This window comes from Natrinema salifodinae (assembly GCF_900110455.1).
GTDB classification, from domain to species: Archaea; Halobacteriota; Halobacteria; order Halobacteriales; family Natrialbaceae; genus Natrinema; species Natrinema salifodinae.
In genome coordinates, this window is sequence record NZ_FOIS01000002.1 from 114459 (window position 1) to 169934 (window position 55476).

At 66.5% G+C, this 55476-nt stretch carries 54 protein-coding genes and 1 pseudogene (2 of these 55 running past the window's edge); 28 read left to right on the forward strand and 27 right to left on the reverse strand.

The window, feature by feature from the left end:
- Positions 1-1201, reverse strand: the 5' portion of a protein-coding gene (locus tag BMY29_RS06010; protein ID WP_049990628.1) for a sensor histidine kinase. 371 nt of this gene lie to the left of the window's left edge; 1201 of the gene's 1572 nt are visible here — the first part of the coding sequence; it begins with the start codon at positions 1199-1201; the stop codon falls past the left edge of the window.
- A 196-nt stretch (positions 1202-1397) separates the two neighbouring features.
- Between BMY29_RS06010 and BMY29_RS06015 the strand changes: the two genes are divergently transcribed.
- A complete protein-coding gene (locus BMY29_RS06015) occupies positions 1398-2162 on the forward strand; it encodes an enoyl-CoA hydratase/isomerase family protein (RefSeq protein ID WP_049990629.1) in 765 nt (254 codons plus the stop codon).
- 102 nt (positions 2163-2264) lie between these two features.
- Complete coding sequence (locus tag BMY29_RS06020) at positions 2265-2969, forward strand: hypothetical protein (RefSeq protein WP_049990630.1); 705 nt, start codon at positions 2265-2267, stop codon at positions 2967-2969.
- 155 nt (positions 2970-3124) lie between these two features.
- Here BMY29_RS06020 and BMY29_RS06025 read toward each other — a convergent pair whose 3' ends face one another.
- The 4 genes from BMY29_RS06025 to pyrB all read right to left on the reverse strand — a co-directional run bounded on the left by BMY29_RS06025 (position 3125) and on the right by pyrB (position 7260).
- Positions 3125-4390, reverse strand: coding sequence for a hypothetical protein (locus tag BMY29_RS06025; RefSeq protein WP_049990631.1), 1266 nt, complete (start codon positions 4388-4390; stop codon positions 3125-3127).
- Between the two features lie 294 nt (positions 4391-4684).
- Positions 4685-5542 (reverse strand): hypothetical protein, encoded by an 858-nt coding sequence (locus tag BMY29_RS06030; RefSeq protein ID WP_049990632.1) that lies wholly within the window; start codon positions 5540-5542, stop codon positions 4685-4687.
- A 271-nt stretch (positions 5543-5813) separates the two neighbouring features.
- On the reverse strand, positions 5814-6299 hold the full coding sequence (pyrI, locus tag BMY29_RS06035) for an aspartate carbamoyltransferase regulatory subunit (RefSeq protein ID WP_049990633.1): 486 nt from the start codon (positions 6297-6299) through the stop codon (positions 5814-5816).
- Positions 6292-7260, reverse strand: a complete 969-nt coding sequence (gene pyrB, locus BMY29_RS06040) for an aspartate carbamoyltransferase (RefSeq protein WP_049990634.1) — start codon at positions 7258-7260, stop codon at positions 6292-6294. Before pyrB ends, pyrI begins: the two co-directional genes overlap by 8 nt.
- Before the next feature lie 164 nt (positions 7261-7424).
- Here pyrB and BMY29_RS06045 point away from each other — a divergent pair, with 164 nt between their 5' ends.
- A complete protein-coding gene (locus BMY29_RS06045) occupies positions 7425-8051 on the forward strand; it encodes an RAD55 family ATPase (protein ID WP_049990635.1) in 627 nt (208 codons plus the stop codon).
- 39 nt (positions 8052-8090) lie between these two features.
- Here BMY29_RS06045 and BMY29_RS06050 read toward each other — a convergent pair whose 3' ends face one another.
- Entirely contained in the window at positions 8091-9086 is a 996-nt protein-coding gene (locus BMY29_RS06050; protein WP_049990636.1) for a DUF7972 family membrane protein, read from the reverse strand.
- A gap of 98 nt (positions 9087-9184) precedes the next feature.
- Positions 9185-10138, reverse strand: a complete 954-nt coding sequence (locus BMY29_RS06055; RefSeq protein WP_049990637.1) for an FKBP-type peptidyl-prolyl cis-trans isomerase — start codon at positions 10136-10138, stop codon at positions 9185-9187.
- Between the two features lie 156 nt (positions 10139-10294).
- On the opposite strand from BMY29_RS06055, the gene cyaB reads away from it, so the two are divergent.
- The 6 genes from cyaB (at position 10295) to BMY29_RS06085 (ending at position 16530) form a co-directional block, all read left to right on the forward strand.
- A complete protein-coding gene (cyaB, locus tag BMY29_RS06060) occupies positions 10295-10837 on the forward strand; it encodes a class IV adenylate cyclase (RefSeq protein ID WP_049990638.1) in 543 nt (180 codons plus the stop codon).
- Between the two features lie 84 nt (positions 10838-10921).
- Entirely contained in the window at positions 10922-12127 is a 1206-nt protein-coding gene (locus tag BMY29_RS06065; protein WP_049990639.1) for a methionine adenosyltransferase, read from the forward strand.
- Positions 12128-12248: 121 nt separating this feature from the next.
- Complete coding sequence (locus BMY29_RS06070) at positions 12249-13502, forward strand: MFS transporter (protein WP_049990640.1); 1254 nt, start codon at positions 12249-12251, stop codon at positions 13500-13502.
- A gap of 81 nt (positions 13503-13583) precedes the next feature.
- A complete protein-coding gene (locus BMY29_RS06075; protein ID WP_049990641.1) occupies positions 13584-14762 on the forward strand; it encodes a tRNA sulfurtransferase in 1179 nt (392 codons plus the stop codon).
- Positions 14763-14962: 200 nt separating this feature from the next.
- Positions 14963-15607 carry a DUF5804 family protein gene (locus BMY29_RS06080; RefSeq protein WP_049990642.1) on the forward strand — a complete coding sequence of 215 codons (645 nt, stop codon included), beginning with the start codon at positions 14963-14965 and terminating at the stop codon, positions 15605-15607.
- Positions 15604-16530 carry an alpha/beta fold hydrolase gene (locus BMY29_RS06085; protein ID WP_049990643.1) on the forward strand — a complete coding sequence of 309 codons (927 nt, stop codon included), beginning with the start codon at positions 15604-15606 and terminating at the stop codon, positions 16528-16530. Before BMY29_RS06080 ends, BMY29_RS06085 begins: the two co-directional genes overlap by 4 nt.
- Positions 16531-16608: 78 nt before the next feature.
- Here the strand turns inward: BMY29_RS06085 and BMY29_RS06090 are convergent, their stop codons facing one another.
- Entirely contained in the window at positions 16609-17325 is a 717-nt protein-coding gene (locus tag BMY29_RS06090) for a hypothetical protein (protein ID WP_241471298.1), read from the reverse strand.
- A 130-nt stretch (positions 17326-17455) separates the two neighbouring features.
- Positions 17456-18451, reverse strand: a complete 996-nt coding sequence (locus BMY29_RS06095) for a PLP-dependent cysteine synthase family protein (RefSeq protein WP_049990644.1) — start codon at positions 18449-18451, stop codon at positions 17456-17458.
- A gap of 142 nt (positions 18452-18593) precedes the next feature.
- On the opposite strand from BMY29_RS06095, the gene BMY29_RS06100 reads away from it, so the two are divergent.
- Positions 18594-18980, forward strand: a complete 387-nt coding sequence (locus BMY29_RS06100) for a TlpA family protein disulfide reductase (RefSeq protein WP_049990645.1) — start codon at positions 18594-18596, stop codon at positions 18978-18980.
- 60 nt (positions 18981-19040) lie between these two features.
- Here the strand turns inward: BMY29_RS06100 and BMY29_RS06105 are convergent, their stop codons facing one another.
- From BMY29_RS06105 to BMY29_RS06115, 3 genes and pseudogenes are all read right to left on the reverse strand, one after another.
- Complete coding sequence (locus BMY29_RS06105) at positions 19041-21221, reverse strand: thioredoxin domain-containing protein (RefSeq protein WP_049990646.1); 2181 nt, start codon at positions 21219-21221, stop codon at positions 19041-19043.
- 185 nt (positions 21222-21406) lie between these two features.
- The gene (locus BMY29_RS06110; RefSeq protein ID WP_049990647.1) at positions 21407-22084 is read right to left on the reverse strand and encodes a CHRD domain-containing protein; all 678 of its coding nucleotides are present in this window, start codon (positions 22082-22084) and stop codon (positions 21407-21409) included.
- Between the two features lie 255 nt (positions 22085-22339).
- Positions 22340-22714, reverse strand: a pseudogene (locus tag BMY29_RS06115) (aconitate hydratase); the annotation flags it as partial.
- Between the two features lie 19 nt (positions 22715-22733).
- Between BMY29_RS06115 and BMY29_RS06120 the strand changes: the two are divergent.
- Positions 22734-23102 carry a DUF763 domain-containing protein gene (locus tag BMY29_RS06120; protein ID WP_049990649.1) on the forward strand — a complete coding sequence of 123 codons (369 nt, stop codon included), beginning with the start codon at positions 22734-22736 and terminating at the stop codon, positions 23100-23102.
- Between the two features lie 35 nt (positions 23103-23137).
- Here BMY29_RS06120 and BMY29_RS06125 read toward each other — a convergent pair whose 3' ends face one another.
- Entirely contained in the window at positions 23138-23677 is a 540-nt protein-coding gene (locus BMY29_RS06125) for a dihydrofolate reductase (protein WP_049990650.1), read from the reverse strand.
- Complete coding sequence (gene thyA / locus BMY29_RS06130; protein ID WP_049990651.1) at positions 23674-24690, reverse strand: thymidylate synthase; 1017 nt, start codon at positions 24688-24690, stop codon at positions 23674-23676. Before thyA ends, BMY29_RS06125 begins: the two co-directional genes overlap by 4 nt.
- A 146-nt stretch (positions 24691-24836) precedes the next feature.
- On the opposite strand from thyA, the gene purD reads away from it, so the two are divergent.
- Entirely contained in the window at positions 24837-26192 is a 1356-nt protein-coding gene (gene purD / locus BMY29_RS06135; protein ID WP_049990652.1) for a phosphoribosylamine--glycine ligase, read from the forward strand.
- 95 nt (positions 26193-26287) lie between these two features.
- On the opposite strand, the gene BMY29_RS06140 is transcribed toward purD, so the two are convergent.
- The 5 genes from BMY29_RS06140 to BMY29_RS06155 form a co-directional block, all read right to left on the reverse strand.
- A complete protein-coding gene (locus BMY29_RS06140; RefSeq protein ID WP_049990653.1) occupies positions 26288-27646 on the reverse strand; it encodes an aminotransferase class III-fold pyridoxal phosphate-dependent enzyme in 1359 nt (452 codons plus the stop codon).
- 39 nt (positions 27647-27685) lie between these two features.
- A complete protein-coding gene (locus BMY29_RS06145; protein WP_049990654.1) occupies positions 27686-29008 on the reverse strand; it encodes an MgtC/SapB family protein in 1323 nt (440 codons plus the stop codon).
- A 244-nt stretch (positions 29009-29252) separates the two neighbouring features.
- The gene (locus BMY29_RS06150; RefSeq protein ID WP_049990655.1) at positions 29253-29528 is read right to left on the reverse strand and encodes a PadR family transcriptional regulator; all 276 of its coding nucleotides are present in this window, start codon (positions 29526-29528) and stop codon (positions 29253-29255) included.
- A 495-nt stretch (positions 29529-30023) separates the two neighbouring features.
- On the reverse strand, positions 30024-30170 hold the full coding sequence (locus BMY29_RS20965; RefSeq protein ID WP_173424913.1) for a hypothetical protein: 147 nt from the start codon (positions 30168-30170) through the stop codon (positions 30024-30026).
- 299 nt (positions 30171-30469) lie between these two features.
- Positions 30470-31168: a hypothetical protein gene (locus BMY29_RS06155; RefSeq protein ID WP_049990656.1), complete on the reverse strand. Its 699-nt coding sequence runs from the start codon at positions 31166-31168 to the stop codon at positions 30470-30472.
- Between the two features lie 355 nt (positions 31169-31523).
- Here BMY29_RS06155 and BMY29_RS06160 point away from each other — a divergent pair, with 355 nt between their 5' ends.
- The 3 genes from BMY29_RS06160 to BMY29_RS06170 all read left to right on the forward strand — a co-directional run bounded on the left by BMY29_RS06160 (position 31524) and on the right by BMY29_RS06170 (position 34935).
- Positions 31524-32234: a DUF7117 family protein gene (locus BMY29_RS06160; protein WP_049990657.1), complete on the forward strand. Its 711-nt coding sequence runs from the start codon at positions 31524-31526 to the stop codon at positions 32232-32234.
- Positions 32235-32611: 377 nt separating this feature from the next.
- Complete coding sequence (locus tag BMY29_RS06165) at positions 32612-34588, forward strand: OPT family oligopeptide transporter (protein ID WP_049990658.1); 1977 nt, start codon at positions 32612-32614, stop codon at positions 34586-34588.
- Complete coding sequence (locus BMY29_RS06170) at positions 34585-34935, forward strand: PqqD family protein (RefSeq protein WP_049990659.1); 351 nt, start codon at positions 34585-34587, stop codon at positions 34933-34935. The genes BMY29_RS06165 and BMY29_RS06170 overlap by 4 nt, the downstream gene beginning before the upstream one ends.
- A gap of 50 nt (positions 34936-34985) precedes the next feature.
- Here BMY29_RS06170 and BMY29_RS06175 read toward each other — a convergent pair whose 3' ends face one another.
- The 3 genes from BMY29_RS06175 to BMY29_RS06185 all read right to left on the reverse strand — a co-directional run bounded on the left by BMY29_RS06175 (position 34986) and on the right by BMY29_RS06185 (position 37881).
- A complete protein-coding gene (locus BMY29_RS06175) occupies positions 34986-35879 on the reverse strand; it encodes a bifunctional methylenetetrahydrofolate dehydrogenase/methenyltetrahydrofolate cyclohydrolase (protein WP_049990660.1) in 894 nt (297 codons plus the stop codon).
- Positions 35880-35980: 101 nt separating this feature from the next.
- Positions 35981-36793, reverse strand: coding sequence for an alpha/beta fold hydrolase (locus BMY29_RS06180; protein ID WP_049990661.1), 813 nt, complete (start codon positions 36791-36793; stop codon positions 35981-35983).
- Between the two features lie 140 nt (positions 36794-36933).
- Positions 36934-37881, reverse strand: a complete 948-nt coding sequence (locus BMY29_RS06185; protein ID WP_049990662.1) for a DUF8048 family protein — start codon at positions 37879-37881, stop codon at positions 36934-36936.
- Between the two features lie 172 nt (positions 37882-38053).
- On the opposite strand from BMY29_RS06185, the gene BMY29_RS06190 reads away from it, so the two are divergent.
- The gene (locus BMY29_RS06190; RefSeq protein WP_049990663.1) at positions 38054-38755 is read left to right on the forward strand and encodes a class I SAM-dependent methyltransferase; all 702 of its coding nucleotides are present in this window, start codon (positions 38054-38056) and stop codon (positions 38753-38755) included.
- Between the two features lie 172 nt (positions 38756-38927).
- Here BMY29_RS06190 and glyA read toward each other — a convergent pair whose 3' ends face one another.
- Positions 38928-40175 carry a serine hydroxymethyltransferase gene (gene glyA / locus BMY29_RS06195; protein WP_049990664.1) on the reverse strand — a complete coding sequence of 416 codons (1248 nt, stop codon included), beginning with the start codon at positions 40173-40175 and terminating at the stop codon, positions 38928-38930.
- Positions 40176-40347: 172 nt separating this feature from the next.
- Here glyA and BMY29_RS06200 point away from each other — a divergent pair, with 172 nt between their 5' ends.
- The 7 genes from BMY29_RS06200 (at position 40348) to BMY29_RS06230 (ending at position 47777) form a co-directional block, all read left to right on the forward strand.
- On the forward strand, positions 40348-42579 hold the full coding sequence (locus BMY29_RS06200) for a hypothetical protein (RefSeq protein WP_049990665.1): 2232 nt from the start codon (positions 40348-40350) through the stop codon (positions 42577-42579).
- A 413-nt stretch (positions 42580-42992) separates the two neighbouring features.
- Positions 42993-43811, forward strand: a complete 819-nt coding sequence (tbsP, locus tag BMY29_RS06205) for a transcriptional regulator TbsP (RefSeq protein ID WP_049990666.1) — start codon at positions 42993-42995, stop codon at positions 43809-43811.
- Between the two features lie 368 nt (positions 43812-44179).
- Entirely contained in the window at positions 44180-44884 is a 705-nt protein-coding gene (locus BMY29_RS06210) for an RNase P subunit p30 family protein (protein ID WP_049990667.1), read from the forward strand.
- Positions 44868-45560, forward strand: a complete 693-nt coding sequence (locus BMY29_RS06215; protein WP_049990668.1) for a class I SAM-dependent methyltransferase — start codon at positions 44868-44870, stop codon at positions 45558-45560. The genes BMY29_RS06210 and BMY29_RS06215 overlap by 17 nt, the downstream gene beginning before the upstream one ends.
- Positions 45557-46042, forward strand: coding sequence for an Rpp14/Pop5 family protein (locus tag BMY29_RS06220; protein WP_049990669.1), 486 nt, complete (start codon positions 45557-45559; stop codon positions 46040-46042). Before BMY29_RS06215 ends, BMY29_RS06220 begins: the two co-directional genes overlap by 4 nt.
- A gap of 4 nt (positions 46043-46046) precedes the next feature.
- Entirely contained in the window at positions 46047-46805 is a 759-nt protein-coding gene (psmA, locus tag BMY29_RS06225) for an archaeal proteasome endopeptidase complex subunit alpha (protein WP_049990670.1), read from the forward strand.
- A gap of 246 nt (positions 46806-47051) precedes the next feature.
- Positions 47052-47777, forward strand: coding sequence for a ribosome assembly factor SBDS (locus BMY29_RS06230; RefSeq protein ID WP_049990671.1), 726 nt, complete (start codon positions 47052-47054; stop codon positions 47775-47777).
- A gap of 18 nt (positions 47778-47795) precedes the next feature.
- On the opposite strand, the gene BMY29_RS06235 is transcribed toward BMY29_RS06230, so the two are convergent.
- Complete coding sequence (locus tag BMY29_RS06235) at positions 47796-48113, reverse strand: FUN14 domain-containing protein (RefSeq protein ID WP_049990672.1); 318 nt, start codon at positions 48111-48113, stop codon at positions 47796-47798.
- Between the two features lie 370 nt (positions 48114-48483).
- Between BMY29_RS06235 and hflX the strand changes: the two genes are divergently transcribed.
- From hflX to BMY29_RS06250, 3 genes are all read left to right on the forward strand, one after another.
- On the forward strand, positions 48484-49785 hold the full coding sequence (hflX, locus tag BMY29_RS06240) for a GTPase HflX (protein WP_049990673.1): 1302 nt from the start codon (positions 48484-48486) through the stop codon (positions 49783-49785).
- Positions 49786-49933: 148 nt separating this feature from the next.
- Positions 49934-51094: a thiolase family protein gene (locus BMY29_RS06245; RefSeq protein ID WP_049990674.1), complete on the forward strand. Its 1161-nt coding sequence runs from the start codon at positions 49934-49936 to the stop codon at positions 51092-51094.
- Positions 51091-51456: a PhlB family protein gene (locus tag BMY29_RS06250; protein WP_049990675.1), complete on the forward strand. Its 366-nt coding sequence runs from the start codon at positions 51091-51093 to the stop codon at positions 51454-51456. The genes BMY29_RS06245 and BMY29_RS06250 overlap by 4 nt, the downstream gene beginning before the upstream one ends.
- Before the next feature lie 63 nt (positions 51457-51519).
- On the opposite strand, the gene BMY29_RS06255 is transcribed toward BMY29_RS06250, so the two are convergent.
- Complete coding sequence (locus tag BMY29_RS06255) at positions 51520-52332, reverse strand: DUF7547 family protein (protein ID WP_074854657.1); 813 nt, start codon at positions 52330-52332, stop codon at positions 51520-51522.
- Between the two features lie 151 nt (positions 52333-52483).
- Between BMY29_RS06255 and BMY29_RS06260 the strand changes: the two genes are divergently transcribed.
- Both BMY29_RS06260 and BMY29_RS06265 read left to right on the forward strand, forming a co-directional pair.
- A complete protein-coding gene (locus BMY29_RS06260; protein WP_049992307.1) occupies positions 52484-53173 on the forward strand; it encodes a DUF7504 family protein in 690 nt (229 codons plus the stop codon).
- A 136-nt stretch (positions 53174-53309) separates the two neighbouring features.
- Positions 53310-54062 carry a ribonuclease H-like domain-containing protein gene (locus BMY29_RS06265; RefSeq protein ID WP_049992308.1) on the forward strand — a complete coding sequence of 251 codons (753 nt, stop codon included), beginning with the start codon at positions 53310-53312 and terminating at the stop codon, positions 54060-54062.
- A gap of 214 nt (positions 54063-54276) precedes the next feature.
- On the opposite strand, the gene BMY29_RS06270 is transcribed toward BMY29_RS06265, so the two are convergent.
- Both BMY29_RS06270 and BMY29_RS06275 read right to left on the reverse strand, forming a co-directional pair.
- The gene (locus BMY29_RS06270; RefSeq protein WP_049992309.1) at positions 54277-54558 is read right to left on the reverse strand and encodes a DdfA family disk-determining factor; all 282 of its coding nucleotides are present in this window, start codon (positions 54556-54558) and stop codon (positions 54277-54279) included.
- 316 nt (positions 54559-54874) lie between these two features.
- Positions 54875-55476 carry the end of a cation:proton antiporter gene (locus BMY29_RS06275; protein ID WP_049992310.1) on the reverse strand. It continues 673 nt past the right edge of the window, so 602 of the gene's 1275 nt are visible here — the last part of the coding sequence; its start codon lies beyond the right edge, outside the window; its stop codon occupies positions 54875-54877.

The window sequence follows — 55476 nt, forward strand, 5'->3', positions numbered from 1 at the left end:
CTACCGTGATTTCGGCGTCGGTCTTCTCGATCGGTAGCTTGAGATCCGTTTGAACCTCCGTCAACACGCTATCGAGGTCAACCGGTTCAAAGGGGTCGCCCTGCGTTTCGACCCGGGAGTACTCGAGTAGTCCCTGGATCATGTTTCGCATTCGCTCGGCACCGTCGACCGCGAACTCGAGGAACTCGTGGCCATCCTCGTCGAGCTCGTCGGCGTAGCGATCCTCGATAAGCGTTAGGTAACTCGACACCATCCGAAGGGGCTCTTGGAGATCGTGCGAGGCCGCGTAGGCAAAATGTTCCAGCCGTTCGTTCGACTCCTCTAGCTGCTCCTCGTACGCTTTGCGGGTGAGTTCGTTGCTCAGCCAGTTACTGAGTAGATCGATAAACGTCACTTCCCAGTCGGAGAACTCCTCGATTCGCGCCTCCATCCCGTAGAAACAGAAGGTTCCGTACACGTCCCCGTTCACGATAACCGGGGAGCCGAGATAACAGGAGATTCCCCATTCGGGATCGGCTAATTCTGGGGCCTCCGCCTCGACGTCCTGTAGCACGAGCGTCTCTTCGGTCTCGACGACGTGCGAACAGTTCGGCAGGGTCTCCAGCGGCGTCGTGTCGCCGGGTCCGAGATCGACCCCTTCCGGCACGGCCACGTGTTCGAAGTGGTACTCGCCCGCGCTCGTATCGACGCGCGAGAGCGTCGCGTAGTCCGTCCCGATCGCCGTCCGGACCACTTCGAGGAGGGAGTCGATCCGCTGAGAAAGCGGCCGATCCGAGTCCGCTAACACCTCGTAGGCACGCCGGAGGGCCTGTTCGCGCTCCTCGAGTTCCTGCTGTCGCTCGTCCGGATCGGTGACGTCGCGCGCGTACACTGAAATGCCGGTTTCGGACGGATAGACGCGCACCTTGTGCCAGCTGTCCTGCGGCGGGTAGTACGTCTCGAACGTGACGGATTCCTGGGTCTCCATCGCACGTTCGCACTCCCACTTGAACATCGAGTCGGTTATCCCGGGAAACTCCTCCCAGATAACCGTCCCCTCGAGATCGGTTTGCTCGCCCCGAAGCATAGCTTCAGCTCGGTCATTGAGATACGTGAACCGCCACTCCTCGTCAAGCGCGAAGATAGCATCGGTTACGCGCTCCAGGACACCTCTCGGAGAGTCTTGCTTCGGATTTTTACTCGACGTCTCAGACCCGGTCATCGGAGATCGTTACCATCTCGAAGGGGATGGTAGTTACGCAGACTGGCTTGCTCACTGTCCGCTGAACGCGAGTCTTACGGCTCGCTCTAATACCGAAGCCGTGCCGCTATCCACCGGTACCGCGACGTCGGTTCGCAACTCGCGCCGACCCATCAACCACCCAATCGTTAAGCGCCGCGGCCGCGACGCTCACCGCATGGAGATCGACAGCGACGACGGTGTCCTGCGACTGACGTTCGATCGACCGGACGCACACAACGCGCTCACGACGGAGACGGCGGCCCGCCTGGCCGACGCGATCGAAGGCGCGACCCCCGAGGAAGACGACGCGATCATCATCACCGGCGTGGGCGAGGCCTTCAGCGCCGGCGGCGACCTCGATTCGTTGGCGGAGACGCCGGACTCCTCGCAGGCGGCCTACGAGGAGGTCACCGCGACCTTCGGCCGCGTCGTCGAGGCGATGCTCGAGTGTCCCGTTCCCGTCGTCGCGAAGGTCAACGGCGACGCCATCGGCGCGGGGCTGTCGATCGTCGCGCTCGCCGATATCGCCTACGCCGCCGCCGACGCGACCTTCTCGTGTGCCTTCGTCCGGGTCGGACTGCTCCCCGACACCGGCGGGACAGTCATGCTCCCCCACATCGTCGGGCTGCGAGCCGCGAAGCAACTCGCCTTCACCGGCGAGTTCTTCGACGCCGAGCGCGCGGCCGACCTGGACCTGGTCAATCAGGCCGTCCCCGCCGACGAACTCGACGAGCGAGTCGACGAGACCGTCGAGCAACTCGCGAGCGGTCCCACGGCCACGATCGGGATGATGAAACAGGCGATGCACGAGAACCTCGGCCGGTCGTGGGAGGAGGGGCTGGACTACGAAAACCTGTTGCAGGCGCAGGCCCGGACGACCGACGCCCACGAGGAGGGCGTCACCGCGTTCCTCGAGGGCCGCGACCCGGAGTTCGAATAGCCTCCGCAGTCCGCGCGTTCGGTCCGCTTCCCGCACCGTATTCGGTCGCAAGCGCCCGCAAGCACCACGGCCTTGCGCGGATAGACCGTCAATAAAAACGCAATGTCCCCAGAGTTTACCGACGACGACATCGGCAAACGAGTCGTCAACGCCGAGGGCGAGGAGGTCGGTCTGGTCGCCGACGTCGAGCACGGCACGGCCCATGTCGAGCCCGATCCCGGTATCACCGACACGATCAAGGCGAAGCTGGGTTGGGGCGGCGCCGACGACGATACCTACCCGCTCCAGAACCAGGCGGTCGCCGGCGTAACCGACGACGAGGTCCGTCTTCAGAGCGATCTGTCCGGTGCCGGGTCGAGCGGTGGAACGACGGTCACAGACACGAATACGACCGGAACCACGGAGACGGGCACGACAGGTACCGGCGCGACTGATACCGACGTCGGCACTGATACCGGCACCGACACCGGGATGACGGACACGGAACCCGGTGCGACGGACACCGACGTCGGCACTGATACCGGCACCGACACCGGGATCGCCGACACCGACATCGGCAGCGACACCGGTACGGACAGGAACCGCGGTATCGATCGCGACGAAAACGACATCAGCGGTAACGACGACGAAGGCCTCATCCGCGACGACGAGGACGACGAACTCATCGGCGACGACAATGACGACGACGGGCTGATTCGTGACGATGACGATGACGAACTCATCGGCGACGACGATGACGACGAGGGCCTGATCCGCGACGATGACGACGACGAGCTCATCGGCGACGACAACGACACCGGCCGTTAATCCCGTCACCGTTCTCCGCACCGCTTCGAATCGGCGGCCGCGGCCCGTCCGAATCCCGTTTTCCTTTCGGCGACACCACCGTGGAGCGCCACCGCCTGGTCCGCACCCCGGGGCTCGGGATCGGGCGGTGGCTTCCGCCAGTGCTGCGTCCGCGCTTACTCCTGGTTCGATCTGCGGTCGCGATCGCGGTCACGCTCGACCTCCCGCTGCGTCTCCCCGGACGACTGCCGTGAGCGGTCGATATCCACCTCTTCCATCCCGCGCGTCTCGTCGCGGGTGCGATTCATCTCACCGCGTTCGTGCTCGCGGTCAGGGCCGCGTCTCTCGGCCGCCCCCGACCCCGATTCGGAGCCGCGAGATTCGCCGCGCATGGGCGGTTGTCTGTCGCGCCCCTGCCCGGTCTGGGGCCCGCCCCTGTCAGATTGCTGCCGTCCCGTCGGCCCTTCGAACTCGCGACCGCGCTGTCCCTGATCACCGCGTTGGCCCTGATCGCTTCGTTGAGGGGGCTGCGGGCCGGGTTCTCGCCCCGCATGCCCCGGCTCCTGCTCGTGCTCTCGCGACCCGGCCTGGCCCGTCGAGTGCGTCGGCCGGGCCGTCATCGGCTGTCGATCGTAAGTGGCGTCGCCGGCCGGTTCGCCGCCGTACTCCCCCGGCGAGACCCACTCGCCGGTCTCCGGATACTGCCCGGTGTCGGAGGGGCCGCTCGGCCCGCCGCGACCGCCGGTCCGTTCCGGTCCGCGTCCCGGTTGCGTCTGGGGGCCCTGTTCCCGTCCGCCCGGCTGCTGGATGCCGGGTCGCTGTCCGCCGGTCCGGTTCCCGATCGGGCCCTGCTGACTCATCCTCGCCTGGCCGGTCATCGGGGCACGGGCACCCGGTTCCTGCTCCTGCTGTCCGAACCGTTGGCCGCCTGCTTGCTGGCCGCTCATCTGCTGGCGGTCCATCCCGCCAGCCGACCCCTGTTGACGCTGCGGTCCCTGCTGTCCCATTTCCCGTCCGCGGTGGCCCATTCGACCCATCCCCTGCTGACCCGCCCTCGCCTGGTCGCTCATCTGTCCGCCCATCTGTTCCATCTGGCTGCCAAGTTGCCCCATGCCCTCCATCTGGGGCTGGGCGGCGGCCTCCATGCCCTGCTCCATCATTCGTTCCATCTGGGGCATCATGGCCTCCATTCCCTGAATGTAGCTCTGCATCATCGACTCGGTCATCTGCTGGCCAGGCGCGTTGTCGAGCATCGACTTCGTCATTTCGAGCCCCTGCTGCTGAGCGGTCTCCTGCCACTTGAGCGCGCTCAGCGTCATGCGGGCCATGTTGCGCTGGAGGTCGAGCAGCTGTTCGATGGCCTGCTGCCCCTGGTTCATCGACGATTCCGCCATCTGCTGTGTGTCCGCGGACTGTTGGGACTGGGTTTGATTCTCTCGCATGGTACTCACCTGAGGATCGTCGGTCACCGGTAGCGATCCTCGGTTACGACTGAGCGAGTCAGTGACACAGATAAAGGCCAGCGTCGGTTCCGATCGGTAGCACGATCCCAACTGGTCGTAACCGGGCCGAACGCGGGTAAATCGGCCGACCACGCGGTCGTGAGCCTGGTTGCGTGACGCAGTGAGATGCCGGTATCGTCCCGGACACAGAGCCGATAAGAACTCTGTACGGAAGTGTAATAGCTGCTTAGGAACCGCCGTTTGGAGAAACGGCGTCGGTCGAGCCGACCGCGGTCAGGCGTCCGGACCGGAATTCGAACCCGAACTCGGTTCGCCGTGGGTCACGCCCTCGCGCTCGTCGGCGCGTCGCCGCCGCAGCGCCGCGCGGGCGTTGCTCGCCTCGTAGCCGAAGAAGACGTCCTTGGCGTACGCCTCCGCGACCTCGGTCGCGTGGATCAGGTTGTCGACGTCGACGTTTACCGCGTACAACTCGATGTTAAACGGCGTGTCGAGCGCGCTGTCGAAGCCCTTGGCGATCGTCTCGAGCCAGTAGGTCGTCTCGTAGGCCGTGTCGTACAGCGGAACGACGAACTCGTCGACGTACTCCGCGACGGCGTCGAGGTCGATGCCCGCGCGCTCGTAGAGGTGGCCGGGGTAAGGGTCGGGGTAGAGCGTCATGTAGACCGTGCCAGGGATGCGATCGGCGGCCGCCGCGACGAAGTCGGTGATGACGTCGGCCCGCCAGGCCATCCGATCGTCGAACTCGCTCTCCTCGAACGCCCGTTCACAGACGCCACACCGACAGTACTCCGCGCGCGGGAAGCCGATGTCGTCGAGGCGCACGTCCTCGTTTTCGGCGACGCAGTCGTCGATGATCTCGAACAGGCCCTCGCGGTAGTCCTCCCTGGAGGGGCAGACGTAGGCCCAGTCGAAGTACGCGCGTTCGCGATCGGCCGGCCGACCCATGTCGTCGACGGGGATCAGCGACGGGTCGGCGTCGGCCGCCGCGTTGTCGCCGAAACAGGAGACCATGTTCACCCCGTCGGCGATCGGTTCGGCAGACCGGCCGGTCACGTCCTTGACTTCGTAGAAACCGCGATCGAACTCCGGCCAACGGACTTCCTCGGCGTTCCGGGTGACGACGCCGTACATAACTCAGCATATGCCGCCGTCCCCGTAAGCCGTTCGGATGCGGACGAACCTCGGGACGGGCGGCCCTATTCGGTCGGTTCGTAATCGACTTCGACCTCGGACGAGCCGCCGAAGGCGACCTTCCAGAGGACGGCGATGACGACCAGCGCGAGCACGATCTTGATGGTCCGTGACATATCCATTCGGAGAATCGGGCGGCGAATACTTAGCTATTCGGGATGGTCGTCTCAGCGAGAAAATCCGCCGACGGCGGCGACGACCGCGGGCACGCTCAGGTGTCGATCAGCGACGCGATCTCGTCGCGGACGATCGTCTCGCAGTACGAACACCGCACGCCGTCTTCGAGCACCGTAAATCGGGACGTGACGGGTTCGCCGTCGGTCGTGATACAGCCGGGGTTGGGACAGGACAGGACTCCCTCGACGACCCCGGGTCGCTCGACGCGGTGTTTCTCCACGACGTCGTAGTCCCGCACGATGTTGATCGTCGCGTCCGGCGCGATCAACGAGAGCACGTCGACCTCGTCCTGGCTCAGCTCCCGACCCTCGACCTTCACGATGTCCTTGCGCGCGAGCCGGTCGGAGGGGACGTTCATCCCAACGGAGACCCCTTCGCCTTTGCTGCCGTCGATACCGAGGATCGCCAGGACGTTCAGCGCCTGGCCGCCGCGGACGTGGTCGATGACGGTCCCGTCGCGGATCTTGCTGACGCGGAGTTCGTGGTTGTCGGTGCCGTCGTGGTTTCGATCGTTACTCATCGGTCTCACCTCCGCGCACACCGGTTTCGGCTCCGGCCGCCTCGGTCTCGTCGCTCAACAGCAGATCCAGCAGCGCCATTCGGACCGGGACGCCGTTGTGCGCCTGGTCGAAGTAGGCCGCGTAGTCGGTCTCGTCGACTTCGGGCGCGATCTCGTCGACGCGGGGCAGCGGGTGCATCACCGTCAGATCGTCGCTCGCAGCCGCGAGCGTCTCGGTGTCGATCTGGTATTCGCCGGCGACCTTCCGGTACTCGTCCTCGTCGGGGAACCGTTCGCGCTGGATCCGGGTGACGTAGAGGACGTCAAGCGACGGCAGGACCTCGTCTAGCGTGTCGTGCTCGCGGATCTGCGTCCCGTCGCCCTGCTGGTGGAGGTCGTAGACGACCTCCCGCGGAAGCTGGAGGCTCTCCGGACTGATGAAGTGCTGGCGCGTGTCGAAGTTGGTCAACGCGTAGGCCAGGGAGTGGACGGTCCGGCCGTACTTCAGGTCGCCCATGATCCCGATGGTCAGGTCGTCCAGACCGGCGTTCTCCCGGATCGTGTAGAGGTCGAGCAGCGTCTGGGTCGGGTGGTGGCCGGCCCCGTCGCCCGCATTCAGCAGCGGGACATCGACGAACTCGCTGGCCATCGTCGCCGCCCCCTGCTTAGGGTGGCGAAGCACCAGGGCGTCCGTGTACCCCTCGATGACGCGAACGGTGTCGGCGAGCGTTTCCCCCTTCTTCACGCTCGAGGACTCGACCGAGCCCATGTCGACGACGTCGCCGCCCAGCCGTTTCATGGCGGTCTCGAAGCTCATCTTCGTCCGCGTGCTCGGTTCGAAGAAGAGCAGTCCGAGCAACGTCCCCGCGTGTCGGTCGGCGACGGCCGACAGGTCGGCGTCGATCTCGGCCGCGCGGTCGAGGACGGTCTCGATGTCCCCCTGCGAGAGCTGTTTGCTCGTGATGATGTGATCGTGGCGCATCCGTTCGTGTAGGCTGGTGCGTCCCCCTTGAATCTCTCCATTCATCCCGGAGTACTCGCGGCGATCCGCACCGATTCGGCGTCGATCGGTCGCGTCGGGCCCACGGCGGGTGACCCGAAGGCAAAGAATTATACAGGCACTACAGCAATTGATCACAATCGTATATGGTCGGTCGGCTGGACACCGGAATCAGCGTGCTGGATCGGAAGCTCGACGGCGGGCTCCCACCGGGTTGCATCGTCGCGTACACCGCCGATCCGGCCAGCCAGTCCGAACTGCTCCTCTACGAGCTCACGGCCGCGCGCGGGACGCTCTATCTCTCGACGGAACGCTCCGACGACGCCGTCCGCCACGCCATCGAGGCCTCCCCGTCCTCAGTGGGCAGTCCGACGGTCAGACACGTCACCGGCGACGCACCCCTCGAGGAGGCGACGCGGCTCGTCGGTGCCCTACCCGACGGAGCGAACCTCATCATCGACACGATGGACGTCCTCGAACGGACCGAGACCGTCGACTACGTCGACTTTCTCAACGACCTCAAGGCACGAATGCTCGAGACCGGGAGCATCGCCGTCCTCCACTGCCTGAAAAGTGCCGACGAGCCCACGAACCGCACGCGGACCTACCACGCCGCCGACGCCGTCTTCGATCTCCGGACCGAGATCGCCGGCACCGAACTCGAGAATCACCTGACGGTCCCCAAGTTCCGCGGCGGCAGCCAGCCGACCGACGCGATCAAACTCGAACTCACCGAGGAAGTGGCGATCGACACGAGCCGCGACATCGCCTGACGGCGCGACGATTCCGTACAACCCTGCCAGCCCGGCGAGTCACACCTCCTGCTCCGGCGTCGTAAACGGCGTGATCGCGGCGGTCCGTTCGGTGACCGTCGCCGTCCGCAGAATGTACGAGAACAGCAGCGCGAGCGGGAACGTGCCCACCGCGACGGCGGCGGGAAAGACGACCGCGCGGACCGAGCGGCCAAGGGGCGGCCCGGACAGCCCCGTCAGGACGAACAGGGCACCGAGCGCGACGCCGACGGCGGGAATCCCGGCGTAGAACAGGTACCGCGAGAGCCTGGACAGTTCGACCTGCAGGTACACCGACTTGAAGTACTGCCTGGCGATGTCGAGCTCGCGCAGGCGATCGAGCAGGTCGTCGATGGCCGCGTCGGCCTCCGCGGACAGCGCGTCACCGTTGGTCCGCCGGACCTCGTCGAGCCGCCGTATCTCGTGAGCGAAGTTCGTCTCGAGCATCGTCGAGAGGGTATTGAAGATACCCGAATCGGACTCCTGTACGAGTCGGTCGATCCGATCGAACTCGTCCGTGAGGTCCGACACGATTTCGTCGATCTCGTCGCCGGCGTCCGCCGGCGCGGTCGTCGTCGCGATCCCGCCGAGCCGCTGGGCGTCCCGCCTGGCACTCTCGACGACGAGTCGAAGGAACCCCGAGGGCTCCGCCGGCGCCGTCCGGTTCGCGACCGACTCGATCTCCTGCCGGTAGTCGACGGTCTCCTCGATATCCGACTCGAGTTCGCCTGGCGATTTCAACTCCCGGGAGAGCAGGAGTTGGTTGATCGAGACGACGACAGTGATCAACGTGAAATTCCCCGAGATCAACCCGCTGAAGGCGTAGAACAACGACTGGAGATCGGTCAGCGGGGCGACGCCGCCGAGCGAAAGCGCCATGTACGTCAGCCAGAACGCGACCGCGAGGACGATGGCGACGGCGAACCGGTTGCCGTCCAACAGCAGCCACTGTTTCAGCCGACCGGTCTCGCTGTCGGAGACCGGCTTCGCCTGGTCCTCGCTCGTCGACTCGACCATCGTAGCCGGTCAGGACCTACGGTCTCGCGGGCGAAAAAGTCGGTCCGCGCACCTGCACGGTCGCGATCTCGGTCCGAAAACGAGGGGAGTATCGAGTGTTACTCTTCGGCGCCTTCGAGCTCTTCGACGATCTCGTCGGCATCGACGTCGGCGTCTTCGAGGGCTTCCTCGATGTCGCCGCCGCCCATACCGCCCATGCCGCCCATCATGCCGGGCATGCCCATGCCGCCCATACCGTCGATGACTTCCTGGACGATGACGCGGTCGACGCCGATCTGGTCGATGACGTCCTGACCGATCTGCTGCTTGCCCATCATCCACTGCTGGTTCATCGTCATCTGGGGCGTGGCCTCGAGGTAGAGCGTCTCCTTCTCGACGACTTCGGTCTCGAACTCGGGCTCGGCGTCTTCGTCGTCCTCGTCGGGCTCGACGGGGACTTCCTCTTCGACTTCGTCCGTCTCGATCCAGAGTTCGGGCTCGAGACCGAGGTACATCTCGAACAGGCCGGCGGCCTGCTGCTCGCGGTCGTCGACTTCCTCGACAACCTCGTACTCGTACTCGACGTCCTCGCCGGCCAGCGGGTGGTTGAAGTCGACGCGGGCGCGGCCGCCGATGATCGTGCTGATGTAGCCCTGCTGGCCCTCGATCTGGACGTTCGCGCCGGGATACCGGTCATCCTCGTCGATCTTCTCGGCGCTGACGGTCTGGACGTCGTCGGGGTCGTACTCGCCGAAAGCGTCCTCGGCGGAGACCGTCACGGTGCCTTCGTCGCCGGGTTCGGAGCCGATGATCGCCTCTTCGACGGCCTCGAAGATGTGGCCCTCGCCGAGGACGATCGTCCGCGGCTTGAACTCCTGACCCTGGTCGTCGACGCCCTCTTCCTCGGCGACTTCGGGGTCGGTCGTGTCGACCAACTGGTCGCCGTCGGCGGTGTAGGCGGTGTATTCGATTTCGACGAAATCGCCTTCCTGAAGTCCCTCTGCTTCGTCTTCAACCTCCTCTTCGACGTCATCGGCCTGCTCGTCGAGCTCGGCCTCTTGTTCCTCGGTCATACGTGGTACGTCCGCCCGTCCACATTTAAACTAATCGCTAGCAGAATGGCTGCGGCCGTCCTTCTTGTGAACAAACCGCACGATATTCGCCTTCGAGCGACGGTTTTCGCGACGTGAAACGACCGATACTTACGACCGCCCCTCGTGCTCTCGGCCATGTACGAGGTCGAAGTGAAGGTCCCGGCCGACCTCGAAACCGTCCGAGAGCGGCTCGCGGACCTCGACGCGGCGTCGCGAGGCGGTGTGGTGCAGGTCGACACCTACTACGACGCGCCCCACCGCGAGTTCGCCGAAACCGACGAGGCGCTGCGGATCCGCGAGGAGCGGCCCGCTGACGGGCCCGACGAGACCCGCGTCACCTACAAGGGTCCGCTCGTCGACGACGAGTCAAAGACCCGCAAGGAGGTCGAAACCGCCGTCGTGAATGGCGAGAAATTCGACGCCGTGCTGACGAACCTCGGCTTCGAGGCCGCCGCCACGGTTCGCAAGGACCGCGAGCGGTTCGAACTCGACGGCTATACGATCACCCTCGACGCGGTCGACGACGTCGGCGAGTACGTCGAAGTCGAGACCGAGGTCGAGGCCGAATCCGACCTCGAACCGGCCCGCGAGGGCGCCTACGACGTCCTCGAACGCCTGGGACTCGATCCCGACGATCAGATTCGAACCTCCTATCTCGGCCTGCTGCTCGCGCCCTGAGGATGCGACCCATTACCAGTAAACATTTTCTGGGCCGTATCTGTTTCCGCAAGTTATAGAACCTCGCTCGCTCAAGTGCCGGCAATGAGCGACCGGAACATCCGGATCGAATCCATCGACCGCCAGGCGGTCGAGGATCAGGAAGTCGAGATCGTCGAACGAAAGGGCATCGGCCACCCGGACTCCATCTGCGACGGCGTCGCCGAGAGCGTTGCCGGGGCTCTGGCTCGCGAGTATATCGACCGCGTCGGCGAGGTGCTGCACTTCAACACCGACGAGACACAACTCGTCGCGGGCGAGGCGGCGCCGGCCTTCGGCGGCGGCGAGGTCGTCGATCCCATCTATCTACTGATCGTCGGCCGCGCGACCAAACACTACGAGGGCCAGACCATTCCCGCCGAGACCATCGCGCTGCGGGCCGCCCGCGAGTACCTCGAGTCGGAGATCCCCCAGCTGACCGTCGGCGAGGACGTCGTCGTCGACGTCAAACTCGGCGAGGGCAGCGGGGACCTCCAGGAGGTCTTCGGGGAGGACGAGGTCAGCGTGCCGATGGCCAACGACACGAGCTACGGCGTCGGCCACGCGCCGCTGACCGAGACCGAGCGGATCGTCCGCGAGGCCGAGCACCGGCTGAACGGCGAGTACGCCGACGAGAACCCCGAACTCGGTCCGGACGTGAAGATCATGGGAAAGCGCGAAGGCGACCGGATCGACGTTACCGTCGCGGCGGCGATGGTCGACGAGTACGTCGCTGACTTAGACGAATACATCGACGCCGTCGAGTCCGTCCGGGAATTCGTCGATGGCGTCGCGCGCGACCACACCGACCGCGAGGTCGACGTCCACGTCAACACGGCCGACGACTACGAGGAGGGATCGATCTACCTGACCGTCACCGGCACCTCCGCCGAGCAGGGCGACGACGGCTCCGTCGGCCGCGGCAACCGCGCCAACGGACTCATCACGCCCAACCGCTCGATGTCGATGGAGGCCACCAGCGGCAAGAACCCGGTCAACCACATCGGGAAGATCTACAACCTGCTCTCGACCGAGATCGCCGAGGAGGTCGTCAGCGAGGTCGACGGCATCCGCGACCTGCGCGTGCGCCTGCTCTCCCAGATCGGCCGGCCGATCGACCGGCCCCACGTCGCTGACGTGCAACTTGTCACCGCCGAGGGCGTCGCCCTCGCGGACGTCGAGGACGACGTCGAAGCGATCGTCGACCGAGAACTCGCCGACGTCACCGAACTCACGCGCAGCGTGATCGAGGGCGAACTCTCGACGTTCTAAGCCTGGTTCTTCCGAGCATCCCTTCGGAACCGGCACGATGCGTGTGCCGCCGGAATACTCAAGAGCCGATCCAGTGTATCCCGTTCCGAATCGAAACTCCTTCGCTCCCGTGTCCGACGCTATGTCCTCCACCGAATCGGGCTCTCGGCCCGTCGTCTACGCCGTCGTCGCGAGTACCTTCTTCGTCGGCTTCGGCGGCGGGGTCGTCTTTCCCATCCTGCCGAACCTCGGCGAAGTGCTCGGCATCTCGGCGTTTCTGGTCGGCGTCATCCTCTCGGCCAATCGCTGGACGCGCCTGGTCGCGAACGCGCCGGCGGGGGTGCTCGTCGACCGGATCGGGACCCGGAAGCCGTTCGTCGCCGGCCTGGCGATCGAGGGAGCCGCGACCGCCGGCTACGTGGTCGCGATCACGTCCTCGGTCCCCGAACTCTGGTTCATCGTCGCGCGGATCATGTGGGGCGTCGGCAGCGCGCTCGTGTTCGCGACGGCCTACACCATCACGGCGGACGTCAGCGAGGCCGGCACGCGGGGGACGAGCATGGGGATCGTCCGGGCCGGGATCACGTTCGGGTTCCCCGCCGGCATGGTGTTAGGCGGGATCGTCAGCGAGGCCTACAGCAACGTCACGGCGTTCGTCCTCGCGGCTGCCTTCGCCGCGCTCGCGAGCGTCATCGCGTACTTCATCGTCCCCGAGACCCACGTCGACACCCCCGATTCGTCGGTCAAGCCCTGGGACGTCGAGACGACGCTGCCGGCGCTGACGGTCGGCCTGGTCAACTTCGGGCTCTACTTCGCGTACATCGGCGTCCTCTTCTCGACGCTGGTACTCTACCTCGACGTCGAGGCGGTGACGCTGACGGTCTCGGTCGCGGGCCACGAACTCGACTACGGAGCGCAGGGCACGTCGGGGCTGTTGATGGCGATCTCGACGCTCTCGGGCGCCGTCTTCACCATCTTCGGCGGGAAGATCAGCGACGCCGTCGGCGCTCGCATGCCCGTGCTCGTTGCGTTCCTGATGACCTCCTGTGCCGGGTTCGTGGTGCTGACGCTCGCGCCGTCGTTTCATGCCGTGGTGCTGGCCTGCGCGCTGATCGGGGCCGGCCAGGGCGGCGTCGGCGGCCCGCTGACGGCCCTGCTCGCGGATCTCACGCCCGAGGACCGGATGGGCCGGGCGATGGGAACCAACAACGTCTTCGGCGACGTCGGCGGCGGGGTCGGGCCGCTGGTCTCGTTGCCGTTCGTCGAGATCGTCGGTTTCGACGCGATGTACGCGCTCAGCGCGATCGTTCCGCTGCTGGCCGGCGTCGTGCTCGTCGCCGGAATCTACACCTACACCGGGAGCCTGAGCCCGACCGTCGAGGAATCGATCGTCTGAGCGGCGGGCCGGCCCGCGCTTCCGAGCGCCGCGCTCGCTCCCTCGTAACCCCCTTATAGCCGCGAGTGGCTATGCTGGGGCATGCATCCTCCGGGAGCCGATACCGTCCTCGTCCGACACGGGGACCTCAATACCAAGAGCAACACCGTCAAGCGGTACATGGTGGGGCTCCTCGTCGAGAACCTCGAAGCGATCCTCGCGGATCGGTCGATCCCCGGCGAGGTCGAGCACCGATGGAACCGACCACTGATCCACGCGAGCGAAGACGCCGTTGAGGCCGCCACCGACGCCGCAACGGACACCTTCGGCGTCGTCTCCGCCAGCCCCGCCCTGACCGTCGGTACCGAGAAAGAGGCGATTCTCGACGCCCTGGCCGAGACCGCCCGCGCGTGCTACGACGGCGGGACGTTCGCGGTCGACGCGCGCCGAGCCAATAAGGAACTCCCCTACGAGAGCGAGGAACTCGCCCGCGACGGCGGCGACGTCATCTGGGAGACCGTCGCGGATGAGTTCGACCCCGAAGTCGACCTCGACGATCCCGACCTCACCTTTGGCGTCGAGGTCCGCGACGAGGTGGCGTTCATCTATCTCGAGAAACGCGATGGACCAGGCGGGCTGCCCCTCGGCTCCCAGGAGCCCGTGATCGCGCTGGTCAGCGGCGGGATCGACTCGCCGGTCGCGGCCTACGAGATGATGAAACGCGGGAGTCCGATCGTCCCGGCCTACGTCGATCTCGGCGCCTACGGCGGGATCGACCACGAGGCGCGCGCGATGGAGACCGTCCGGATCCTCGGCGAGTACGCGCCGAATTTCGACATGCGAGTGTACGAGATTCCCGGCGGCGAGACCGTCGACCACCTCGTCCAGGAGATGGAGAAGGGCCGGATGCTCTCGCTGCGTCGCTTCTTCTACCGCGCGGCCGAGACGCTGGCCGAGCACGTCGACGCCAACGGCATCGTCACGGGCGAGGCGATGGGCCAGAAGTCCAGCCAGACCGTCCAGAACCTCGGGGTCACCAGTCGCGCCGCCGCGCTCCCGATCCACCGGCCGCTGCTCACCCGGGACAAGCAGGAGATCGTCGCGCAGGCCCGCGAGATCGGCACCTACACCGACTCGACGATCGACGCCGGCTGCAACCGCGTCACCCCCGACCGCGTCGAGACCAACGCCCGCCTGGAACCGCTGCTCGCGGCCGAACCGGACGACCTGCTCGAACGGGCCGAGGAGGTGGCGAAGAACGCGGCACTCGTCGAACCCTGAGTCCCACGTCCCGATCGGTCCCTGCCCCGTCCTCGCGGCTCCGTTCCGGCTGAGACGGTCGTTACATCGGTCTCCGTTCCGGGCTCAGTTCGAACCGGTTTCCATCGCAAGCGAGACCCCTATCCACCGGCGGGCCCGAATGCGTTCGCATCGTCGAAAAGCCGAAACCGACATTACAGCGTCGTCCCCACCTCAGTGTAGTGACCCGCGTCTGTCTCATCGGCGAGGACGAGACCACTCTCCAGTACGAACTGCTCTCCCGGGAGACGGCTCGCGAGGCCCTGGCGACCTACGATCTGGAGCGGCCGTTCGAGAACTCGCTTTCCCTCCGGACCGTCAGCGTGGGCGCCGCCGTCTCGCTGCTGAACGACCTGAACTGGTATCTCACGCGGTTCGTCGACGAGGCGCTCGTTCAGGAACCGAGCGTCAGCGACGAGGAGTGGCTCTCGCGGCCGCTCGCGCGCCAGCTCCGCAACGGCGACGTCGAGCCCGAGGAGACGGCCCAGTTCTGCAAGATCTACGGTCTCGAGCGGATCGGCGCGGCACCGCAGTCGCCCGACGATTCGGACGCAGGTGCCGCGTCTGGCGGGGGCGGGAGTTCGGATCCGGACGCGAGCCCGAAGGCCCATAACGACCGAGCCCCTGAAAACGGTGGACCGTCCTCCCCTCCCGCGGACGATGCGGGCGAGGACGACGCCGATCGATCCGGCGCCGCCGGGCCGACCTACCGGCTCGTCGAACCGCTGTACGTCCGCCGGACCGACGGCGACCTACCCGACTACGACCTCCGGGACGTCGAGGACACCCTCGTCGTCCGACTGACCGAAGCCGAATACTCTCCATGACTCGCCTCTCGACTTCGACCGCGACGGTTGCACCGACGGCCGACGTCGGCGGTACCGGCATCACAACCATCGACGGCTGCCGCCTGGCCTACCGGCGCGCCGGCACCGAGGGCTCGCCGGTCGTCCTCCTCCACGGCGGCGGCGTCGACGATTCGACGCTCTCCTGGCGCCACGCGATCGACACGCTAGCCGAGGACCACCGCGTGTACGCGCCCGACTGGCCGGGCTACGGCGACAGCGAGGCCGGCCCCGACTTCGAGCACTCGATCGAGAGTTACGTCGATCTGCTCGTCTCGTTTCTCGACGACATGGGCCTCGAATCCGCGACGCTCGTCGGCATCTCCATGGGCGGCGGCGTCGCGCTCGGGACCGCACTCGACCACGCCGATCGGATCGACCGCCTGGCCCTCGTCGACAGCTACGGGCTCGGCCCGCGGATCCCGGCCGGCGCGCTCTGGAAGACGATGGCCCACGTCCCCGGCGCGAACGCCCTGGGCTGGGCCGCGGTCGGCCTCTCGAACGAGATGGCCCGGCTCAGTCTCAGTCGCCTGGTCGCGGACGGCGCGGCGCTCGACCCCGAATTCGTCGAGGACTTCCGGACCCGCGCCGGCCGGCGAAGCGCCGGCGAGGCCTTCGAGGCGTTCCAGCGCAACGAACTCCTCGCGAGCGGCACCGTCCGGACGGACTTCACCGACGACCTCGGTTCCCTGTCGGTCCCGACGCTGCTCGTCCATGGCGCCGACGACCCGCTCATCCCGGCGGCCTGGTCCGAGCGCGCGGCCGCCCGGATCCCCGACGCCGAACTGACGGTTCTCGAAAATTGCGGTCACTGGACGCCGCGAGAGCGGCCGGACGCGTTCAACGAGGTGCTGACGTCGTTCTGTGCCGACGATGCGGGCGATATCGACGGCGACGGCGTATAGGCTCGTCGCCGGGCGTCCCCGTCCCGTCGCTGCTTCGCGGACTAGCTAGCTGGTACCGTTTTCGCGCCGAGACGCTGTCTACGAGCCGCCGCTTTCGGACCCGGCGTCGCTTTCGCTCGCGCTCTCGGACGCGCTCTCGCTTGCGACGCTGAACTCGGACGTTTGGCCGTTCCGATCGGTGATGCTCGCCGAGACGTCCGTCAGCGGCGCCGACTCGAACGTCGCGCGGACGAGCCGACCGACGGTCGTCTCTTGTGCGATACAGGCCTGGGTCTCCGTTTCGCCGCCATCTCCGTCATCCTCGTCGGCCTCGCCCACCGCCGCCTCGAGGACGAGCGCGTCGTCCTCGATATCGATCGCTTCGAGCGCCAACTCGTGGCAAGGATTCGGCGCGCCGGCCTCGAGCGACACCAGTATCGACGTCTCGAAGTCGGTCTCGTCGACGAAGTCGGCGAGGGAATCGGCCTGGTCCGTCCGCTCGTCGAGCCAGCGGTCGGTGCCGTCGCTATCCGTGAGCAGCTCGACGTCGGGGGCGGTCGAGCGCTCCGGTTCCTGATAGGCGCGAGTCTCGTAGTCGGCCAGGCCGTCGGGGAGGTCCGCCTCCGGGTCCGAGTCCGACCCGGGATCGGTCTCGTCGCCGTCGGTCTCGTTCCCGTTCGAACCGGTGCCGTCGTCGGTCTCGCCATCCGATTCCGAGCCGAGTTCGTCCGCGAGACAGCCTGCGGAGAGGGCGAGCAGAGATGCAGTTCCGAAGACCAGCGTCCGTCGCCGCATGGAGGGTCGTGAGCGTGTCATCGTACCCGACCGTACGCAAGAACGACTAAAGGAGGTTCGGCTAGGTGAAAGAGTTCTTTTCGTGCCCCGTCGCTCGACGACGGACGACACTCGATTCGCGCGGAAAATCGCGGCCGCGGCGGGAAATCGATCAGTCGAAGAGTCCGGTCGAGAGGTACCGCTCGCCGCTATCCCAGAAGACGGTGACGACCAGCGGGCAGTCCTCCCCGTCGACCGCCTGGCCGCCGTCGGTCTCGGGCGAGGCCGGTTGCGTCCCGTCGGCCTCGTCGAAGGCGGTCGGGACCTCCGGACACTCGACGGCGGGGTCGGCGATCTCGCTGGCGATGCGCTGGGAGACGAGACTCGTCGCGCCGCTGGACTGGCCGACGAGGATGCCTTCGTCGCGGGCGAGACGGCGGCACTCCTCTTCGGCGTTCTCGATTGTCACCGTCTCGACGCGATCGATCAGGTCGCGATCGAGGTTCTCGCTGACGAAGCCCGGCCCCATGCCCTGGAAGTCGTCGTCGCCGGACTCGCCGGTCGAGAGGACGGCGTTGCGCTCGGGTTCGACGGCGATGATGTCCATGTCGGGAAATGCCTCGCGGAGGCGGCGGCCGGTACCCGAGATGGTGCCGCCGGTGCCGACGCCGGCCACGAAGGCGTCGATCTCGCGGTCGCCGACCTGCTCGAGGATTTCCTCGCCGGTCGTCTGATAGTGGGCCTTCGGGTTCGCAGGGTTCTCGAACTGACCCAGCTGGATCGCGCCTTTGGCTTCGAGTTCCTCGGCGCGGGCGCGGGCGTCTTCCATGTCGCCCTCGACCAGTTCGAGGTCGGCCCCGTAGGCGGCCATGACCTGCTGGCGTTCCTTGGACTTGTCCGCCGGCATGACGATCGTCAGGTCGTAGTCCCGCGCGGCAGCGACGAGCGCGAGTCCGATCCCGGTGTTCCCGCTCGTCGGTTCGACGAGCCAGTCGCCCGGTTCGATTGCGCCCTCGCGTTCGGCGGCCCGGATCATCTCGCGAGCCGGCCGATCCTTGGCCGATCCGCCGGGGTTGAACGATTCGACCTTCGCGGCGACCGTCGCCCCGTCCGGCGAGTCGACCTGGACGAGCGGCGACCCGATGGTGTCCAGGATACTCCCTTTCATTGGCAACCCGTAGGTATTCGAGACGTAAACCGGTGCTGGACACAGGCAGGACGTGCCGGTGTCTCAGATAGCGGTGCCGCGATGCGGTGACGATTCTGCCAGAAACACCGGGGTTAAGCCCGCCGGGGCGCAAGTCGTCCGTATGAGTCTCGAGACCATGCGGCCGAACCCCACGTGGGACGCGGCGTCCTACGAGGCGGCCGTCGACACGCTCGCAGCGCACAACGACGAACTGGTGTACAAAGTCTGGGGCGGCGACTGGTGCAAGGACTGTCGCGCCCTGTTGCCCGACTTCGGCGCCGCGCTCGAAGCCGCCGAGGTCCCCGAGGACCGCATCGAGGAGGTCGGCGTCGACAAGGACAAGGAGGGACCGGGCGTCGAGGAGTACGGCGTCGAGTACATCCCGACGATCGTCGTGGAGACCGACGACGGCGAGGAGATCACCCGCTTCGTCGAGGAAGAGGATGTCCCGCCGGCGGTCTGGCTCGCCGAGGAGATCGAAGCCGCGCTCGAAGCCGACGCGGCCTGAAAGCCGAGTCGAGGTCGACGCCGCGTTCGCGGACCCGCTTTTCTCGCCGTTCGACGCCCGTCAGAACGGCACGTCTTCGACGTCGCCGACGTCAGCGTCGGTCTCGTCACCGAGCCACTCGAGGGCCTCCTCGACGTCGTGGGTCGGCGGCGAACACGTCCGATCGCGACAGACGTACAGCGTCGGCTCGCCGTCGCGGGCCTCCCGGTCCGCCCAGATCGGAGGCGCTTCCTCGAGCCCCAGGCGGTCGAGCCAGTCCGCCAGGCTGTCCTCCGTCGGCGGCCGCAGCGCGAACAGCCGATCGGGGAGGTACCGCGACGCGAACCGGTCGCGCCACTCGTCCGGGAGGGCGTCGGCGGCCACGGTGATCTCGAGCGCGCCGGCCGCCAGGCGGTCGGCGGCGAGACACAGCGTCGCGTGCTCGAGCGCGTTCGCCTCGAGCCGGTTCGCGTGCGTTTCGAGGACGGTCGCGGCGATCCCCTCGAAGTCCGCGTCGGCGAACTCGTCGAGCGCGAGCAGGGTCTCGACCGCCACGCCGGCCGCGGAGGGCGTCGACTGGTCGCTCAGCTCCTGGGGCCTGGTCACCAGCGACTCGCCGCTCTCGGGCGTGAAGTAGAGGGTCCCGCGGTCCGCGTCCCAGAACTCGTCCTCGATGACCCGAGCCAACTCGAGCGCGAAGGCCAGGTGGTCGACCTCGCCGGTGGCCTGGTAACAGTCGAGCGCGCCGCGCGCCAGGAAGGCGTAGTCCTCGAGGTAGCCGTCGACCTTGACGTTCCCGTCTTTGTACCGGCGCGACAGTCGCGCTTCCTCGTCGTCCCAGAGCCGGTCGCGGACGAATTCGAGCGCGTCGACGGCGGCGTCGGCGTAGTCGTCCTCGCCGAGCGCGAGCGCGGCCTCGGCGTGGGTCGAGATCAACAGGCCGTTCCAGCCGGCCAGGACCTTCTCGTCGCGGTTCGGTCGCGGCCGCTCCTCGCGGGCCTCGAACAGTTGCTGGCGGGCCGACTCGAGTCGCTCCCGCACCTCGCTTGCTTCGAGGTCAAACTCGTCGGCGAGCGTCGCGACGTCGGTCACGCGGTTTGGCTGGTTCCGCCCCTCGAAGTTGCCCGACTCGGTAATATCGTAGCGCTCGCAGAAGAGGGCCGCGTCGGTCTCGTCGTCGAGGACCGCCCGGACCTCGTCGGGCGTCCAGACGTAGAACGCCCCCTCCTCGCGCTCGCCGGTCTCGGGCGACTCGCTCTGGGCGTCGAGCGTGCTGAAGAAGCCGCCCTCGTCGTGGGTCAGCTCTCGCTCGACGAACTCGAGGGTCTCCGCGACCACTTCGGCGTAGCGCTCCTCGCCGGTCAGCTGGTAGCCGGTCAGGAACGCGCGGGGTATCTCGGCGTTGTCGTACAGCATCTTCTCGAAGTGGGGAACCGTCCAGTCCTTGTCGACGCAGTAGCGGTGGAAGCCGCCGCCGACGTGATCGTAGAGCCCGCCCGCGGCCATCGCGTCCAACGTCTCCTCGATCACGTCGAGATAGGTCGCCTGGCCCGTGCGATCGTACGCCCGCGCGAGGACGCGAAGCCGGGAGGGCTGGGGGAACTTCGGACCGCCGGAGCCGAAGCCGCCGTGTTCCCGGTCGACGCTCCGGAGTGCGGCGTCCGCGGCCCGCTCGAGGAGGTCGCTGGACGGCGGCTCCGCGGCGCCGGCGTCGACGCCCGCCGAGTCGGGCGTCTCCTCGAGTCGGTCTTTCGCCGCGTCGGTCCACTGTTCGGCGCGGTGTTCCATCTCCTCGCGGTCCTCCGCGCTCCCCCAGGAGTTGCTGATGCGCTGACAGAGGTCGCGGAAGCCGGGCTGGCCCCGCTTCCCGTCCCGCGGGAAGTAGGTCCCGACGAAGAAGGGCTTGCCCTCGGGGGTGAGCCAGGCCGACAGCGGCCAGCCGCCCCGGCCGGTCACGAGCTGGCAGACGGTCATGTAGATGCTGTCGACGTCCGGGCGCTCCTCGCGGTCGACCTTGATCGGGACGAAGTTCTCGTTCAAGACGTCGGCGACGTCCTCGTCGGCGAAGCTTTCCTCCTCCATCACGTGACACCAGTGGCACGCCGAGTAGCCGACCGAGAGGAAGATCGGGACGTCGCGTTCCTTCGCGGCCGCTAAGGCCTGTTCGTCCCAGGGCTGCCAGTTGACGGGGTTGTCCGCGTGCTGGCGCAGGTAGGGACTCTCCTCCTCGTCGAGCCGGTTGCGCTGAGTGGGGTCGCTCATGGGGCCCTCTACGGCCGGACGCTGTAAAAGGTCGGCGTGCGCCGCTCGAGGTCGCCGGCGACGGGCGGACGGAAGCCCCTCGATCGCGCAAAAATCGCCAGTTCGGGTCCGGACCCGTTTCGATGTGGCTCTTGGCCGAGCCCGACCGATCCGAGACGGTGTCACGGAACTCGTTGGCGAATCCGTCAGCCGTACGTGTCGGTATCGGAGTCGGTTTCGGTCCCATTGGTCGATTCGTTGGTTTCGGATTCGGGACCGGAATCGTCGAGGTCACCGTGCGGCATCATACCTGACGAATCGACCGGGACCAGAGATCCGGCAATTTCACCGCTGGGGTACTCCTCCGTATGGATGTTCACGTACGCCTCGCCGGCCTCGATCTTTTCGATCAAGTCGTCGACGGACTCCGACTCGGCTTCCGCCACTCGTCCTTCCGCGATGGCCTCGTCGGTGATCGTCCCGACGTCCAAGAGACCAGAGAACTGCCCCTCCTCAAGGCGCTCGTCCTGCGTCTGGAAGTCGTACAGCCAGACGGCGATCGGTCCGAGAACTTCGTCCTCGTGAATGTGCCCCATGAACGCGTTCTCGAGGTTCGAGACCTGGACGGCGAACTTCAGCCCGTCCTGTCGTTCCTGAACGATCGCCATCCCTTGCGCGTCCGAGTCGACGTCCTCCTGGGGCCCGAGATGGGCGACGAATAGATCGGAGGGGGCTGACTGCCCGCCATTTCCGAGGGCGTCATCGTGGTGGTCATCGTCGCTGTGGTGTTCGTCGGCCGCCGCGGTGCCGATACCGGTCGTCCCGATGCCGAGCAGGGCGAGTCCTTTCAGCGCTGTTCGTCGCGTGGAGTCGAGATCATGCATCTCTCTTGATACCTCCCTCGTACGAACGACGGACTCCGACATAGTTCTCTCACGCTTACACGGAACGGACGATCGTAATGAGGTGTTCATCGCACTGAACTCAAACGTTTATCCCCGAATCTACCACGGTGGGTTCGGTCACGAATCGTCGCCGCGTCGCGCTATTCGTTCGTCAGCGATCGGGTGTCGATCGACAGATGTGTCAGTACGCGATACGAAGTCGACCGAAGACCGGAAAACTCGAGCTCGGGGTCGCTACTGCGCCCCTTCCTGGAGCAGGCGTCGGTGCACGAGGTGGAGCACGCCGCCGTTTTCGACGTACTCGATGGCGGCGGGGGTGCCGACCTGTGCGGTCACGTCGAACTCGGTCGTCTCGACCGCCTCGTCTTCCGCGACGACGGTGAGTTCGGCCATCGACTCGAGGCCGTCGTCGAGGCCGCGGATCTCGAACGTTTCGGTGCCGTCGAGTCCGAGTTCCTCCCAGCCCTCGCCCTCCTCGAACTGCAGCGGAAGCACGCCCATGCCGAGGAGGTTGTCGCGGTAGATGCGCTCGTAGCTCTGGCCGATGGTCGCGCGGATGCCGAGCAGGTTGAACCCCTTCGCGGCCCAGTCGCGGCTCGAGCAGGATCCGGGCCACGGCGTCGTCGTGGTGGGCGGCAAGGGGGCGACCTCGCGGAAGACGCCCGCCGAGATCGACGGGAGCGCGCTCGAGCAACTCCAGCGCGCCTACGAGTACCAGCCCGACGACTACGAGGAACTGGTCGAACTCGAGGGGATCGGCCCCGGTTCGCTCCGAGCGCTCGCGCTGATCGCCGAACTCGTCTCCGACACCGAGAGCTCCCGCGAGGACCCGGCGAAGTACGCCTACGCCCACGGCGGCAAGGACGGGACGCCCCACCCGGTCGAGCGCGAACGCTACGACGAGTCGATCGATCACCTGCGGTCGATGCTCGACGGCGCGGAACTCGAGCGGGAGACGAAACAGGAGTCGCTGAAGCGCCTGGCGAAACTCGAGTAACGCCGGACGCGGCGCAGAATAGTTCGCTTTCGGCCTCAGTCGCGGCGGACGTACTCGACGAACGCGAATCCGTCGCGCTCGTCCCGCGAGACTTCCTCGAACGCCGACCGGTCCCAGTCGGGGAAGTGCGTGTCCCCGTCGGGGTCGTCGTGGACTTCCGTCACGACCAGGCGATCGATCGCGGGCAGGAACTGCTCGTAGACGGTGGCACCGCCCGCGACGAAGATCCGGTCGGTGCCGTCGTGGCGCTCGCGGGCGGCCCGCTCCGCGGCGTCGATCGCGCTCTCGAGATCGTGCGCGACCGCGGCGTTTTCCGGGGTTTCGATGTCCCGGCTCGTCAGCACGATCGTCGTCCGGCCGGGCAGCGGCTCGCCGAGCGCCTCGAGGATGCCCTCGTAGGTGACCCGACCCATGACGACCGGGTGGCCCATCGTCGTCTCCTTGAAGTGCTGGAGGTCCTCGGGGACGTGCCAGGGCATCTCGCCGTCGTTCCCGATGACGCCGTTGTCGGCGACGGCGGCGATGGCGACGAGTTCGCGATCGGCGTTCGGCGGGGCGGAATCGGCCTCGCTCATTCGGCCACTGCGAACGTGAGCCCGTCGTGGGACTCGTAGTCCTTCAACTCGACGTCCTCGTACGCCAACTCGTCGATCGAGACGTCCGCGACCTCGAGCGTCGGCCGTTCGAGGGGCTCCCGCGAGAGCTGTTCGAGCAGTCCCGGGACGTGATCGAGGCGCTCGTCACCCTCGGCCTCGGGCGGCGCTTCGGACTCGAGCCACTCCCGGACGTCTCGGTACTCCTCGCGGTCGTCCACGTCGGCCAGGCGCGACTGCAGGGCGTCGAGGTTGTCGGCGTACCAGTCACCGCGCTCGCCGCGGCCGCAGTAGACGTGGGCGTCGACGACGGTGTGAGCGAAGGTGCCCGGCTCGAAGCCGGTCTGCTGGGCGATCACTTTCGTCAGGAGCGCATACGCGGCGACGTTGAAGGGGACGCCGAGCGCGACGTCGCCCGAGCGCTGCGTGAGGTGGCAGTTCAGCCGGTCGCCCTGGACGTTGAAGACGAACGAGTAGTGACACGGCGGCAGCGTCGAGACGGCGGCGTTGGCGGGGTGCCAGGCGTTGACCACGAGTCGGCGCGAGTTCGGCGAGTCCGAGAGCGTGTCGATGACGTACTGCAGTTGGTCGAAGGTCGTCCGCCCGTCGGCTTCCTCGGTGACCCACCGGTGGGCCTCATCGGGCCAGGACTCGCCCTCGAGTCGCGCGTCGTCGTCGGGAACGGGGAACCGTCGCCAGAAGCGGCCGTAGGCGGTGTCGAGCCGGCCCTCATCGTCGGCCCAGGCGTCCCAGATCTTGGTCTCTTCGCGGAGGGTTCGAATGTGCTCCTCGCCGGAGAGGTACCAGCAGACCTCGTGGAGCATCGAGTTCCACCGGTAGCCGTCCATCTCCTTGGTGGTGAGCAGGGGATACCCCTCCCGAAGATCGACCTCGTAGTGCTCGCTGAACGACGAAATCGTGTCGACGCCGGTCCGGTTGGGCTTGTGGGTCCCGGTCGAGAGGACCGCGTCGACGAGGTCGAGGTACTGTTGCATTGTCGTCCTCATTCGGACGCGCATTTATGATGGTTACGTCACGTCGATCCGACCGAACGGAGCCGGTCGCGTGCAAGCACGAACGTGCATATTTCGGCCGCGGTGAAAGAGCAACGCTTACAGGTTCGTGCGTTCCGCTATCGACCATGGCAGAGACCGTGCTCCTGATCGGCGGCGGCGGCCGCGAACACGCCGTCGCCCGCGCGCTCGCGGACAGCCAGGCGGACCTGTACGCCTGCGCCGGCAACCGGAACCCCGGGATCGCCGAGATCGCGACCGGATTCGAGACGCTCGAGACGACCAACCCGAAGGCCGTGGTCGACTACGCCGAGGACGTCGACGCGACCCTCGCCGTCATCGGTCCCGAAGCGCCCCTCGAGGCCGGCGTCGCGGACGAACTCGAGGACGCCGGGATCTACGCCTTCGGCCCGAAGGAGGCGGACGCCCGCATCGAGACGGATAAGGCCTTCCAGCGCCGGTTCATGCGGGAGCACGACATTCCCGGCTGCCCGGATTTCGAGACCTTCGACACCGCGGCGGCCGCCTGCGAATACATCGACGAGTACGACGGCGACCTCGCGATCAAGCCCGCCGGCCTCACCGGTGGCAAGGGCGTCAAGGTCATCGGCGACCAGGTCACCGCCGAGGAGGGCAAGGAGTACATCCGCGACTCGGACTACGACCGAATCGTCCTCGAAGAGCGCCTGGTCGGCGAGGAGTTCACCATCCAGGCGTTCGTCGCGAACGGCGAGTTCCGCACGGCGCCCGCGGTCCAGGACCACAAACGCGCCTACGAGGGCGACGAAGGGCCCAACACCGGCGGCATGGGGAGCTACTCCGACGCGACCCCCGAACTGCCGTTCATGACCGAGGACGACTACGACCGGGCGGTCTCGATCATCGAGGCCACCGTCGACGCCCTCGACGATTACCGGGGCATCCTCTACGGTCAGTTCATGCTAACCACCGACGGCCCCAAGGTCGTCGAGTTCAACGCCCGCTTCGGCGACCCCGAGGCGATGAACACCCTGCCCGTCCTCGAGACGGACTTCCTCGACGTGCTCACCGCCGCCCGCGACGGCGAGTCGCTGCCGGCCCTCGAGTTCGCCGACCAGGCGACCGTCTGCAAGTACGCCGTGCCGGCGGGCTATCCAACCGACCCCGAAGCCGGTGCGAAGGTCGAAATCGACGAAGAGAGCGTGGCGCGTACCGTACGCGCCACGGAGAACTCGAGCGGGGAGCAAAGCGACCCGCGAGAGAGCGCCGACGACGCCCTGCTGTACTACGCCAGCGTGGACGAGCGCGACGACGGCATCTACACGACCACCTCCCGGTCGTTCGCCGTGGTCGGCCTGGCGGACTCGATCGCTGAGGCCGAGGAGATCGCCGAGGACGCGCTCGCTGTCGCCGGCGAGGAGGGACTACGGGTGCGCCACGACATCGGAAAAGCCGCCCTCATTCAGCGCCGGATCGACCACGTGAACGAACTCCGCGGCGAGTAGGGCTCGGTTCGCCCTGCGTCCGGAACGTCTGCGATCGGCACACCGTTTCCGATCCCGACCGAAGATGTCAGTAATCCAACCGCTCGGTTTTTGGATTACGCGTCGTTCCCGTCCGCGACCTCGTCGATCGTCTCGAGGAGGAGGTCCGCGCCGAGATCGATCTCCCGCTCGGTGACGTCAAGCGGCGGGAGCAGGCGAAGCGTCTTGTAGCCGCAGCCGAGGGTTAGCAGGCCCTTCCGGAAGGCGGTCTCGAGGACCGCGTCGCGGCGGTCCTTGGCGTCGAACTCGACGGCGAGCATGAGCCCGCGCCCGCGCACGTCGACCGCGCCTGGCGCCTCGCCGTCCGCGATGGCGTCTTCGAGTCGCGTGCGGAGCTGGTCGCCGCGCTCGCGGACGTTCGCGAGCAGGTTCTCCTCGTGGATGACGTCGATCGTGAGCGCGCCCTGCATGGCGGCGATGAGGTCGCCGGCGCCCCAGGTCGAGGAGAGTCGGCCCTTCTGTTCGGGGAAGACGTCGGATCGCGAGATCGTCGCGCCCACGCGCAGACCCTTGCCGCTCGTGATGACGTCCGGGGTGAGATCGAGGTGATCGACGGCCCATAACTCGCCCGTCCGGCCTAACCCGGACTGGATCTCGTCCGCGATGATCCGGAGGCCGTACTCCTCGCGGAGTTCCTCGAGGTCGCGCGCGAACTCGGGGTGGGCAACCCGGTAGCCGCCCTCGCCCTGGATCGGTTCGAGGATCAGGTAGGCCACTTCGTCCGGATCGACGACGCCGCGCTCGGGGTGGAGCGCGTCGGCGACGACGTTCCCGCCTGGCCCGTCGGTCCGCCAGCGGATCTCGTAGGCCTCGTCGGTCGCGGGGTAGGGGACGCTGACGACGCCCGGCACCTCGGGGAAGCCGCTGCGGTGGACGGCCTTCGAACGGTTCAGCGAGAGCGCGCCCAGCGTCCGACCGTGGAAGGCCCCGTCGAAGGTGAACGCGCGGTGGCCGCCCGCGGCGTAGCAGATCTTGATCGCGTTCTCGACGGCCTCCGCGCCGGAGTTCGAGAGGAAGACCCGATCCATGTCGTAGTGGTCGGTCATCGCGACCAGGCGGTCCATCAACTGGGTCGGACCGGGGAAGTCGGGGTCGTCCGGCGGGCCGCCGCCGCTGACGTAGAAGTCCTGGCCCGCGATCTTCAACGGGTCGACGAGGTCGAACGCCTCGAGTTTCTCGCGGATCGCCGGGTTGTTGTAGCCGAGCGGCGCCGCCGCGACGTGGCTCGTGAAGTCAAGCAGGACGTTGCCGTCGACGTCGGTACAGAACGGACCCGTCGCCTCGGCGGTCGCGTCCCAGACGAACTCGTAGACGTACGTGCTCGGGGCGGCGAACTCGTGGTGGTAGTCGGCCCACTCGCCGGCTCGCTCGCCCGGTACCGTCTCGACCTGCGGTTCGGCCGTTGCTCTGTCCATACCGGTGCATTACTCGCCGGTAAGTAAAGTACTAGAGTCTTAGACGAGGAGCAACAGCGATGCGACCGCCCCGCCGAGCAGCAACACCGTGCTGTAGGCCGCGACCCGGTTGCGGAACCCGTCGTTCGTCGAGGTCGCCGCCAGCAGCGCCTTGACGACGATGCTCGAGACCGTCGCCAGCAGGATGGCGATCGTCGCCTCCGTCGCGCCGAGTTGGCCGCCGCGGTAGAGGACGACCGCGGAGGTGGTCGCGCCGGCGCTGGAGACGAAGCCGCTGGCGATCGCCGTCGCGTAGAAGCCCAGCGTCCCGAACCAGGTCTCGGCCAGCGAACCGAACACGAGGACGACGAGGAAGACGGCACCGAACCCGAGCGCGTTCTTCAGGGAGAACGGGCTCTCGAGTTCTATCGGGCCGGTCTCGTCCCAGTCGGCGGTGAGGCCGGCGATAACGAACGCGAGGACGATGACGGCGCCCAGCGGGACGACCGCCTCGACGAGGATGTCGGAGCCGCTGCCAGCCGTGAAGCCGACCGCGATCGCGAGGTTCCGGACGGCCATGGCGGCGTTGGCGAGCAGGATCGCGGCGACGGCGTAGGAAGACGCCTCGGGCCGCTGGTTGACGTGATCGAGCATCGTCCCGACGACGGCCGTCGAGGAGGCCAGGCCGCCGAAGAAGCCGGTGATCGCGATGCCGCGCCCGCCGTAGGTCGAGACGATCGCGTAGTTGGCGATGCCGATCCCCGCGACGGCGACGACCATCAGCCAGATAACCTTCGGTTCCAGCGGAATGGTCAGGCCCGCGATCTCGGGCTCGTACTTGGCCGGGAGGATCGGATAGACGACGAACGCGAGGATCGCGAACTCGGTCGTCGAGCGCATCTCCTCGTGGGAGAGCCCCCAGGCGAACTCGTGGAGCTCGCGTTTCAACACGAGCAGCAGCGACGAGAGGACCGCAACGGTGACGCCCTCGAGGATGAAGCCGACGGTGACGAGCACGCCGACCCCGTAGGTGACGAGCATCGAGACAGACGTCGTCAGCGAGAGGCCGGCGTCGTCTTCGCTCAGGAGTCCCTGTACCGCAAGTAACACGCCCTGAACGATTACGAGCAACCCGCCGAGCAACAGGAGGTTCGCCCCGATAGCGCCGGTATCGGTGGTTCCGATCGCGGTCTCGGTCTCGACGGCGAGGACGGTAAAGACGGCGGCGAGGAGGCTGATAAGTGAGAACGTTCGGATTCCGGCGGACTTCTGCGACCACTCCCGTTCGAGCCCGAGGAACATCCCCAACGCGCCCGCGAGTGCCATTCGGACGACCGGCTCGGAAAGCGGCGCGTCGGCGACCTGCAACGCGACGTCGTTCACTCCCGGCTGTTCGGGGTGATCGCATATAAGCGATCCGCCGGCGTTCGGCGCGGTGCGGCCCGGGATAGCGTGGAGTCGACCTGAGCTCCGAACGCATCTGCCGCGATTACCCTCGGTCGCAGTGTTCCGACCCGACGGTCGCCGCGTGGGTGAGCCCCGATCGGACGCGGACACTGGCAGTATCGGCTCGCGGCCGAATTCCGGGACGGACGCAGAAGCGGACGGCGCCGCGTTGCGGACCCCCCTATAGGTCCACGTACTGCCCTTCCCACTCGCGCCGGGCTTCGAGTTCGCGGCGGCCGCGGCGGGTGAGCGTATAGAAGTTCGTCCGGCGGTCGCGGCGCCCCTTCTCGACGAGCCCCTTGTCGACGAGGGTGTCGAGGTTCGGGTAGAGCCGCCCGTGGTGGATCTCCTTCTCGTAGTACTCCTCGAGCTCTTCCTTGATCGCCAGTCCGTGGGGCTCCTCCTCGCCAGCGATGACGTAGAGCAAGTCACGCTGGAATCCTGTCAGGTCGTACATTGGGAAAGTACCAGTCGTACTTACTGTCGAATTTTAATAAGGCTATCGGGTTGTTTCGAACGAAAGAGGGCTATTACCAGCGAGCGGAGTCGTTTCGAGCGCTAACGAACCATAACGCCCGTGACGAATTGCCCGCTGAAACACACATAACTCGGTGTTCATGTTTACAGTCCGGCCATTTCGTTCCGGTACAATTATATTGGTCGATGTTGAGAGCGAGCGCTCGTCTGTTTCGATCGACGTACTCCGAATACGAGACGCGTCGCTATCGAGAATCAGTGTCGAAACAGGAAAGCAAATCGCGTGACGGAAAAGTGTCACGCGATCGCTTGCCGCCCTGAATTGGTCCCCGCTGACGCTTCGGCCCTCCAAGCGAAGCGTCACGTGAAAGATTCCGCCGTGTGTACTTAAATGTAACGACACGGACGAACGGCGAACAGAATCGCCCGCAGTCGGGCGTTTCGCCCTGCTCGCGCTTCCGAGCTCAAACCGCGATCAGATGTGTTCCTCCTCGAGCACCCAGCCGATCGCGCGTTTGTAGTAGGTAAACATCTCTTCGACCCCGTCGTGGCGCATCTCGTCGCTCTCGAGGTGTTCTTTGAGGAACTCGTACTGCTCTCGGATCTCTTCTTCGGTGCGCATACGCGCTTCTACCGTCCGACGCGGCAAAAAAGTCGCCTCGCCGTGCTATCCGTTCTCTCCCCAGCCGCCGGCCTGCGTTTGCGCGGTCGCGTCCGCTGTTTCGGTCACACAGACCGGGATTTCGCCGCGAAACGGTCGCTGCGATTACCGGTGGCCGGCGCTCGTCGTCGCCAGGCGACACCAGTGATTGCGGAGCACCATCGAAAAAGCGCGGTCCGAGCAGCGATCGTTCGCAGTGCCGATCCGAGCGGAACTGATGGGACACGGTCCCCGCAGCAGGGACCGACGATAGATGACAGTTAGCTGCTGTTCTCGTCGTCTTCGCTCTCGTTGTCGCTTTCGTTCTCGGACTCGTTGCCCGCTCCACCGCCGTCTTCGCCGAGCGTCAGCGTGACTTCCTCGTCGTCGCCGTCGATCTCGACGTCGTCTTCGGCCTCCTGGCCCTCGTGGTCGGCGGTGACGGTGTATTCGCCGTCCTCGAGTTCCTCGAACTCGACTTCGCCGTCCTCGTCGGTCTCGTCCTCCATCGGGAAGTCCTCGCCGGCGCCGGCGTCGGACGCGCCCTCTGACTCGTTGTCCGATTCGTTCTCGGACTCGTTGCCCATTCCGCCTTCCTCGGAGCCCGTCTCGTTGTCTTCGGTGCCCGACCCGAGTTCGTCGCCCGAAGCCGTGTCGTTCTCGGACGCGTTGTCCGACTCGTTCTCGGACTCGTTGCCCGCGCCGTCTTCACCGCTGCCCATGCCCATTCCGCTCGCTTCCTCGACGGTAACGGTCGCGCCTTCGACCGGCTCTTCCTGGTCGTCTTCGACGGTGACGGTCAGCGTGTATGTCTCGTCGCCGCTCCCGCCTCCGGTCTCGTTGCCGGTTTCGCCCGGTTCTTCGTCTTCGGTCTCGTTGCCCCCGCCGGGCCCGCTGTCGGCACAGCCGGCGAGTGCGAGCGCGCTTGCAGTTCCTGCCGCGGTTACGAACGTACGTCGATTCAGTCGTTGGCGGGACATATCTCTTCGTTGGACGTTCCCGCTGGTTTCGATGTGGCCTGCACCTGCTGACCGTTAATCACCTATTGAACGACGCCCAGCATCCGATGACTATCACCGCGCTCGTATCACCATCGAACCGGAACTATCAGAAACGGAAATATTCGGCGAGCGGACGTCGAGACCGAATGTGCGGAAGGAAACCCCCTCGAATGCGGTTTCGTTCCGCAAGCACTTGTTGGTCGACGGAACGGTCCGACGGTCCCGCGTCGGACCGGACCGAGACGCGACTGCGACTGACTGCCCGCGGTGACCGCGATCAACGCGCCGACTCCGGTCCGGAGGGCCTTTTGACCTGCCGACCGTAGCGACGGCCATGAAGATCCGGGGTGAGCGCGAGTGCAAGGAGTGTGGGACCCGCTGGTCGTACTACGAGACCGGTAGCGTCGGCTGTCCGGCCTGCGGAAGCCTCCGGAGCGTCGGCGTCGACGAACGGACCGAACACACCGACCTTCAGGTCACGTTCGATCTCACGTCCGTTCGAAACGCCGTCGACGAGGCCGCGACCGGCGACCTCGCCGAGCGGGCTCGCGAGGAGTGTCGCGAGTACGTCCGCCGCCGCGGATTCGTCAACGCCGGCGACCTCCGCGAGCTCGACGATACCTATCTCGCCGCGATCGAACTGCTGCACGTCGCCGACATCGTTGCCCGCGAGATCCGCCTCGACGACCGCGAGGAACTGTACTTCCTCTCGCTGCTGCGCGACGCCGACCGGGGCGAACGGCCGCCAGTCGAGGAGGTCCCGGAGACGCTGCGGTCGGCCCGCGGGCTCGCGTACGCGAACGCGGTCCGCGAGTACCGCCGCGACGTCCGCACCTGGGCCGAGGACCGCGATCTGACCGCGAGCGAACGGAGCGCGCTCGAGACGCTCGGCGAGCACGTCAAACGCATCCGGATGCTCGACGGCGACATCGAGCCGCGGACCGCCGAACGGCTCGTCGACACGACTCGCGACCTGGCGAACGGACTGCGGGGCGACGAGCTCGCGTTCTCGCGGTCCCAAGAGCGTCTAGAACGACTCGAATAACCCCGTCCGGGTCCGGAGCCCCGGAGCCGCCGTCCTGAGTTCGCTCGGTCGCCCGTCCGTCTCCGAATATATTTACCCCGATGACACCGCTGTGAACGAGCCGTCGCACGGGGTATCACGGAACCGAACCCCTCCCGCGACGGGGGAGCTTCGCCCGGTAATGACACTTGGTATCATATAATATTCGTCTAAGTCAAATCTTACCACCTTTATACCAGCGACCGGCTATTGTCGAACCGAACGTAGCGGACGCCCTCCACCCCGTGTCTCGGACCGACCGAATTCGGAAGCGACGGCCGATCCAGTTCGATCGCTGACTCTCGATCGACGATCCGGAAATGCGGCGCTTCGCGGGGGGTCGTTCGCTATCCGCAATCATGTCACACGGACCATCGGAAGAACGCACGGAACCGAGCGGTAGTCGTACAGTAGGCGACCAGGCGAGCAGCGACGGGCCGACCCCGACGGTCCCCGCGGGGAAGAGTGTCGCCGAGCTCACGATCAAGGCGGTCGCGATCGGACTCGCGCTCAACGTGGTGATGCTGACCGCGAACATGTACCTCGGGATGCGCTCGGGGATGACGATCAGCGCGTCCATCCCGGCGGCGGTTATCAGTATGGGCCTGTTCTACGGACTCCGGCAGGTCGGCATCGGCGGGACGCTCCTGGAGAACAACATCGTCCAGACGATGACCTCCGCCGGCGAGGCGCTGGCGGCCGGCGTGATCTTCACGATCGCGGGCGTAACCTTCCTCGACCAGCCCATCGACATCGCCGGGACCGCGACGGTTGCGGTTCTGGGCGGGGTACTCGGGGTCCTGTTCATGATCCCGATGCGCCGGTATCTCATCGTCGACAAACACGAAGAACTCCCCTACCCGGAGGGGACCGCCTGCGCCGACGTCCTCGAAGCCGGTAGCAGCGGGGACGACGGCGTGAAACTCATCTCGTTCGGGTTCCTCGTGAGTTTCCTCTACATGTGGCTGGCCAACGGCATGGCCGCCTTCCGGACGACGATCCAGACGGCGTTTTCGGCGGGTGAAACCGACGGGTTCGCCATCGGCGGCGACTTCACGCCCGCCCTGATCGGCGTCGGCTACATTATCGGCCCGAAGATCGCCGGCTACGTCTTCGGCGGCGGGCTGATCGCCTGGCTGATGTTGATCCCGCTGCTGATCACGGGTGGGTTCGTCCCCGAGGAGGCCGCCGACGCGGCGCTGATGACCCAGGCCGAGGCGGTCTGGGACGCATATATCCGCTACGTCGGCGCGGGTGCGATGATCGTCGGCGGGTTCTACGCCATCATCTCGATGCGCGAGACGATCGTCGACGCGCTGGGGACCGCCGGTGCGGAACTCCGCGGCTCCGCGGCGGCTGCGACCGAGTCGCGAAAGCGCACCCAGCGCGACCTCCCGATGAAGGTCGTCGTCGTCGGCGCCGTCCTCGTTGCGCTCGCGCTGGTCGCCGTCCCGCAGGTTCAGGTCGGACTGCTGGGCGGAGTCATCGCCGTGATCGCCGCGTTCCTCTTCGTGGCCGTCTCAGCGTACCTGGTCGGGGTCGTCGGGAGTTCCTCGAACCCCGTCTCCGGGATGGCCGTGGCGACGATCCTGATCGCCGCGCTGGCGATGAAATCGACCGGCGTGACCGATCCCGTTGCCGTGCTCGTGACGGCGTCGGTCGTCGCGATCGCCGCGGCGGTCGCCGGCGATACCTCTCAGGACTTAAAAACCGGCTACCTTCTCGGCGCGACCCCCCGCAAACAGCAACTCGCGCAGGTGATCGGGATCGCCCTCTCCGCGCTGTTCGCCGGCTGGGTCCTGTACTTCTTCCACCAGGCGTACGGCATCGGCAGCGACACCATTCCCGCGCCGCAGGCGGGGATGATGGCGCTCATCTCCGAGGGCGTGCTCACGGGAACCGCGCAGTGGGGGATGATCCTCATCGGCGCCGTCTTCGCGTGCGTGCTGATCCTGATGGACGTTCCCGTTCTCCCCTTCGCGGTCGGGATCTACCTGCCGATCACGCTGGCGACGCCGATCTTCCTCGGCGGCCTGCTCCGCGGTGGCATCGACAGGTACGTCGCCCGGAAAGACGACGAGGACGGCTCGCTCGCCGAGCACGTGACCTCTCGGGGCCGGATCGTCGCGGCCGGCCTGATCACCGGCGAGGCGATCATGGGCATCGTCATCGGTGCGCTGTACATCACTGGAACCGGCGCGGAGAGCGGCGCCCCGTTCCCGCTCGGCCTCTCCGGTGAGACGCAGACGGTCCTCGGGGTTGTAGCCGTCGTCACCCTCGTCGGGCTCTTCGTGGCCAGCGTGCTCCGGAACACTCCCGACGCGGCGGACCGATGAGTTCGCACGGGCCGACCGCCGTCCCGATCCGGATCGCCGACGACTGGGAGGAGACGGTCGTCGACGGCGAACGACGGGTCACGATCGCGTGGACGAAGTCGGCCCGAAACCGGATCGATCGGTTCCTGTTCGACCTCTTCGGGACGAGCCGGGAACGCGAGATCACGCTCGATCCGGTCGGGACGACCGTCTGGCGTCACTGCGACGGCGACCACACCGTCTCGGAGATCGCGTCGGCCGTCGCCGACGCGCACGACGCCGAGCGCGTCGAACCGGTCGACGAGACGCTTGCCCACTTCCTCATGCAACTCGAGGAACGCGATCTAATCCAGTTCGAGGACGACTGAAGAAAACGGGCGTTCAACGGCGTTTCGGAGAACCTTCGATCCGGCGCAGTTCAGGGCAGTTCGACGTCGACGTCCTCCTGCAGGCTCGCGGCCTTGACCGTATTGTAGAGCAACATCGCGCGGGTCATCGGCCCGACGCCGCCTGGTACCGGCGTGATCGCGCTGGCCTGTTCTTTCGCGCTCTCGAACTCGACGTCGCCGACGAGTTCGTACCCCTTCTCGTTGTCCGCGTCGACGCGGTTGACGCCGACGTCGATCACGACCGCGCCCTCGCCGATCATCGAGCCGTCGATCAGTTCCGGGACGCCGGTCGCGGCGACGACGACGTCGGCGCTGCGGGTCTTCTCGGCGAGGTCGTCCGTGCGCGAGTGACAGACCGTCACCGTCGCGTTACCGTCGTCGGCCTTCTGGATCAGCAGGTTCGCGAGGGGCTTGCCGACGATGTCCGAGCGGCCCACGATCGTCACGTCCTTGCCCTCCGTGTCGACGTCGGCCGACTCGAGCAGCTTCTGGACGCCGTGGGGCGTGCAGGGGCGGAACCGGGCGTCGCCGGCGACCAGGCGACCCACGTTCTCGGGGTGGAAACCGTCGACGTCCTTCGCGGGGTCGACGCGGCGGATGACCTCGCGGTAGTCGACGTGGTCCGGGACGGGCGCCTGAACGATGTAACCGTGCACGTCGTCGTTCTCGTTGAGGGCGGCGATTTCATCGTACAGCGTCTCGGGCGGCGCGTCGCCGTCGACGTCGACGTGGTAGCTCTCGATGCCGACCTCCTCGCAGTCGCGCTGCTTCATGTTCACGTAGGTCTCGCTGGCCGGGTCGTCGCCCATGAGCACGGTCGCCAGGCCGGGCCGCGCGCCCGCGTCGGCCAGGCGTTCGATCGCGTCCGTCAGGTCTTCGCGAATCTGGCTCGCGACGGCGTCGCCGTCGATGATCTCGGTCATTGTTCGAGTTGGTGCCCGCGAGGCTAATCAACCCTCGGATTCGTGCGCAGAATGAGCGTCGACGTGCTAGTGAATACGCACGAACGTGGATATAATCGCCGTCAGAACCGCTCGTCGAGGAACGACCTGATCGCGTCGTTGACTAGATCGGGCCGCTCGAGGTTCGCGGTGTGGCCGGCCTCGGGGATCAGTTCCAGGTCGGCGTCGGGCAACTCCTCGACCATCGGTTCGGCCCGCGAGGGCGGCAGCGAGGGGTCTTCCTCGCCGTGGACGACGAGCGTCGGCACGTCGATCTCGGGGAGCCGATCGGTCACGTCCGCGCGGCCGAGCCACGAATTGAGCTCGTGATACACTGCCGCGCCGGGGTAGGTGGCCCAGCGGTCGACCCACGATTCGACCAGGTCGGGCTTCTCCGCCCGGGTCGTCTCGCCGAACAGTTCGGCCGTCGATCCCTCGGCTAGCTCGCGCGGAATCGGGTCGCGAGAGCCCTCGAACGGGTCGACGAGTTCGCTGAACGTCTCTCGCTCCTCGTCGGTGTGAGGCACCGCCGTCGTGTCGATCAGGACGAGTCCGTCGACGCGCTCCGGATACGCGAGCGCGAAGCGCAGCGCCGTGAACCCGCCCATCGACATCCCCGCGATCACGGCGCTGTCCTCGTTGATTCCGTCCAGCAGCGCGGCGCAGTCGTCGGCCAGGTCCCACAGGTCGTAGCCCGGCGCGTACCGATCGGTCCGCGCCCGCAGGTCGTAGGCGACGGCCCGGTACTCGTCTCGCAGGGCCTCGAGCTGGGGCGCGAACATCGTCCGGTCCATCAACGTCCCGTGCGCGAAGACGACGGGTCGTCCCTCGCCGACGTCCGTCGTCAGTGCGTCGGGCCTGGTCCGATACATCGCGGTCGCCGAGTCGGAAGCCATGCGAACTGATAACATTAAACGAATAGAAAAAGATGTGTCAAGCGGAAACCGAATCGAATCTCGGTCGGAGTCGCCTCCGGTGCGTTGCCGGTCCGGTGACGACCGCTCGACGGCGGAGCCGGTGACGACACGGAACCCGGTCAGTTCCCGCCCCGATCGGCCGTCCCCGGCTCCGAAACCTCCCACTCGGCGGTGTCGCGGGCGTCGCTCACGACCAGCGCGTACTCGTCGTCGATCCCCTGGTAGTCGGTCGTCCCGGCCGCGTCGATCAGTTCGCGGGCCTGGCGCTCGTGGACGGCGCGGGCGGCCGCCAGTGCGTCGGGGTCCACGCCGACACCCTCGGCCTCGAGTTCGGGGCTGAGTCGGTCGGTCCAGACGTCCTCGGGGAGCAGACAGACCGCCCGTTCGTCGACCGACAGCGGCGGGACGCCGGCGACGTGATCGCCGGTCCCCACGAGATCGTGGGTCTCGATCGCTTCGAGGATCCCGATCACGTCGCCGTCTGCGACCTCGTGGTCGGCGAGCACGGAGCCGAACACGTCGGCGTCGATCGGCGCGTCCATCGTCTCCGGCCGGGGCGTCGGATCGCCGCGGTCCTCGCGCTCGATGACCCCCTCCGCGATGGGGTCGCTGTCTTCGGCGGCGTCCGGAAGCCGCTCGGCCCGGTAGGGTTCTCCATCGTCGAACCGGACGGGAACGAGACCGATCGTCTCGCCGGTCGTAATGGCGTCGAACAGCAGCGGCCGATCGGCGTCGTAGCCCTCGAGATCGATCCCCAGCCCCTCGGGCGGTTCGGCGCGCACCAGCGGGTCCGGGACGGGCGCGACGATCTCGCCGTCCTCCTCGCGGAGCTGGCGCGGGTACGGCGCGTCGGCGGTGGCCGCCTCGGGGATGCCGCTGAGTACGAGCATCGCCTGGTCCTCGTACTCGTCGACGTCCCAGTCGACGTGGTCGCCGCGCTCGGCGTCCATGTGCTCGGCCACCGGCGTCAGTTCGACCGCCAGCTCCGAGGCCGCCGTCTCCTCGGTCTCTCGAAGTTCGAGCAGCCGGTCGTCGTCCAGAATCGTGCCGGTCGGACGCGTGGACATTGCGCGGCGGTACGCCGACCCGGCGGAAAAGCCGCGTGCCGGCGAGTGACAGGGGCAGATGGGGTCTCCTCAACGGGGGCTAACGCTGGTAGCGCGGCCTCGAGACGGACCTGTGATCAATGCTACCGAATGTTATCGTAGCGTTATTTGAATCGGTGGCGTGTCACGGCATATGACGGACGCCGATCCGTTCGGTCGCGCCGTCCGCGACCACTACCTCGGCGAGCGATCGGAACCGCTCCTCGACCGCGACGGCGCGGACGTGCGCGAACACCGGATCGAGGAGTGGTACTTCGGGGACCACGACGCCGACGCCTGGCGCGACCGATGGATCGAGGGGCCGGTACTCGATATGGGCGCCGGTGCCGGGCGGGACGCGCTCTATTATCAGGATCGGTTCGAGACCGTCGCGATCGAGGTGAGCGACCGCCTCGTCGAAACGATGCGCGATCGCGGCGTGAACGACGTCCGACTCGCGGACATGTTCTCCCTCCGCAATCACTTCGACCGGAATCAGTTCCGGTCGGCCCACGCGATCGGAACGCAACTCGGATTAGCCGGCTCGATGGCGGGCGTTCGCGAGTTTCTCTCGGACCTCGCGTCCGTGACGACGACCGACGCGATCGCCGTCCTCGACAACTACGCGCCCGAGTTAGATGCCACGAGCGACGTCTTCGGCTACCGGGAAGATCCCACGCCGGGGCTCGCCTACCGGGTCTACCACGTCACGTACGAGGGCGAGGTCGGCCGAACGCTGCTCTTTCGGCTGTTCAGCGTGGACCGGCTCCGGGAGGCGACGGTCGGAACGCCCTGGGTAGTCGCCGCGACCGACTACGGAGACGTGCAGTGGCGAGCGGTACTCGAGAAGCGGTAACGAGGAGCGGCCGCCGTCGAATCTCGAGCCGCCTGGATTCGCCGGACGGAAATCGAACGAAATTCACGCAAGAACCACTGGCGAACGTCGTGCGTGACTATTCCGCTCTGCCGTCGGTGCACCGTGAAAAACGAAAATCCGTTTCTGATGTCCGGGAGCTCGGCGCGACTCCTTACTCGTACAGCGGGTTCTCCTCGCACAGCGTCGCGACTTCCTCGCGGACCTCCTCGATGACGGCTTCGTCCTCGGGCGCGTCGACAATGCGGGCGATCAGATCGCCGACTTTCCGGCAGTCGTCTTCGTCGAAGCCGCGCGTGGTCAGCGCCGGGGTGCCGGCGCGGATGCCGCTCGGGTCGAACGGCGAGCGTGTCTCGCCAGGCACCGTGTTCCCGTTGAGGACGATGCCCGCTTCCTCGAGGGCGTCCTCGGCGTCGCCGCCGGAGGTGTCGGGGTGGCTCTCGCGGAGGTCGACGAGCACGAGGTGGTTGTCGGTGCCGCCCGAGACCAGCGAGAGGCCGTTGTCGGCCAGCGACTCGCCGAGCGCCTGCGCGTTCGCGACCGTCTGCTCGGCGTAGTCCTCGAACTCCGGTTCGAGGGCCTCCTTGAAGCCGACGGCCTTGCCGGCGACGTTATGCATGAGCGGGCCACCCTGACCGCCGGGGAAGACCGCCGAGTCGATGTCGTCGGCGTACTCCTCGCTGGTCATCACGATGCCGCCTCGGCCCGAGCGGATGGTCTTGTGGGTCGAGCCGGTGACGAAGTCGGCGACGCCGACCGGCGAGGGGTGGACGCCGGCGGCGACCAGGCCGGTGATGTGAGCGATGTCCGCCAGGTGGAGCGCGTCGACGTCGTCGGCGACGTTCTGAATGCGCTCCCACTCGATCTCGCGCGGGTACGCGGAGTAACCCGAAACGATGATGTCGGGCTCGAACTCGGCGGCATGCTCCGCAAGGGCGTCGTAGTCGATGTAGCCCGTCTCGGGATCGACCTCGTACTGCTCGACCTCGTAGAGCTGGCCTGTGAAGTTCGCCGGGTGGCCGTGGCTGAGGTGGCCGCCGTGGTTGAGATCGAGTGAGAGAATCTTGTCGCCGGGCTCGAGCATTGCGAAGTAGACCGACTGGTTGGCCTGTGTGCCCGAGTGGGGTTGGACGTTAACGTGCTCGGCGCCGAATAGCTCTTTCGCGCGATCGATCGCGAGCTCTTCGACCTCGTCGGCGTACTGGCAGCCGCCGTAGTAGCGCTCGCCGGGGTAGCCCTCGGCGTACTTGTTCGTCAGCGCGCTGCCCTGCGCGTCGATGACGGCCTCGCTGACGTGGTTCTCGCTGGCGATCATCTGCAGGGTCTCTCGCTGGCGGTCTACCTCGCCCTCGAGTGCATCCGCGACGGCGGGATCGACCTCGCGAACCTGGTCGTGGTCCATATCCAATCTGCGGTTTGGCGGCTGTATAAGTGTACCCGTCTTCGGCAAGTGGAGCCACTATTGCCGCTTCCGGCCGGAATCGGCCCGGGCCGGCGGGCCGACGCCGGCCGCTATCTGTCGCCGCTGCGACCCCGATACAACTAACTTACCGGAGTGACATTCGGCCAACTGAATGATAGAGTGGGCGGTAGATGGCGACTCCCTCCACGTCACCGACGCCGACAACGCCGAACTCACCGTCGACGGCGCCGACCTCGTCGTCGACGACACCGGCGTCGACATTCCGCGCCCGGTCGACGAAACGGTCGCCCTGACCACCGACGAACTCCGGTTCCCGCATGCGGTCGTCTACGCGTTCTCGCTCGGACTCGAGGAGCAGTACGAACTCGATCCCTGCGGCGATCCGCTATCGCTGTCGCCAGGCGAGTACGTCGTCGACATCGACACGGATATCAAGGCCTACCTCCGGTTTTCCGGCGCAGCGACGATCGAGCGGACCGACGACTACGAGTCGATCGTCGTCTCCTTTCCGAACCGGACCCGTACCATCCTCGGCGTGCGCTGTCGCCACGAGTTTCCCGCGGGGACGATCACCGTTCCCGACGATCCGGCGGCCGTCGCCGAAGCCATCACTCACCTGGCCGCTTCGCACAAGACGGCCGGACCGGACCGGTCCTATCCGACGCTCCGAGGCCATCCCTCGCTGCTCGAACGCGGTGACGAACTCGAGATTTCGGACTGCATTCGCTCCGACACCCCCGATCACGGAATCGAACTGCTCGTCCCGCCCGACTACGAGTCGCTGTTCGTCACCGCCCCGCTGGCGTACTACCTGCAGGCGACCGTGCGGACGACCGACGAAGCGTTCGGCGATCGACCTCGGCCGGGATCGGGATCTGGGTCGCGATTGGGTTCGGGAGCAGATCCGGGCCCGCGTTCCGGCTCGAAACGCGACCGGCCACGGCTGCGACTCGTCGATCGCGCGATCGAGGAACCGCTCTCGCCGATGCCGGACTTAGAGCGCGACGTCGAGCGACTACTCCGGAAGACCTTCTTTCTCGACTGTCTCGTCCGGAACGCGGGCCCCCACGGAACGACCCTCGCGGAGTACAGCCTCCTCGAGGCGCTCGAACTCGACGCCGACGCGCTCTACGAGGCGTCGCCCCAGGACCGCCTGGCGACCTACCTCGACGTCCCGTACGCGGCGATCAAACACCGGCTCCCCGACTGGCACCTCTCGACGTACGTCGCGCCCGACTACGACGCCCTCGAGACGCTACCGTTCCTGCTCGACCGGGTGAGCATGATCTATACGCCGCGGACCTCCGAACTCGCGGGCAGGGAACTGGTCGAACGTTCGCTCGAAGACTTCTACCGCGGCGGTGCGTCCGGGTCCCGACGGCACGATCGGCCGCAGGCAAACGCGCGCGATGAAAATACTGCGACTCGGCGAGCGAGCACCGGTCGGGTTGCCTCGGTCGACATCGTCAAACCGGAACTCCGGAACGGGCGAACCCACGGCTGGCTCGCCGACGGCGTCCCGATCGACGTCTTCAAGTCCACTCCGGCGGCCTACCAGAACCGGCTCGACTACCTCGAGCGGGCGAGCGATTCGACGTCGATCTGCGTCGTCCTGAACGATCCCGACATGGCCGGCGAGCACGACGATGTTGCCGAGATCTACCGGCAGCGCGCCGAGGAGCGCTCGATCGACGTCACTGTCGCGGAATCGCTCGGGACGGACGCGCTCGCCCGCGTCTTCGAGGACGCCCACGATTTCGTCCACTACATCGGTCACTGCGAAACCGACGGGCTCCGCTGCCCGGACGGAACCCTCTCCGCGTCGAATCTCGACCGCTGTAACACGCAGACGTTCTTTCTCAATGCCTGTGGATCCTTCTACGAGGGAATGGGACTGGTCGAGAACGGCGCCGTCGCCGGTGCGGTGACGTTCACCAAGGTCCTGAACGACCACGCCATCAAGGTCGGTTCTACGTTCGCCAAACTGCTGGTTCACGGTTTCAGCATCGAACGCGCGATGGGACTCGCGCGCCGGCGGATCATGATGGGGAAAGACTACGCCGTCGTCGGGGACGGAACCCACTCGCTGACCCAGGGCGACCACCGACCCCCGACGACCGCGACGTTGGAAGAACTCGACGACAGCGCCGGCGACGAGCGGCGGTTCCTCCTGACCGTCGACTGCTACTCGACGCGCGTGACCGGCCACTACTACTTCCCCCACACCGAGGACAACGAGTACGCCTACCTCTGTGGCAACGACTCGAACTTTACCCTGACCGAGTCGGAGGTGGCGACCATCCTCAAAGAAACGGAGGCGTCGGTTATCTACGACGGGGACATCTACTGGTCGGACGACCTTTGGCCGCAGTTCGATCGCTGACCGACCGCCTGACCCCGTCTACGGACCGCCGTACGTACTGACTCGCTTCGCTCGCACCGCGACCGGGCCGCTCGCTCGCTCGGTGCCTGGCCTCGTTCGCGTGGAGGGGACCAATTCGTGGGCGACCTGCCACAGTCGGTTGCGTGGAACACCCATACGATAGCGTAATAACACGTTTCCCGTATATACTTATTGCCGATGCGAAAATAGATGCTAGTTGTAAACACCTCCCTTATGGGAGAGTTGTCACGTTTCCACTCTGCGGTCCGCGTCTGGATGTCCTCTCGCCATTTCGTCGGCGAACTAATGGGTTGCGGGACAAAAATTACCGGTAGGGACGCCGCAGGAGAAGTTCTGCCCTGAAAACGGCCACCAAAATTAAGTACGGTGATCTCGATTACTTCTGTATAGGCATGACCTCGAATTTACTCAACCACCAGATTGACGATATACTCGAGTCTCTGCTCGAAGATGCAAGCGGAGACGTGTACGTGGTCAACCCGTCGCGGGACGCCATCGAGGAGTTCGTCTCGGTCGCGACCGCGTTCGACGGCGACCTCCCGTCGGTTCACATGCTTGCCGACGAACGGACCCTGAAAGACGTCATGGACGACTTCATCGTCGCCTCGAACGCCGCCGACCTCATCAGCGAGGACGCGCTCGCGCTGCGAACGCTCGAGGAAGCACCCGAGAACTCGCTGGTCATCACCGACGACCGCGTCATCGCCATCGTCCACGCCGGCGACCGCGTCGGCGGACTCGTCACCGACGACGAGAGCTTCGTCGCGGACACCTACGACACCTATGCGGCCCGCTGGGACGACGCCGACGACTTCAACCTCCGGACGCCGCCGATCACGGACGTCCGCGAGACCCTCTCCGACGAGATCAGTCCCGAGGCCGAAGAAGACTTCACCGCCATCCTCGATTCGCTCGAAACCGCTCGCGGCGACGGCGACGGCCTGGACGAAGTCACCATCTCCCTGCTCGTCGCGGCCAAGAACGAGGCCCTGCTCTACGACATCAGCAAGTGGGGCGAGGACGTCGGCATCGCCTCTAAGGCGACGTTTTCCCGGACCAAGACCAAGCTCGAGGACATGGGCCTGATCGACACCGAGAAGGTCCCGATCGACGTCGGCCGTCCGCGCCTGCGCCTGAAGATCGGCGACGACCGCCTTCAGGAGGCCGACAACGGCCAGCTCGCGACGGTCGCACAGTCGATTCTCAACTGACGAAAAACGAAATTTTGCGCTGTCGTTCGAGAGAGCGAAGCTCTCTCGTGATCGCGGACCTCGCGGGACCTTCGGTCCCGCTTAGTAACGAACGGCGCTTCGCGCCTTTCGAACCACGGGCCGTCTTCGCCGGCCCCCGATGAAATTTCGATCGAAAACATTCCTTCTCCCGTTTCGTGACGCTTCGCGTCACTCCATATCAGCCGTCGGCCCGCTCGTTCGCTCCGGTCACTCGTGGCCATACTGGTAGACCGCCTGCCTCCCCCGAACCGCACACTCGCCTGGTGCCGGCGAGCGTGCTCTCGGCCACGGGTTTTCGTTCGACGCATGACGCAAACCCCAAGTCACCGCCGCGAGAGGGATCGGGTATGTACGAGGCCGTCCACGCCCATCCCGACGGACAGAGCACGGTCGCCAGGCTCGCCAAGACGGCGGCCGACTACGGGTTCGAGGGCGTGATCGTGCGCAATCACGCCGACGGCCGAGCGGACTACGATCCCGAACGGATCCGCGAGGAGTACGGGATCGACGTCGTGGACGGGATCGAAATTCGGGCCGACGACCAGCAACAGGCCAGCGGCGCGGTGGGGAACCACCGGACCTCGAAGACCATCGTCGGAATTCACGGCGGCACCGTCGCGATGAACCGGTTCGCCGTCGAACAGGCGAAGGTCGACGTGCTCGCGCATCCGATGGCCGGCGACGGCGATGTCAATCACGTCATGGTGAAAGCCGCCGTCGAGAACGGCGTTCGCATCGAGTTCAACCTCTCGGGCGTCCTGCGACGGAGCGGCGGCCGCCGCGTTCGGGTCATCCAGTCGCTGCGGAAGCTCCGCGAGATCGTCGCCCACTACGACGCCCCTTACGTCGTCAGCGCCGATCCGGCCTCACACCTCGAACTGCGGGCGCCACGGGAACTGAACGCCCTCGGCGAACAGCTCGGCTTCTCTCGGGAGTTTATCGAGGAGGGCCTGGCGGAGTGGGGCCGCCTGGCCGAGCGCAACCGGCGCATCCAGTCCGAGTCGTTCATTGAGCCGGGGGTCGAACGGGGGAGATATGAAGAAGAGCATTGAGGAGCACGCCGCCCGATTCGACGAGAAGGCCACCGAGTACGACGAGTCGAAGTCCGACGAGTACCACGCCTGTGCGAACCTCGTGGTCGAACGCGCCGCGCCCGCGGCCGACGACGTCGTGCTCGACCTCGCGACCGGCACGGGCGCAATCGCACTCGCGATCGCTCCCGACGCGGATCGCGTCGTCGGCCGCGACATCAGCGAGGGAATGCTCGAAGAAGCCGAGCGGAAGGCCGCCGACAAGGGTATCGAGAACGTCGAATTCGATCACGGTACCTTCCGTGAGCCGGAGTACGACGGGCCGGCCGACACCGAGTCGTCGGAGACGCCTCGAGCCCCCACTCGCTCCGCTCGCGTGGATATCGTCACCTCGAACTTCGCGATGCACCACCTCTCAGATCCGGAGAAGCGAGAGGCGATCGACGTCATCGCCGACCTCGAACCCCGGAAATTCGTCCTCGGGGACGTCATGTTCTTCGGCGAGCCCGATCCGGACGAGCCGTTCTACTCGCCGGAGGTCGACGATCCCGCGACCGTCGGCGCGCTCGCGGACGCCTTCACCGACGCCGGCTTCTCGTTGACAGCCGTCGAGCGCGTCCACGATCAGGTGGGCGTGCTCGTCGCGGAGCGGTGCCCGACGGCGGCCGACGTCGACGAAGCGCCGGCCGAGGAATGAAACACCTCCCGAAACACCTCCGGCCGCGCTGGCGGTACCTCGCTATCGAACTCGAAACGTGGCCGGACGAGCGGATCGCCAGGCGAGCGTTCCAGCGCGAGGTGTGGTACGCGGGCCAGAACCTGTTGGGCGATCCGGGCAGCGCCGACGCCGACCTGACGGTCGTACGGTTCTCGTTCGGGGAGGGAACCGGCGAAGCGATCATCCGCGTCCGCCGCGGCGAGGCCGAGCCGGCGCGGGCGGCGTTGGCCTGTATCGACGAGATCGACGGGGCTCCCGTCGGCGTTCGGGTCCGCGGTATCAGTGGCACGATCCGTGCCGCTGAAGAAAACTATTTAGGACGCCGCGGGCAAGATTCCGAAGAGAGAAACGTCGTGTTCGGGAACGAGGAGCGAGTCGCCGTCCTGCGGGACGGCGTTGGGGACGTGCGACTCGATGAGGCGTTCACGGGTGCGACAGACCTCGATTACGATTTAGCGTGATACTATGCAGGGACAAGCCCAACAGCAGGCGTACGACCGCGGCATCACGATCTTCTCGCCCGACGGCCGACTCTACCAGGTCGAGTACGCTCGCGAGGCAGTCAAGCGAGGGACCGCGAGTATCGGCGTTCGAACGACCGACGGCGTGGTGCTCGCCGTCGACAAGCGAGTCCCCTCGCCGCTGCTCGAGGACTCGAGCGTCGAGAAGATTCACAAGGCCGACGACCACATCGGCATCGCCAGCGCGGGCCACGTCGCTGACGCGCGCCAGCTGATCGACTTCGCGCGCCGCCAGACGCAGGTCAACCAGCTGCGCTACGGCGAGCCGATCGGCGTCGAGACGCTGACCAAGGAAGTCACCGACCACATCCAGCAGTACACGCAGGTCGGCGGCGCGCGCCCGTTCGGCGTCGCGCTGATCGTCGGCGGCATCGAGAACGGCGAGCCGCGCCTGTTCGAGACCGACCCGTCGGGGACCCCCTACGAGTGGAAGTCCCTGGCCGTCGGCGCCGACCGCGGCGAACTCCAGAACTACCTGGAGGAGAACTACGACGACGAGGCCGACTTAGACGGCGGCATCCAGCTGGCGCTGGATGCGCTCGCGTCGGTCAACGACGGGTCCTTGCTCCCCAGCGAAGTCGGCCTGGCGACTGTCGACGCCGAGACCGAGACCTTCGAACAGTTCGAGCAGGACCGGATCGCGGACCACCTCGAGGAGAACGACCTCCTCGACGAGGGCGAGGACGAGGAGACCGACGAGTAACGACTCCCGAGTCGTCGCCGCAGTCGAATCGGATTCGAGGCGAGGATCGGTTTTCGCCTACTCCGTCCGTTTTCGCTTCCGTTGTCACTCCACCTCCAGTTTCAATTTCGTCACCGGCCGCCTGCCGTACCGGGCCGGCTAGTCCGCCGGTTCGGGACCACAGTCGATTCGTCCGGGGTCTTCTCCCTGCCGCGTTCGGGCGGTCGTCGGGAAACACTCTTTTAATTGGCGGGGGAACCGTCTGGTATGATTTCGCTCGACGAGGCGGTGACGGCGCGACTCGAGTCACACGGGGCGCGCTTCGAGGTACTCGTAGATCCGGACGCGGCACTGGCGATCAAACGCGACGAGTTCGATGGCGACCTAGAGGACGTGATCGCGGCCGAGGACGTCTTCGAGAACGCCTCCCGGGGCGACCGACCGGCCGAGAACGACCTCGAGACGGTCTTCGACACGACGGAGCCCCTCGAAATCATCCCGGAGGTCATCAAGCAGGGAGAGATCCAGATCACGGCCGATCAGCGCCGCGAGATGCAAGAACAGAAGCGCAAGCAGCTGATCGACACCATCACGCGCAACGCGGTCAACCCGCAGATGGACAACGCGCCCCATCCCCCCGAGCGGATCGAGAACGCGCTCGAGGAGGCCGGGTTCACCGTCGATCCGATGGAACCGGTCGAGGGACAGGTCGACGACGCCTTGGACGCGCTGCGACCGATCATTCCGATCCGGTTCGAGGAAGTGACGGTGGCCGTCCAGGTGCCGGCCGAGCACGCCGGCAGCGCCCAGGCGAAGATCCGCCAGTTCGGCGACCTAGAGCGCGAGGAGTGGCAGTCGGACGGCTCCTGGATCGGCGTGCTCACGTTCCCGGCGGGGCTGCAAAACGAGTTCTACGACGTCGTCAACGAGCACACCAGCGGCCAGGCGGAGACGGAGATCATCAAGGATAAGGACGACCTGAAGACACGCTGATCGCGAACGGAGGGTTTTCTACGCTCGCTTGAACCCGACCAGGAAGCCGCCGGTAAAGCCCGCGCCGATCGACAGCGTCGAGAGGAGCGACTCGAGCCAGTGGACGTCCGCCACGTTCTGTGCGCGGTCGCCCGTCTGCACCAGGCCGGCCGAGAGCCGGTCCCAGTCGACGATCACGATCCCTTGTGATTCGAGGTACCGAAAGAGCATTAGCTGGACGCCGACGAGGACCGCGAGTAGTTTCGCGATCTTCTTCGCGGCGAACCCCATGACTGCCCCGATGGCCGCGCCGCCTCCGAACTCGAAGCCGAGCGCCGTCGGATCCACGTCTAACATCGTTCGCTCCCATTCGAGTCAGGTCCTATGACTGTTATGGTAGCCGCGTCGTCGGCGGACCGCGAACCGGGTGAAGCGTCGGTCCGCGACGGACGGCTGAACCGCCAAATCGCCCGCTCAGCGGCCGGACGAGCGAATCGGAGACCGACCGGGCACGGGATTCAAGGCGGTCCGACGCGTACCGGTCGATATGAACCGCGTTCGTTCAACGGAGGTGTTCGCCCGGCATCTCTAGCGGAACCGGGCCCACGCGGCGGCTCCCGCCACGTCGGCGTGAGCGGCGCGTGCAAGCGACGAATCGCGGGAGCAACGACGAGCGGCGCTCGAACGAGCACGACCGACCACGCCCGGCATCCGCACAGCCATCCGCATGAAAACGATCATTGCCAAACGCGTCGATTCGGGGACGGCCGATACGAGTGAGATCCGCGACCTGGCCCGCGCGGCGGGATACACCGTCGTCGGCGAGGTCACGCAGTCGCGACGAGCCGATCCGGCCCTCCAGATCGGCGAGGGGAAAGCCGAAGAGTTAGCCGCGTTAGTCGACGAAACCGACGCCACGACGGTCATCTTCGACAACCGGCTCGGTCCCTACCAGACGTACAACCTCGGCCAGCTCCTCCCGGAGGGCGTCGAGGTCATCGACCGGTTCACGCTGATCCTCGAAATCTTCGGCCAGCGCGCCCAGACCCGGAAGGCTCAACTTCAGGTCGAGCTGGCCGAACTCCGGTACGAGCTGCCCCGCGCCGAGGCCAAGACTAGCCTGGCCAAGCGCGAGGAACACCCCGGCTTCATGGGTCTCGGCGAGTACGACGAGAGCCGCGAGCAGGACATCAAGGCCCAGATCAGCCGCATCAAAGACGAGCTCGAACAGATCGAACAGACCGAACAGCACCGCCGGGAGCGGCGTCGGGACTCCGGGTTCGATCTGGTCGCGCTGGCGGGCTACACCAACGCGGGCAAGTCGACCCTGCTGCGCCAGCTCGCGGCCGACCTGGACGTCGAGGAGAACGAGAATCTCCACCCTGACCTGGACGCGACCGCCGAATCCCAGGACAAGCTGTTCACTACGCTGGGGACGACGACCAGGCGCGCGGATCTCGAGCCGCGGGACGTGCTGGTGACCGACACCGTCGGGTTCATCAGCGACCTGCCTCACTGGCTGGTCGAGTCGTTCAAGTCGACGCTGGATTCGGTCTACCGGGCGGATCTGGTCTTGCTCGTCGTCGACGTCAGCGAGCCGGTCGACGAGATCCACGAGAAGCTCGTCACCTGTCACGACACCCTCTACGAGCGCAACGAGGCGCCGATCGTGACCGTCCTGAACAAGATCGACAAGGTCGACGACGAGGAACTGCGGGAGAAGCGGGACGCGCTCTCGGCGCTCGCGCCGAACCCGGTCACCGTCAGCGCTCGCGAGGCGACGAACGTCGACGCCCTGCTCGACCGGATCGACCGGGAACTCCCCGATTGGGAGCGCGAGCGGCTCCTGTTGCCGATGACCGACGACACGATGAGCGTCGTCTCGTGGCTCCACGACAACGCCCACGTCGAGGACGTCACCTACGGCGACGAGGACGTCGTCGTCTCCTTCGAGGCCAGGCCGGCGGTCGTCTCCCAGGCGCGCTCGCGCGCCAGCGAGTTGCGGACGACCGCGGCGGAGTCGGCATGATCGCCAAGACCACTCTCGATCCCGTTCGCGACCGCGCGCCGATCGGCCCTCGCCGCGTCGTTCGCCCCTCCGGCTGCGGTCCAGGGCGAGCCGTCGATCGATTTCCCGACCCCCACATTATAAATTCCTGATTCGAGTCCAGTAGGGTATGGAACGGGTTGCAATCATCGGTGCTTCGATGACCCAGTTCGGCCAACGCGAGGGGGAGTGGATCGCGGACCTCCTCGCAGAAGCCGGGGAGGAGTGTCTCGAGGACGCGGGTGTCGGCGCAGACGATGTCGACCACCTGTACGTGTCAAACATGGCCAGCGGCGAGTTCGAGGGCCAGACCGGCGTTCCCAACGCCCTGGCACACGACCTCAACGCGATGCCGGCGTACACCCAGCGGGTCGACCAGACGAGTTCCAGCGGCGGCGCGGGGATCTACGCCGCCTGGCAGTCGGTCGCCAGCGGGGCCAGCGACATGACCCTGCTCGTCGGCGGCGAGAAGATGACCCATCGGTCGACCGGCGAGGCCACCGACGTCATCGCGTCGCTGACCCACCCCGTCGAGTACAAGACCGGCGTCACGCTGCCCTCGTTCGCCGGGTTGACCGCGCGCCACTACTTAGAGCGGTTCGACGCGCCCCGTGAGAGCCTGGCGAAGGTCGCCGTCAAGAACCACAAGAACGGCGTCGACAATCCGAACGCGCAGTTCCAGAAGGAGATCGACATGGAAACAGCTCTGGAGTCGCCGATCGTGGCCGACCCGCTGCGATTGTACGACTTCTGTCCGATCACGGACGGTTCGGCGGCGCTCATGCTCTGTCCCGAATCGGTCGCCGAGGAGTACGCCGACGAGTACGTCGTCATCTCGGGGATCGACGGCGCGACTGACACCCACGTCGTCCACGAGCGCGAGGACCCGACCGTGATGGGCGGCGTCGTCGAGAGCGGCAAGGGTGCCTACGAAATGAGCGGCTACGGCCCCGAGGACATCGACGTGGCCGAACTCCACGACATGTTCACGATCCTCGAGTTCCTCCAGATGGAGGGACTCGGATTCGCCGAACAGGGCGAGGCCTGGCAGCTCGTCGAAGAGGGGTACACCGAGCGAGACACGGGCGAACTGCCGATCAACACCTCCGGCGGGCTCAAGTCCAAAGGCCACCCGCTCGGAGCCAGCGGCGTCGCCCAGGGCGTCGAGATCTACGAACAGCTCGTCGGCGAGGCTGGCCCGCGCCAGGTCGACGCGGACGTGGGCCTGTGCTGTAACGTCGGCGGCTTCGGCAACTGCGTCATCACCACTATCATGGAGGCTGCACAATGACGATGGAAGCGATCCGCTACGAGGACGGTTCGATCAGCTACCCCGGCCACCCGCGCGGCCCCGGCGGTGCGAAGCCGGAGGAAACGATCGATCTCAGCGAGTACACCGCCGAGGTCGTCACCTGGACGACCAGTACCGCCACGCCGCCTGGCGTCCGCGAACCGAACCACCTGGCGATCGTCGAGTTCGACGTGGACGGCGAGTCGGTCCGTGCGATCGGCCAGCTGACCACCGGCGATGTCGAGACCGGCGACGAGGTTCGCCCGGTTTACGTCGAGGAACTCCGCGAGCCAGGCGCGGGCATCCGCGAGCCCGAGAGCCAGGACTGGGACGGCTACCGGTTCGAGCCGGTGGACGCGTAAGCGCGGCCGGGTTCCGTCTTTTCCGGTACGCGGATCGTTCGCAGCGACGAGTCGGCCGCCGAGTTATCGAGGACCGGATCCCGTACCGCCTGTTTCGGACCCAGTGGAACCCGGTTCGTCATCGCCGTCACCGCCATCATTGCTGTCGTCGTCATCGTCGCCGGTCCGCTCGCTCGAGTCGCCGGGTTCGTCTTCCGCGGTGTCTTCGTCGGGGCCGTACCGGTCCCGGAGCGTCTCGAGTTCGGCGTCGACGTCGACGGACGGGTCGGGGTCGGTATCGTCGTCGGCGCCGGTGGCCGCGTCCGTATCGGAATCGGGCGGTGCTCCGTCTTCGATGTCGATCTCGACGGGGTCGTCTCCGGCGGCCGCCGATCGGTCCGTCGCCGTCGATCGAGTCCCGGTCTCGCGGTCGGTGGCGTCCCGGAGGCGCCGATCCACATCGTCTCGGAGCTCACGCGCCTCCGAGAGGAGGTCGCGGGCGCGGTCGTCGGCCGGCAATCCGCCCTCCGTGGCGGCCCGCTGGAGTTCCGAGAGCACCGTCTCGAGCTGTGCGAGCGTCGTCTCTCGGAGTTCGCTCGCACGCTCGCCGGTCGCGTCGGCGGCCGCCGTCGTCCGCTCGCGGGCCTCCCGTTCGGTCCGGGCGATCCGGAGCGCCCGCTGGAAGGCTTCGAGCGCGCGGACGCTGGTCTCGAGGACGGCCAGGACGGCGGGGAGCGCGACCTCGTCGGTAAAGCGCAGCAGCTCCCGCGGCGTCGGCGGTCGCAGCGGCGGCCGGCGGCGCGTCTCCTGTCCGTCGAGTTCCCGTCGTAACTCGTCGATTGTCCGCGCCAGGTCACGGACGGCGTCGGCGAGTTCGTCGTCGCGGTCGTCGGCCATACGCGACCTACGGCCGCCCCGCTGAAAAAGCCGGCCGGTGTGCCGACCGTGGGTTTTCGGTCTGTTTCCCCGTCCGCGGTTCGTGGTCCGTGGTTCGACGCGTAAGATAGCCACAATTCTTATTGCCGACTCGGGAGTCCCATGGAACGGCATGGAAGACGAGGGAGGGCGATCCGCACCGGTGCGTGCGTCGGTCACGCGGGCGTTGGGCACGCTCAAGCGGGAGGGATGTAACGTGTTGCTCGTCGGGTCGGAGGCGACGAGCGCACACGAAACGGTCTGTCGGCAGTTCCTGGGCGCATCGGCAGCTGAGGCGCCGTTTCGACTGTTCGTCAGGGCAGTAGGGCAACGCGAGACCGACCAGGCTTCCTGCGGACCGGTTGACGAAAGCGAGACCGATCGCGTCCAAACGATCGAGTGCGCGAGCGCGACGCTCGATCCGACTACGGCGTCAGCGATCGGCGCGCTCGGGATCGAGATCGTCGAGGCGATCGATGCGTTCGCCGATTCGGCCGCCGGCGGCAACAGCGACGGCGGTCTCGAGCCCGCGTCGCTTCGCGTCTGCGTCGACTCGCTAGGGCCGCTTCTCGAGGCGTACGACGCCGAGGCGGTGTTCCGGCTGCTCCACGTGACGACGACGCGGGTCGACCAGGCCGACGGCATCGGCCACTATCACCTGCCGATCGCACCCGACCACGACGCCGTCTCCCTGCTGGAACCGTTGTTCGATGCAGTCGTCACGGTGCGAACCCGAGACGGCGCCGACGAACAGCGGTGGTCCCTTCAGGAGGCGGACGCACCCACCGACTGGCTGGCGGTCTCGGCCGGGCAGCGCTCGTAGTCACCGGACGATATCGACGCCTGTCCGACAGGGGTCGGATACAATCTAGACGATTCGAGGCCGGGAACGCGGTCGCCACGGCCGCTCTGCGCGGTCGATCCAAGCGCTTTTACCCGCTCCGTGCCCCTGATCGGGTGTGCGAATCGAGAACAGCTTCATTCCCGTCCGCGGCGTCGGGGAAGCCACCGAACGGAAGCTCTGGGCGAACGGCGTTACCCACTGGGACGAGTTCGACGGCAGCGTCGTCGGCCCGACGCTTTCCGACCGGATCGAGTCCTTCATCGACGAGGGGCGGTCCCACCTCGAGCGCGGCGATGTCTCCGTCTTCGCGGAGGCGCTGCCGGCCTCGAGCCGCTGGCGGTGCTACGAGAACGTCAGTGACGAGGCCTGCTTCTTGGACATCGAGACGACCGGCCTCGACGCCTCCTGCAGCGACGTGACGACCGTCAGCCTCCACCGCGACGGCGAGACGAAGACGTTCGTCAAGGACCGCGACCTCACAAGCGACCGCCTCGAGCGGGAACTCGACGAGTCGGCCCTGCTCGTCACGTTCAACGGCCAGCGGTTCGACGTCCCGTTCCTCGAGACCTGTTTCGACGTCGACGTCGACCTGCCCCACGTCGATCTCATGTATTCCTGCAAGAAACTGGGGCTCGACGGCGGTCTAAAGGCGATCGAACGCGATCTCGGCATCGACCGCGATATGCCCGATATCAGCGGCCGAGACGCCGTCCGCCTCTGGCGCGAGTACGAGGCCGGCGACGACGCCGCCCTGGAGACGCTCGTCGAGTACAACCGCGCCGACACGGTAAATCTCGAACCGCTGATGGAACTCGTCGTGGACCGGCTCCACGACCAGGTCTTCGCGGCGGCGACGGCCGACGACTGAGCGCTCCGCCGACGCCGTTTACTGTTATCCGTCTCCGCTCGGAGCGCGCGTCCATACGGCGAGCGCTCCCGAATCCGGTCGCACGCGGGCGACGACAGCGACGAGAACCGTACAGGTATTCGTCGATTCGGAGAGCGGCGAGTCGCGCCCGTTCCCGTTCGCCTGGCGGACGCGACTCGAGAACCGTGCGTGACCGGTCTGATCGGGAGGAAACTTACTCGAGGTCGGAGACTTCGACGTCGCCGTCGCTCGTGACGACGACGTGGTAACCACAGAAGGGGAATTCGACGTGGCCGGTCGGTCGCTGTCGACCGTTGACGCGGTTCGAGAAGAGTGCATCGAGCGCTTCGGGGTTGACGACGTCGTAGAGCGCCTGGTACTCCGGCGGCTCGAGTTCCGTCGGATCCACCCCTTCGCGCTCGGCGACGGCAGCGATGACGTCGAAACTTACTGACTGCCCGCCTGTCACATCCGAACGATCCACTGAGAGTAGCATCGGCCGGACTCTTACGGCGACCGGATATAAATCCTCTGGCCCCAAGCCGAGATTGGGCTACAATTTTGGGCTCTAGAGCCCATGTATGGTGTATAGGGTATTTATTGGTCGCTAATTAATAACTAATCTTATTCCCATCAAACTATATAAAACTATTCAGGGAGTGATAGTTCGCCGTAATATTCTGTTATATCGGCGTTTCACCCGACCCGGTATAAACGGTCGGCGGCTTCGACGAGCGGACGAATTCGACTCGAGCACGTTCCGGAGCCGGGACGGCTTTCCTCGGGCGAGCGGACCGAGGAACCCCAACGGGCTACGACGCCTCCGCCCGCGCTTCGAGCCAGCGGATAGCGGGTGTGGCGGTGATGCCGTGGACGACGATCGAAATGAGGACAACGGCGCCGACGGTGGCCCACAGGATGTCGGCGTCGGGAAACGCCGCCTCGTTCAGCCCGTGAGCGAGGTAGTAGAACGACCCGATGCCGCGCACGCCGAAGAAGGCCACCGTCGCCCGCTCGACGGGGTCGCGTTCGAACCCGAGGAAGCCGATCAGTCCGGCGAGCGGCCGGATGAGGAACACGATCGCGACCGCCGCGACGAGCGCCTGGCGGGTCAGCGGCTCGAGGAGGCCGCCGACGATCGCGCCGCCGAAAAACAGCATGATGATCGCCATCATCACCTGCTCGGCGAGTTCGCTGATCTCGTGGAGCGACTCGTTGTATTCGTGAGAGCGCTCGTAGTGGCGGATCGTCAGCGCGGCGACGAAGACCGCGATGAACCCGTAGCCGCCGACGAGTTCGGTCGCCCCGTAGACGAGTAGCGTGCCCGCGATGGCTTCGAGCCCCTCGACGGACGCCGCCAGCGGGGTCTCGCCCCAGGGACTCGAGGCGAAGACGGCCCTGGCGGTCACGTAGC

Bases quoted from the DNA above. Each gene is read 5' to 3' on its own strand.
- BMY29_RS06015 (WP_049990629.1), top strand. From the start codon at position 1,398: ATGGAGATCGACAGCGACGACGGTGTCCTGCGACTGACGTTCGATCGA.
- BMY29_RS06020 (WP_049990630.1), top strand. From the start codon at position 2,265: ATGTCCCCAGAGTTTACCGACGACGACATCGGCAAACGAGTCGTCAAC.
- BMY29_RS06025 (WP_049990631.1), bottom strand. From the start codon at position 4,390: ATGCGAGAGAATCAAACCCAGTCCCAACAGTCCGCGGACACACAGCAG.
- BMY29_RS06030 (WP_049990632.1), bottom strand. From the start codon at position 5,542: ATGTACGGCGTCGTCACCCGGAACGCCGAGGAAGTCCGTTGGCCGGAG.
- pyrI (WP_049990633.1), bottom strand. From the start codon at position 6,299: ATGAGTAACGATCGAAACCACGACGGCACCGACAACCACGAACTCCGC.
- pyrB (WP_049990634.1), bottom strand. From the start codon at position 7,260: ATGCGCCACGATCACATCATCACGAGCAAACAGCTCTCGCAGGGGGAC.
- BMY29_RS06045 (WP_049990635.1), top strand. From the start codon at position 7,425: ATGGTCGGTCGGCTGGACACCGGAATCAGCGTGCTGGATCGGAAGCTC.
- BMY29_RS06050 (WP_049990636.1), bottom strand. From the start codon at position 9,086: ATGGTCGAGTCGACGAGCGAGGACCAGGCGAAGCCGGTCTCCGACAGC.
- BMY29_RS06055 (WP_049990637.1), bottom strand. From the start codon at position 10,138: ATGACCGAGGAACAAGAGGCCGAGCTCGACGAGCAGGCCGATGACGTC.
- cyaB (WP_049990638.1), top strand. From the start codon at position 10,295: ATGTACGAGGTCGAAGTGAAGGTCCCGGCCGACCTCGAAACCGTCCGA.
- BMY29_RS06065 (WP_049990639.1), top strand. From the start codon at position 10,922: ATGAGCGACCGGAACATCCGGATCGAATCCATCGACCGCCAGGCGGTC.
- BMY29_RS06070 (WP_049990640.1), top strand. From the start codon at position 12,249: ATGTCCTCCACCGAATCGGGCTCTCGGCCCGTCGTCTACGCCGTCGTC.
- BMY29_RS06075 (WP_049990641.1), top strand. From the start codon at position 13,584: ATGCATCCTCCGGGAGCCGATACCGTCCTCGTCCGACACGGGGACCTC.
- BMY29_RS06085 (WP_049990643.1), top strand. From the start codon at position 15,604: ATGACTCGCCTCTCGACTTCGACCGCGACGGTTGCACCGACGGCCGAC.
- BMY29_RS06090 (WP_241471298.1), bottom strand. From the start codon at position 17,325: ATGACACGCTCACGACCCTCCATGCGGCGACGGACGCTGGTCTTCGGA.
- BMY29_RS06095 (WP_049990644.1), bottom strand. From the start codon at position 18,451: ATGAAAGGGAGTATCCTGGACACCATCGGGTCGCCGCTCGTCCAGGTC.
- BMY29_RS06100 (WP_049990645.1), top strand. From the start codon at position 18,594: ATGAGTCTCGAGACCATGCGGCCGAACCCCACGTGGGACGCGGCGTCC.
- BMY29_RS06105 (WP_049990646.1), bottom strand. From the start codon at position 21,221: ATGAGCGACCCCACTCAGCGCAACCGGCTCGACGAGGAGGAGAGTCCC.
- BMY29_RS06110 (WP_049990647.1), bottom strand. From the start codon at position 22,084: ATGCATGATCTCGACTCCACGCGACGAACAGCGCTGAAAGGACTCGCC.
- BMY29_RS06125 (WP_049990650.1), bottom strand. From the start codon at position 23,677: ATGAGCGAGGCCGATTCCGCCCCGCCGAACGCCGATCGCGAACTCGTC.
- thyA (WP_049990651.1), bottom strand. From the start codon at position 24,690: ATGCAACAGTACCTCGACCTCGTCGACGCGGTCCTCTCGACCGGGACC.
- purD (WP_049990652.1), top strand. From the start codon at position 24,837: ATGGCAGAGACCGTGCTCCTGATCGGCGGCGGCGGCCGCGAACACGCC.
- BMY29_RS06140 (WP_049990653.1), bottom strand. From the start codon at position 27,646: ATGGACAGAGCAACGGCCGAACCGCAGGTCGAGACGGTACCGGGCGAG.
- BMY29_RS06150 (WP_049990655.1), bottom strand. From the start codon at position 29,528: ATGTACGACCTGACAGGATTCCAGCGTGACTTGCTCTACGTCATCGCT.
- BMY29_RS20965 (WP_173424913.1), bottom strand. From the start codon at position 30,170: ATGCGCACCGAAGAAGAGATCCGAGAGCAGTACGAGTTCCTCAAAGAA.
- BMY29_RS06155 (WP_049990656.1), bottom strand. From the start codon at position 31,168: ATGTCCCGCCAACGACTGAATCGACGTACGTTCGTAACCGCGGCAGGA.
- BMY29_RS06160 (WP_049990657.1), top strand. From the start codon at position 31,524: ATGAAGATCCGGGGTGAGCGCGAGTGCAAGGAGTGTGGGACCCGCTGG.
- BMY29_RS06165 (WP_049990658.1), top strand. From the start codon at position 32,612: ATGTCACACGGACCATCGGAAGAACGCACGGAACCGAGCGGTAGTCGT.
- BMY29_RS06170 (WP_049990659.1), top strand. From the start codon at position 34,585: ATGAGTTCGCACGGGCCGACCGCCGTCCCGATCCGGATCGCCGACGAC.
- BMY29_RS06175 (WP_049990660.1), bottom strand. From the start codon at position 35,879: ATGACCGAGATCATCGACGGCGACGCCGTCGCGAGCCAGATTCGCGAA.
- BMY29_RS06180 (WP_049990661.1), bottom strand. From the start codon at position 36,793: ATGGCTTCCGACTCGGCGACCGCGATGTATCGGACCAGGCCCGACGCA.
- BMY29_RS06185 (WP_049990662.1), bottom strand. From the start codon at position 37,881: ATGTCCACGCGTCCGACCGGCACGATTCTGGACGACGACCGGCTGCTC.
- BMY29_RS06190 (WP_049990663.1), top strand. From the start codon at position 38,054: ATGACGGACGCCGATCCGTTCGGTCGCGCCGTCCGCGACCACTACCTC.
- glyA (WP_049990664.1), bottom strand. From the start codon at position 40,175: ATGGACCACGACCAGGTTCGCGAGGTCGATCCCGCCGTCGCGGATGCA.
- BMY29_RS06200 (WP_049990665.1), top strand. From the start codon at position 40,348: ATGATAGAGTGGGCGGTAGATGGCGACTCCCTCCACGTCACCGACGCC.
- tbsP (WP_049990666.1), top strand. From the start codon at position 42,993: ATGACCTCGAATTTACTCAACCACCAGATTGACGATATACTCGAGTCT.
- BMY29_RS06210 (WP_049990667.1), top strand. From the start codon at position 44,180: ATGTACGAGGCCGTCCACGCCCATCCCGACGGACAGAGCACGGTCGCC.
- BMY29_RS06215 (WP_049990668.1), top strand. From the start codon at position 44,868: ATGAAGAAGAGCATTGAGGAGCACGCCGCCCGATTCGACGAGAAGGCC.
- BMY29_RS06220 (WP_049990669.1), top strand. From the start codon at position 45,557: ATGAAACACCTCCCGAAACACCTCCGGCCGCGCTGGCGGTACCTCGCT.
- psmA (WP_049990670.1), top strand. From the start codon at position 46,047: ATGCAGGGACAAGCCCAACAGCAGGCGTACGACCGCGGCATCACGATC.
- BMY29_RS06230 (WP_049990671.1), top strand. From the start codon at position 47,052: ATGATTTCGCTCGACGAGGCGGTGACGGCGCGACTCGAGTCACACGGG.
- BMY29_RS06235 (WP_049990672.1), bottom strand. From the start codon at position 48,113: ATGTTAGACGTGGATCCGACGGCGCTCGGCTTCGAGTTCGGAGGCGGC.
- hflX (WP_049990673.1), top strand. From the start codon at position 48,484: ATGAAAACGATCATTGCCAAACGCGTCGATTCGGGGACGGCCGATACG.
- BMY29_RS06245 (WP_049990674.1), top strand. From the start codon at position 49,934: ATGGAACGGGTTGCAATCATCGGTGCTTCGATGACCCAGTTCGGCCAA.
- BMY29_RS06250 (WP_049990675.1), top strand. From the start codon at position 51,091: ATGACGATGGAAGCGATCCGCTACGAGGACGGTTCGATCAGCTACCCC.
- BMY29_RS06255 (WP_074854657.1), bottom strand. From the start codon at position 52,332: ATGGCCGACGACCGCGACGACGAACTCGCCGACGCCGTCCGTGACCTG.
- BMY29_RS06260 (WP_049992307.1), top strand. From the start codon at position 52,484: ATGGAAGACGAGGGAGGGCGATCCGCACCGGTGCGTGCGTCGGTCACG.
- BMY29_RS06270 (WP_049992309.1), bottom strand. From the start codon at position 54,558: ATGCTACTCTCAGTGGATCGTTCGGATGTGACAGGCGGGCAGTCAGTA.